This window comes from Arsenophonus nasoniae DSM 15247 (assembly GCF_000429565.1).
GTDB lineage: Bacteria > Pseudomonadota > Gammaproteobacteria > Enterobacterales > Enterobacteriaceae > Arsenophonus > Arsenophonus nasoniae.
Map to the genome: position 1 here is coordinate 1 of NZ_AUCC01000020.1, position 45,046 is coordinate 45,046.

38 protein-coding genes, 1 rRNA gene and 2 pseudogenes are annotated in these 45,046 nt (G+C 37.3%); 34 read left to right on the forward strand and 7 right to left on the reverse strand.

What is annotated here, in order from left to right; translation table 11 throughout:
- Window positions 1-129 (forward strand): annotated as a pseudogene (locus G468_RS25285) (IS91 family transposase); the annotation flags it as partial.
- Window positions 130-471: 342 nt separating this feature from the next.
- Here G468_RS25285 and ubiF read toward each other — a convergent pair.
- Window positions 472-1,653, reverse strand: coding sequence for a 3-demethoxyubiquinol 3-hydroxylase (gene ubiF / locus G468_RS0106485; protein ID WP_026822433.1), 1,182 nt, complete (start codon window positions 1,651-1,653; stop codon window positions 472-474).
- A gap of 191 nt (window positions 1,654-1,844) precedes the next feature.
- Here ubiF and miaB point away from each other — a divergent pair, with 191 nt between their 5' ends.
- The 19 genes and pseudogenes from miaB (at window position 1,845) to lipA (ending at window position 22,148) form a co-directional block, all read left to right on the forward strand.
- Window positions 1,845-3,275: a tRNA (N6-isopentenyl adenosine(37)-C2)-methylthiotransferase MiaB gene (miaB, locus tag G468_RS0106490; protein ID WP_026822434.1), complete on the forward strand. Its 1,431-nt coding sequence runs from the start codon at window positions 1,845-1,847 to the stop codon at window positions 3,273-3,275.
- A 19-nt stretch (window positions 3,276-3,294) separates the two neighbouring features.
- Window positions 3,295-4,347 carry a PhoH family protein gene (locus G468_RS0106495; RefSeq protein ID WP_026822435.1) on the forward strand — a complete coding sequence of 351 codons (1,053 nt, stop codon included), beginning with the start codon at window positions 3,295-3,297 and terminating at the stop codon, window positions 4,345-4,347.
- Between the two features lie 16 nt (window positions 4,348-4,363).
- Window positions 4,364-4,831: an rRNA maturation RNase YbeY gene (gene ybeY, locus G468_RS0106500; protein ID WP_026822436.1), complete on the forward strand. Its 468-nt coding sequence runs from the start codon at window positions 4,364-4,366 to the stop codon at window positions 4,829-4,831.
- Between the two features lie 71 nt (window positions 4,832-4,902).
- Window positions 4,903-5,781, forward strand: coding sequence for a CNNM family magnesium/cobalt transport protein CorC (gene corC, locus G468_RS0106505; RefSeq protein WP_026822437.1), 879 nt, complete (start codon window positions 4,903-4,905; stop codon window positions 5,779-5,781).
- A 5-nt stretch (window positions 5,782-5,786) separates the two neighbouring features.
- Window positions 5,787-7,319 (forward strand): apolipoprotein N-acyltransferase, encoded by a 1,533-nt coding sequence (gene lnt / locus G468_RS0106510; RefSeq protein ID WP_026822438.1) that lies wholly within the window; start codon window positions 5,787-5,789, stop codon window positions 7,317-7,319.
- Between the two features lie 194 nt (window positions 7,320-7,513).
- A pseudogene (locus tag G468_RS19960) lies at window positions 7,514-8,238 on the forward strand (amino acid ABC transporter ATP-binding protein).
- A gap of 272 nt (window positions 8,239-8,510) precedes the next feature.
- Entirely contained in the window at window positions 8,511-11,093 is a 2,583-nt protein-coding gene (gene leuS / locus G468_RS0106520) for a leucine--tRNA ligase (RefSeq protein WP_026822439.1), read from the forward strand.
- A 17-nt stretch (window positions 11,094-11,110) separates the two neighbouring features.
- Complete coding sequence (gene lptE / locus G468_RS0106525) at window positions 11,111-11,662, forward strand: LPS assembly lipoprotein LptE (protein WP_026822440.1); 552 nt, start codon at window positions 11,111-11,113, stop codon at window positions 11,660-11,662.
- Window positions 11,659-12,699: a DNA polymerase III subunit delta gene (holA, locus tag G468_RS0106530; RefSeq protein WP_026822441.1), complete on the forward strand. Its 1,041-nt coding sequence runs from the start codon at window positions 11,659-11,661 to the stop codon at window positions 12,697-12,699. Before lptE ends, holA begins: the two co-directional genes overlap by 4 nt.
- The gene (nadD, locus tag G468_RS0106535) at window positions 12,683-13,363 is read left to right on the forward strand and encodes a nicotinate-nucleotide adenylyltransferase (protein ID WP_051296980.1); all 681 of its coding nucleotides are present in this window, start codon (window positions 12,683-12,685) and stop codon (window positions 13,361-13,363) included. Before holA ends, nadD begins: the two co-directional genes overlap by 17 nt.
- Window positions 13,364-13,641: 278 nt before the next feature.
- The gene (gene rsfS / locus G468_RS0106540; RefSeq protein ID WP_026822443.1) at window positions 13,642-13,959 is read left to right on the forward strand and encodes a ribosome silencing factor; all 318 of its coding nucleotides are present in this window, start codon (window positions 13,642-13,644) and stop codon (window positions 13,957-13,959) included.
- 2 nt (window positions 13,960-13,961) lie between these two features.
- Window positions 13,962-14,432 carry a 23S rRNA (pseudouridine(1915)-N(3))-methyltransferase RlmH gene (rlmH, locus tag G468_RS0106545; RefSeq protein ID WP_026822444.1) on the forward strand — a complete coding sequence of 157 codons (471 nt, stop codon included), beginning with the start codon at window positions 13,962-13,964 and terminating at the stop codon, window positions 14,430-14,432.
- 22 nt (window positions 14,433-14,454) lie between these two features.
- On the forward strand, window positions 14,455-16,383 hold the full coding sequence (gene mrdA / locus G468_RS19965) for a peptidoglycan DD-transpeptidase MrdA (RefSeq protein WP_246067339.1): 1,929 nt from the start codon (window positions 14,455-14,457) through the stop codon (window positions 16,381-16,383).
- A gap of 3 nt (window positions 16,384-16,386) precedes the next feature.
- On the forward strand, window positions 16,387-17,499 hold the full coding sequence (gene mrdB, locus G468_RS0106555) for a peptidoglycan glycosyltransferase MrdB (protein WP_026822445.1): 1,113 nt from the start codon (window positions 16,387-16,389) through the stop codon (window positions 17,497-17,499).
- A gap of 14 nt (window positions 17,500-17,513) precedes the next feature.
- A complete protein-coding gene (gene rlpA, locus G468_RS0106560; RefSeq protein WP_026822446.1) occupies window positions 17,514-18,503 on the forward strand; it encodes an endolytic peptidoglycan transglycosylase RlpA in 990 nt (329 codons plus the stop codon).
- Between the two features lie 148 nt (window positions 18,504-18,651).
- On the forward strand, window positions 18,652-19,863 hold the full coding sequence (dacA, locus tag G468_RS0106565) for a D-alanyl-D-alanine carboxypeptidase DacA (RefSeq protein ID WP_034249445.1): 1,212 nt from the start codon (window positions 18,652-18,654) through the stop codon (window positions 19,861-19,863).
- Between the two features lie 144 nt (window positions 19,864-20,007).
- Entirely contained in the window at window positions 20,008-20,271 is a 264-nt protein-coding gene (ybeD, locus tag G468_RS0106570; protein WP_026822448.1) for a DUF493 family protein YbeD, read from the forward strand.
- A 156-nt stretch (window positions 20,272-20,427) separates the two neighbouring features.
- Window positions 20,428-21,057: a lipoyl(octanoyl) transferase LipB gene (lipB, locus tag G468_RS0106575; protein ID WP_026822449.1), complete on the forward strand. Its 630-nt coding sequence runs from the start codon at window positions 20,428-20,430 to the stop codon at window positions 21,055-21,057.
- A gap of 125 nt (window positions 21,058-21,182) precedes the next feature.
- A complete protein-coding gene (gene lipA, locus G468_RS0106580; protein ID WP_026822450.1) occupies window positions 21,183-22,148 on the forward strand; it encodes a lipoyl synthase in 966 nt (321 codons plus the stop codon).
- A 77-nt stretch (window positions 22,149-22,225) separates the two neighbouring features.
- On the opposite strand, the gene cspE is transcribed toward lipA, so the two are convergent.
- Both cspE and G468_RS0106590 read right to left on the reverse strand, forming a co-directional pair.
- Window positions 22,226-22,435, reverse strand: coding sequence for a transcription antiterminator/RNA stability regulator CspE (gene cspE, locus G468_RS0106585; protein ID WP_026822451.1), 210 nt, complete (start codon window positions 22,433-22,435; stop codon window positions 22,226-22,228).
- A gap of 194 nt (window positions 22,436-22,629) precedes the next feature.
- Entirely contained in the window at window positions 22,630-23,112 is a 483-nt protein-coding gene (locus G468_RS0106590; protein ID WP_026822452.1) for a methylated-DNA--[protein]-cysteine S-methyltransferase, read from the reverse strand.
- Between the two features lie 283 nt (window positions 23,113-23,395).
- On the opposite strand from G468_RS0106590, the gene G468_RS0106595 reads away from it, so the two are divergent.
- The 10 genes from G468_RS0106595 to emrB all read left to right on the forward strand — a co-directional run bounded on the left by G468_RS0106595 (window position 23,396) and on the right by emrB (window position 34,971).
- Window positions 23,396-23,623, forward strand: a complete 228-nt coding sequence (locus G468_RS0106595) for a glutaredoxin family protein (RefSeq protein WP_026822453.1) — start codon at window positions 23,396-23,398, stop codon at window positions 23,621-23,623.
- A 6-nt stretch (window positions 23,624-23,629) separates the two neighbouring features.
- Complete coding sequence (gene nrdI / locus G468_RS0106600; protein WP_210409097.1) at window positions 23,630-24,046, forward strand: class Ib ribonucleoside-diphosphate reductase assembly flavoprotein NrdI; 417 nt, start codon at window positions 23,630-23,632, stop codon at window positions 24,044-24,046.
- Between the two features lie 20 nt (window positions 24,047-24,066).
- Window positions 24,067-26,196, forward strand: coding sequence for a class 1b ribonucleoside-diphosphate reductase subunit alpha (nrdE, locus tag G468_RS0106605; protein WP_026822455.1), 2,130 nt, complete (start codon window positions 24,067-24,069; stop codon window positions 26,194-26,196).
- Between the two features lie 16 nt (window positions 26,197-26,212).
- A complete protein-coding gene (nrdF, locus tag G468_RS0106610) occupies window positions 26,213-27,178 on the forward strand; it encodes a class 1b ribonucleoside-diphosphate reductase subunit beta (RefSeq protein ID WP_026822456.1) in 966 nt (321 codons plus the stop codon).
- Between the two features lie 535 nt (window positions 27,179-27,713).
- Entirely contained in the window at window positions 27,714-28,913 is a 1,200-nt protein-coding gene (gene proV / locus G468_RS0106615; protein ID WP_026822457.1) for a glycine betaine/L-proline ABC transporter ATP-binding protein ProV, read from the forward strand.
- Complete coding sequence (gene proW, locus G468_RS0106620; protein WP_026822458.1) at window positions 28,906-29,955, forward strand: glycine betaine/L-proline ABC transporter permease ProW; 1,050 nt, start codon at window positions 28,906-28,908, stop codon at window positions 29,953-29,955. Before proV ends, proW begins: the two co-directional genes overlap by 8 nt.
- Window positions 29,956-30,029: 74 nt before the next feature.
- Window positions 30,030-31,016 carry a glycine betaine/L-proline ABC transporter substrate-binding protein ProX gene (proX, locus tag G468_RS0106625; RefSeq protein WP_026822459.1) on the forward strand — a complete coding sequence of 329 codons (987 nt, stop codon included), beginning with the start codon at window positions 30,030-30,032 and terminating at the stop codon, window positions 31,014-31,016.
- A gap of 533 nt (window positions 31,017-31,549) precedes the next feature.
- A complete protein-coding gene (mprA, locus tag G468_RS0106630) occupies window positions 31,550-32,101 on the forward strand; it encodes a transcriptional repressor MprA (RefSeq protein ID WP_034249448.1) in 552 nt (183 codons plus the stop codon).
- A gap of 149 nt (window positions 32,102-32,250) precedes the next feature.
- Window positions 32,251-33,417 carry a multidrug efflux MFS transporter periplasmic adaptor subunit EmrA gene (gene emrA, locus G468_RS0106635; protein WP_026822461.1) on the forward strand — a complete coding sequence of 389 codons (1,167 nt, stop codon included), beginning with the start codon at window positions 32,251-32,253 and terminating at the stop codon, window positions 33,415-33,417.
- 12 nt (window positions 33,418-33,429) lie between these two features.
- Window positions 33,430-34,971, forward strand: coding sequence for a multidrug efflux MFS transporter permease subunit EmrB (gene emrB / locus G468_RS0106640; protein WP_026822462.1), 1,542 nt, complete (start codon window positions 33,430-33,432; stop codon window positions 34,969-34,971).
- 91 nt (window positions 34,972-35,062) lie between these two features.
- Here the strand turns inward: emrB and G468_RS0106645 are convergent, their stop codons facing one another.
- Window positions 35,063-36,058: a tRNA/rRNA methyltransferase gene (locus G468_RS0106645; RefSeq protein WP_026822463.1), complete on the reverse strand. Its 996-nt coding sequence runs from the start codon at window positions 36,056-36,058 to the stop codon at window positions 35,063-35,065.
- A 486-nt stretch (window positions 36,059-36,544) separates the two neighbouring features.
- Here G468_RS0106645 and G468_RS0106650 point away from each other — a divergent pair, with 486 nt between their 5' ends.
- Complete coding sequence (locus tag G468_RS0106650) at window positions 36,545-36,919, forward strand: type III secretion system chaperone family protein (protein WP_026822464.1); 375 nt, start codon at window positions 36,545-36,547, stop codon at window positions 36,917-36,919.
- 146 nt (window positions 36,920-37,065) lie between these two features.
- A complete protein-coding gene (locus tag G468_RS0106655) occupies window positions 37,066-37,467 on the forward strand; it encodes a hypothetical protein (RefSeq protein ID WP_026822465.1) in 402 nt (133 codons plus the stop codon).
- Between the two features lie 295 nt (window positions 37,468-37,762).
- On the opposite strand, the gene G468_RS0106660 is transcribed toward G468_RS0106655, so the two are convergent.
- Both G468_RS0106660 and G468_RS19970 read right to left on the reverse strand, forming a co-directional pair.
- A complete protein-coding gene (locus tag G468_RS0106660; RefSeq protein ID WP_162143414.1) occupies window positions 37,763-38,977 on the reverse strand; it encodes a hypothetical protein in 1,215 nt (404 codons plus the stop codon).
- 34 nt (window positions 38,978-39,011) lie between these two features.
- A complete protein-coding gene (locus tag G468_RS19970; protein WP_051296981.1) occupies window positions 39,012-40,085 on the reverse strand; it encodes a pentapeptide repeat-containing protein in 1,074 nt (357 codons plus the stop codon).
- Window positions 40,086-40,536: 451 nt separating this feature from the next.
- Between G468_RS19970 and G468_RS0106670 the strand changes: the two genes are divergently transcribed.
- Both G468_RS0106670 and pssA read left to right on the forward strand, forming a co-directional pair.
- Window positions 40,537-43,170 carry a bifunctional acetate--CoA ligase family protein/GNAT family N-acetyltransferase gene (locus tag G468_RS0106670; RefSeq protein ID WP_026822467.1) on the forward strand — a complete coding sequence of 878 codons (2,634 nt, stop codon included), beginning with the start codon at window positions 40,537-40,539 and terminating at the stop codon, window positions 43,168-43,170.
- Window positions 43,171-43,359: 189 nt separating this feature from the next.
- Entirely contained in the window at window positions 43,360-44,715 is a 1,356-nt protein-coding gene (gene pssA, locus G468_RS0106675) for a CDP-diacylglycerol--serine O-phosphatidyltransferase (RefSeq protein ID WP_026822468.1), read from the forward strand.
- 119 nt (window positions 44,716-44,834) lie between these two features.
- Here pssA and rrf read toward each other — a convergent pair.
- A 5S ribosomal RNA gene (rrf, locus tag G468_RS0106680) occupies window positions 44,835-44,950 on the reverse strand.
- Window positions 44,951-45,046: the final 96 nt, after the last annotated feature.

Here is a 45,046-nt window from a genome sequence, read left to right on the forward strand (position 1 = left end):
TACCAATGTATTTTATGTGGAAACCGATTGCGGTTTATGAGTGCGGAAAAAGGAATACACGCCGTCACTTTACTGTCAGAAAGGCGGGATAAAATGGTCAAAAAACGATGGTTACAAACCGCAGCCTAGGAGCAGTGTGCCTATTATTAGGCTTTTAGATGATAATTTAACCGAATTACTGTTCTCATGGTTAATCAACGAGAAAACTGTCAGAATTTAATAGAAATATTGAGTTCAAAACACCTCCATTAATGCCTTACTGTATTGATTGAGATTCCTAACCATGGACGATAAACTTTATGAATAAAAACAAACAACTATCTAACAGTATAACACGTGAATTATAAATGAATAACAAAAATGATGGTTTTTGGATCCATCTCACAATTTAATTAATTTTGACACTCTTCTCTATCTAAAGAACAAGGTGTCACGACACAGCAGTCAGAAAATAGCATAACCATCTTTATTTCATAAACCTAAAGCATATTTAAGTACCTTTTTCTTAACGCTACTTAGCTGTTGTACCACCATTAAGGCTAAATTTCGGCCAGATTTTACAGTCGCTAACTGGGAACTAAATAGTGTATAGATAACATCCATACCTGCCTGCATCAATTTATTATCTCGCATTCTATCTTTTTGATAAATAAGTAAAGTTTTTCTAGCATAGCAAGGTAATAAATGCCTCTTGGCATCAATCAATACCTTTAATAGACTATCAACATCACGGTAACCGAGATTGACTCCCTGTCCCGCAAGTGGGTTGATGGTATGAGCAGCATCGCCAATCAACGCTAGCCCCTCGTCAACATAACGATTAGCGTGATGGCGGTTCAGTGGAAAACTACCTTTAGCAACAACTTGCAGTGAGCCAAGGCGAGCTGGAAAAGCTGAAATAATTTCTTGCCTCAGTTGCTCCAGAGTCATAGCTTGTAATTGTCTAATTCGAGCAGGTTTATCATACCAAACCAAACAGGCCCAATGATCAAATAAAGGCAAAAAAGCGCGCGGGCCAGAAGAAAAAAATTGTTGCCAAGTAATATCCTGTTGTGGTTGTTCCATCTTAACCGTAATAAGCAGACATGATTGACCGTACTGCCAACCGTTACTGCCAATTCCAACCAAAGAACGCACCTGTGAATGGGCACCATCAGCAGCAATAATTAAATTTGCCAAAACTTGCTGATTGTTATTTAAGGTAATTTTCCACTGTTGATGGTGACGCTGCATTGCGGCCAATTTAGCCGGACATAGCAAGGTAAGATTGGAATATTGAGAAAATTGTTGCCATAATGCCAATTGTAAAATACGGTTTTCAACCATATAACCCAGTTCAGGTAAACCCAGACTGCTTGCTTCGAACATTACATGTGTATTTTCCCCTTCCCATGTTTCTAATCTTCGATACGGGGCAACGCGCATATTTAAAACATTATTCCATACACCAAGTTGCTTGAGTAAATCCACGGAAGTACAACTCAACGCTGAAACGCGTAAATCAGGCTGCTCTAACGGATCGAAAGGTGCCGGTTTAGTATGTTCAAGTAACAGGATCCGCCAACCTTCTTTGGCTAATCCAATTGCCATGGCTGCGCCTATCATACCTGCACCAACGACTACAATGTCATAATTTTCATCTACTCTATTCATATCAACTTAGCTATCTATAGTCATTAATCTAATAGTAGGGCTAGTTTTTCTTAAGTCATTTACTAATAATCTATTCTACATACTGGTCAGCGATGCCCCAAACGAATACAATACATACCAAAATTTTCTAATTTAATACATAATGTTTTCAGTATGACAGATTTTGCTGCTAAAAACTTCGGATAGACAAAATGTTGACGAATAAAAAACTATACATTAAAACCTGGGGTTGCCAGATGAATGAATATGATTCATCGAAAATGGCTGACCTGCTCAACAGCACCCATGGATATCAATTAACCGAGATTGCTGAAGAAGCCGATATTCTACTACTAAATACCTGCTCAATTCGTGAAAAAGCGCAAGAAAAAGTATTTCATCAATTAGGACGCTGGAAAAATCTAAAAGAGCTTAATCCTGATATTATTATTGGTGTTGGTGGTTGTGTCGCTTCACAGGAAGGGGATTTCATTCGTCAACGTGCTCCTAGTGTTGACATTATTTTCGGCCCACAAACTTTGCATCGTCTACCAGAGATGATCAATCAAGTTAAGGGGACGCGTAGTCCAATTGTCGACATCAGTTTTCCAGAAATTGAAAAATTTGATCGATTACCGGAACCACGAGCAGAAGGCCCTTCCGCTTATGTTTCCATTATGGAAGGGTGTAATAAATACTGCTCATTTTGTGTCGTACCTTATACACGAGGTGAGGAGGTAAGCCGACCATGTGATGACGTGTTATTTGAAATCGCACAATTAGCCGCGCAAGGAGTACGTGAAATTCACTTATTGGGTCAAAATGTCAATGCCTATCGTGGAGCAACGTTTGACGGTGGCATTTGTTCATTTGCAGAATTATTGCGTCTGGTTGCCGCCATTGATGGTGTTGATCGCATCCGTTTTACCACCAGTCATCCAATTGAGTTTTCCGACGATATTATTGCTGTCTATGAAGATACCCCTGAACTTGTTAGCTTCTTGCATCTTCCGGTTCAAAGTGGTTCAGATCGTATTTTGACGATGATGAAAAGATCACATACAGCCCTTGAGTATAAAAGTATTATCCGTAAATTACGTAAAGCACGACCTAATATCCTCATCAGTTCAGATTTCATTGTTGGTTTTCCTGGTGAAACCGAAGATGATTTTCAAAAAACCATGCAACTGATTGCTGATGTTAATTTTGATATGAGTTTTAGTTTTATCTACTCACCACGCCCTGGTACGCCTGCCGCTGATTTGCCTGACGATGTGAGTGAAGATGAAAAAAAACAACGCCTCTATCTACTTCAGCAACGTATTAATCAACAAGCTATGAATTATAGCCGAACAATGTTGGGTAGCATTCAACGTATTCTGGTTGAAGGCCCTTCACGTAAAAATATTATGGAACTTTCTGGCCGTGCCGAAAATAATCGGGTGGTAAACTTCGAAGGGACACAAAATATGATCGGAAAGTTTGTCGATGTCGAAATTGTCGATGTTTATGCCAATTCTTTGCGCGGTAAAGTAGTGAAAACTGAAGATAGCATGGCGTTAAGGAGCCAACAATCACCCGAATCAATTATTGCTCGGACACGTAAAGAAGACGATCTTGGTGTAGCAAATTACCAACCTTAATATTAAATAGAGAGACTCAGTGACCCCAAAAGATAATCCACAAATTGCCACTAGCGAAATATTTTTAGAGCCGGCTGATAATCAACGGTTAATCAGCCTTTGTGGGCCGTTTGATGATAATATAAAGCAGCTGGAGCGTAGACTCGGTATTGAAATCAATCGTCGCAATAACCGTTTCAAATTGATTGGCAAACCACTTAATATCAACGCAGCTAGCAGTGTTTTACGCCGCCTATATGTTGATACAGCGCCTATACGTGGCATTATCCCTGACATTGTCCCTGAACAAATCCACTTATCTATTATGGAAAGTCAATTTGTTGAACCATCAGTTGAAAATGTTGGTAGCTACAACAAATTCATCAACATTAAAACCAAACGAGGCGTTATCAAACCACGTACGGCAAATCAGGCGCAATATATTGCTAATATGCTTAGCCATGACATCACTTTCGGCATTGGTCCTGCCGGAACAGGTAAAACCTATCTCGCCGTTGCAGCTGCCGTTGATGCTTTAGAACGTCAAGAAATACGTCGTATTCTACTCACTCGCCCCGCTGTTGAGGCCGGCGAAAAACTTGGTTTTCTTCCAGGTGATCTCAGTCAGAAAGTTGATCCTTATTTACGGCCTCTTTATGATGCCTTATTTGAAATGCTGGGTTTTGAAAAAGTAGAAAAATTGATTGAACGCAATGTGATTGAAGTAGCACCATTAGCCTATATGCGAGGTCGTACTCTGAATGATGCTTTTATCATTTTGGATGAAAGCCAGAATACCACGATTGAACAGATGAAAATGTTTCTGACCCGCATTGGGTTTAACTCTAAAACCGTAATCACTGGAGATGTAACCCAAATTGATCTGCCACGCGGTCATAAATCAGGTTTACGCCATGCAATTGAAGTACTTTCTGAAGTTAAAGAACTTAGCTTTAATTTCTTTCACAGTGATGATGTAGTACGTCATCCTATAGTAGCAAAAGTGGTTATTGCCTACGAAAATTGGGAAACAAAAGAACTAGAACGCAAACAGTTACTTCGTCAACAAAATGAGCCTTCAGGTGTTCTATAGAAAAGGAGATATTTGCTTGCAATCAATTATTCTTGATCTCCAACTGGCCTGTAGCGATCATAATGGCTTACCCGATGAAACGACATTCCAACATTGGCTCGAGGCTTTTCTACCACAATTTCAAGCTGAAAGTGAAATCACAATTCGTATTGTCGATATCGCAGAAAGCCAATATTTAAATCTGACTTATCGAGGAAAAGATAATCCAACAAATGTGCTATCCTTTCCATTTGAGGCATTAGATAATATTCCATTACCCTTACTCGGTGATCTGGTTATTTGTCGTCAAGTCGTCGAAAAAGAAGCTATTGAACAACACAAAACCTTAGATGCTCACTGGGCGCATATGGTAATACATGGTTGTCTTCATCTACTAGGTTATGATCATCAGAATGACTTTGAAGCAGAAGAAATGGAGACAATAGAAACTGAAATTATGCAAAAATTAGGTTATCCTGATCCCTATCAGCATGAAAAAGCGTAATCATAATGCTACTTTTATGCTAAACAATGTATGATACGATTAACTACCGAGAGAAATATTAATAAAACGCCATGAGCGACGACCATCCTACAAACAATGACAATCATCACTCGAAAAAAAGTTTTTTCGGGCGTCTAAACCAATTATTTCACGGTGAACCCAAAAATCGTGATGACTTAGTTGAACTAATTCGTGATTCAGAGCAAAAAGATGTTATTGATCCTGATACCAGAGAAATGCTTGAAGGTGTGATGAATATTTCTGACGAACGTGTTCGGGATATCATGATTCCACGCTCACAGATAGTAACCTTAAAACGGAATCAATCCTTAGATGAATGCCTTGATGTGATTATCGACTCAGCGCATTCTCGTTTTCCAGTAATTAGTGAAGATAAAGATCATATTGAAGGTCTATTGATGGCTAAAGATTTACTGCCATTTATGCGTACTGATACTGAACCTTTCAATATCGATAAAGTATTACGCCCCGCTGTTGTTGTACCTGAAAGTAAACGTGTTGATTTATTATTAAAAGAGTTCCGTTCGCAACGTTATCATATGGCAATTGTCATCGATGAATTTGGTGGCGTTTCCGGCTTAGTTACGATCGAAGATATTCTTGAATTAATTGTTGGTGAGATTGAAGACGAATATGATGATGAAGATGACATTGATATTCGCCAACTAAGTAAACATGCTTACTCTGTTCGGGCGTTAACCCAAATTGATGATTTCAACAAAGCATTTGGCACGCGTTTTAACGATGAAGAAGTTGATACCATTGGTGGTTTAGTAATGCAAGCATTCGGACATTTGCCTGCCCGAGGTGAAATTATCACAATTGATAGTTATATCTTTAAAATTACCATGGCTGATAGCCGCAAAATCATTCAAGTTCAGGTAAAAATTCCTGATGAAGCACCTACTCCAAATCTTGTAGAAGAATAGCATTCATGAAAAAAATGCCACTCTATCAACGTCAGTGGTTACGAGCCTTGATCGCGTTAATTTTCGGGCTCTGCGGAACACTGGCATTTTCACCTTTTGATTTTTGGTTAGCCGCTCTTTTTTCTCTTTTTGGCTTACAACTGTTAATTGTTAATCGCTCAAGCAACCAAGCTGGTTTGATAGCATTTTGTTGGGGCATTGGTTTCTTTGGCAGTGGTATTAACTGGGTTTATGTGACTATTGCCGACTTTGGCGGTATACCATTGCTGGTTAATGTCTTTTTAGTCATCTTACTGGCAGCTTATTTATCACTTTATCCCGCGCTATTTGCTTATCTACTCAATCGATTCTTTCCAAACCTTAATATTGCGCGCTTTATTTTTGCCACGCCAGCGATATGGCAAGTAACTGAATATTTACGTGGCTGGATATTAACGGGTTTTCCTTGGTTGCAATTTGGTTATAGTCAAATCGATGGGCCACTCAAAGGCATTGCACCGATATTTGGCGTTGAGATGATAACTTTGCTACTGGTGATTATTAGTAGCTGTTTGGTTTTTGCTTGCGTAAAACGCCGAGTGATTCCGCTAATTACGGCAATGATCTTATTATTTTTACCGTTAGTAGTTAAAAATTATCACTGGTTTACACCGGATGCAGAAAAAAAATCACAAATTGTTTTAGTTCAAGGTAACATTCCGCAAAGCTTAAAATGGCAACCAGGATTTCTTGAACAAACCATTAGCACCTACCTAGATCTCTCCAGACCTTATTTTGGCAACGCCAATATCATTATTTGGCCTGAATCGGCTATACCCTCGATTGAATTAGATAATAATATTTGGCTAACCTCACTAGATAAACTACTGCGCTTACAAAATACTCGTTTAATTACTGGCATTGTTGATGCCAAACCAAGCAAACAAGGCGTGAGCGATTTTTTTAATAGCATAATTGTGCTGGGAGAAAATAAACCTTATCAATATCCAACCAGCAACCGTTATCAGAAACACCACTTGGTGCCTTTTGGTGAATTTGTGCCATTAGAAAATATTCTTCGGCCAATTGCCCCTTTATTCAATTTACCCATGTCAGGTTTTAGTCGTGGTAATTATGAGCAACAGCAATTAACTGCTGGCGATGTTCATTTAACTGCCGCTATCTGCTATGAAATTATTTTAGGTAGCCAAGTTAGAGATAACTTTAAATCAAATACCGATTTTCTATTAACCGTTTCAAATGATGCCTGGTTTGGCCATTCTATCGGCCCATGGCAACACTTTCAAATGGCACGGATGCGCGCCCTTGAGCTTGGTCGACCACTATTACGTGCCACTAATAATGGCGTTACGGCCGTGATCACCCCCAATGGAGATATTCAGGCAGAACTTCCTCAATTCACTCGCTCAGTATTAAATACTGAGGTAACACCAACTTCGGGTCTTACCCCTTATGCACGTTGGAGTAACTGGCCTATGTGGGCCTTGGTTACTTTATTTATTATATTGGCATACTTTATTAAGCGAAAAGAAGACTAATCAATTAAGCATATATTAATTATCATCATGTACTAAACTACCGATGATGGTTTTTATCTTGCTTATTGATATTTATCATTAACTTTAATTAATGTTCACTTTTATTATAATAATTTATTATTTGTTAAAAAGATTTGATGTGTTATTGATTTATTAAGATTTATGCTGGTTAGCTATCTGAAAAAGGACTATTAATGATTTCTTTAAAAAATGTTTCTAAATGGTATGGACAGTTTCAGGTGCTTTCTGATTGTTCGATGGATGTCAAAAAGGGAGAAGTTGTCGTTATCTGTGGCCCTTCTGGTTCAGGTAAATCAACATTAATAAAAACCATTAATGGTTTAGAGACAATTCAAAGCGGTGAAATATATATTGATAATATTCATGTTAATGACAAAAGACCAATTTAGCTAAATTGCGGTCAAAAGTAGGTATGGTATTTCAACATTTTGAACTCTTCCCTCATCTATCAATTATTGAGAATTTAACACTAGCACAAATAAAAGTCTTAAACAGAGATAAAAAAACCGCTGAAAGCACTGCCTTAAAATTATTAGAGCGAGTTGGATTAGCTAACCACACCAATAAATTTCCGGCTCAATTATCAGGCGGGCAACAGCAGCGGGTTGCTATTACAAGAGCACTCTGTATGGATCCCATTGCGATGCTATTTGACGAGCCAACCTCCGCATTAGATCCCGAAATGATCAACGAAGTACTTGATGTCATGATAGAGCTTGCTAGAGAAGGAATGACCATGATAGTCGTTACTCACGAAATGGGGTTCGCTAAAAAAGTTGCTCATCGAATGATTTTTATGAACGAAGGAAAAATAATTGAGGATAGCAATAAAGAGGATTTCTTTGCTGCGCCGAAATCAGAACGCGCTAAAGAATTTCTTGCTAAGATCATACATTAATCCAACTATCCGTTATTGGGTGACAAAAACCGTCGCCCAATCAGCTAAATAATAATATTAAGATAGGCTCAAATTCGGGCTAGACGGATAATCTACAATTCTACTCTTTGAAACTACACAACTTTTGCATATATAAATTTAATGTAGCCTGTCCATTAAATATTCATCAATAGTTGTTGTTAGGGCCAATTATCCGCTATTCTATGCAGATCTAAAATTCACAGTTTTATTCGCGGCCAATGCCGCATTTTCGCCATAGGAACATCGGTGTCATGCAAGAACAATATCGATCAGAAGAGATAGAACAATACGTACAACGTCATTGGGAAGAAAAACAAACATTTAAAGTAATAGAAGATAATAACAAAGAAAAATACTATTGCCTGTCAATGTTACCTTATCCATCTGGTCAACTACATATGGGGCATGTTCGCAACTATACCATTGGTGATGTTATCTCACGTTATCAACGCATGCTAGGCAAAAATGTGCTGCAACCTATTGGCTGGGATGCTTTTGGTTTACCAGCAGAAGGGGCGGCGGTAAAAAATAATACTGCGCCAGCACCTTGGACTTATGCCAATATTGAGTACATGAAAAATCAATTAAAAATGCTCGGATTTGGTTATGACTGGAGCCGAGAAGTCACAACTTGTACCCCAGAGTATTATCGTTGGGAGCAATGGTTTTTTACTAAGCTTTATGAGAAAGGTTTAGTTTATAAGAAAACCTCCGCTGTTAACTGGTGCCCAAATGATTTAACCGTTTTAGCTAACGAGCAAGTTATTGATGGTTGCTGCTGGCGTTGCGATACCCCTGTCGAGCGCAAAGAAATTCCCCAATGGTTCATAAAAATTACCGCATATGCTGAAGAGCTTCTCAATGATTTAGATAAACTCGATGGTTGGCCAGAACAAGTTAAAACCATGCAGCGTAACTGGATAGGCCGCTCAGAAGGGGTTGAAATTACCTTTGCTCTGGCAGACAAGGATGAAAAACTAACTGTTTATACTACTCGGCCTGATACTTTTATGGGAGTGACTTATCTCGCTATTGCAGCTACTCATCCGCTAGCAAAAAGCGCGGCAGAAAAAAATGCTAAGCTTGGCACTTTTATTGATGAATGTCGCAATACCAAAGTTGCCGAAGCAGAAATGGCAACCATGGAGAAAAAAGGTATCGCCACCGATTTGTTCGCAATTCACCCACTAACTAATGAAAAAATTCCGATCTGGATAGCCAATTTTGTATTAATGGAATATGGTACAGGGGCAGTAATGGCGGTTCCAGGACATGATCAGCGTGACTGGGAATTTGCAAGCAAATATCATTTACCGATTAAAGCAGTTATTGCTGATCATGAAGGCCAGATCCCCGAGCTTAAAACGGGTCCGCTGACTGAAAAAAATGCACTAATCAATTCAGGTGAATTTAGTGGTATGGACAACCAAACAGGTGGCAATGCAATTGCCGATAAACTGGTTGCACAAGGTGCTGCTAAACGCAAAGTTAATTATCGTCTGCGTGACTGGGGCGTTTCTCGCCAACGTTACTGGGGAGCCCCAATCCCAATGGTATCCATGGAAGACGGTTCTGTTATGCCAGTACCAGAAGAACAGCTCCCCGTCATCTTACCTGAAGATGTCGTGATGAACGGGATCACGAGTCCTATTAAAGCCGATCCACAATGGTCCAAGACCAATATCAATGGTCATCCGGCATTACGTGAAACGGATACCTTTGATACCTTTATGGAGTCATCCTGGTATTATGCTCGTTATACCTGTCCTAATTATGACCAAGGAATGCTAGATCCGGCCGCGGCCAATTATTGGTTGCCCGTTGATCAATATATCGGTGGTATTGAACATGCCATTATGCATCTATTGTACTTTCGTTTTTTCCATAAATTAATGCGCGATGCTGGCTTAGTAAATTCAGATGAGCCGGCTAAACGCCTGTTATGTCAAGGAATGGTATTAGCCGATGCTTTTTATTACTTAGGTGAAAATGGACAACGAGTTTGGGTGTCACCCGTTGATGCAACGGTTGAACGCGATGAAAAAGGTAAGATTGTCAAAACAACCGACCAGCATGGCCATCAACTCTTCTATACCGGAATGAGTAAAATGTCCAAATCGAAAAATAACGGCATCGATCCACAATTAATGGTAGAAAAATATGGGGCTGATACGGTCCGCCTATTTATGATGTTTGCCGCTCCGCCAGAGTTGACTTTGGAATGGCAAGAATCCAGTGTAGAAGGAGCTAATCGTTTTGTTCGTCGTCTCTGGCGCACCGTTTTTGAACATACGCAAAAGGGTCAAACAGCGCCATTAAATAGCGCCAGCCTCACGCCAGAGCAGAAAAACCTACGGCGTGAGCTTCATAAAACCATCGCGAAAGTGACTGATGATATCGGCCGCCGTTATGCATTTAATACTGCGATTGCCGCTATTATGGAATTCATGAATAAACTGACGCGTGCCTCTCATGACAGTGAGCAGGATCGTGCGTTACTACAAGAATCTTTAGAGGCTATCGTGCGGATGCTGTCGCCTATTATTCCTCATGCCTGCTTTATTATGTGGAAAGCACTTGGCCACCAGGAAGATATCGATAATGCGCCTTGGCCGGTTGCTGACGAACAAGCAAAAATAGACGATACTAAATTAATCATTATTCAAGTTAATGGTAAAGTTCGTGGACGTATTACTGTCGATATCAATGCATCACAAGATTCTGTTTTAGCTTTGGCAATGCAAGAATATGGTGTAGCAAAATATCTTGAAGGTATGAACATCCGTAAGGTAATTTATGTGCCAGGCAAGCTGTTAAACCTTGTTGTTGGCTAATTTAATAAGGAGAAGATGTGCGTTATTTAATTACCTTATTTCTAAGCTTAGCCGTGTTGATCACGGCTGGTTGTGGATTTCGCTTACAAGGTACGACGCAAGTACCTGAAGAACTAAAAACATTAAGATTAAGTAGCGGCGATCCATACGGCCCGTTGGCACGCGCAATTAGACAGCAATTACGCCTAAATAATGTCAACTTAATTGATAAAAATTTGCAGAATGTGCCGATTTTAAAAATTGTTGGTTCATCTGAAAACACCAAAACTGTTTCAATCTACCAAGATGGTAAAAGTGCAGAAAAACAGTTAAATTTTTGGGTTAGCGCGCAAATTATCCTACCCAATGGCGCTGTTTACCCAATCAAAACCCGTGTCGAGCGCACTTTCTTTGATAATCCGTTAGAAACACTGGCAAAAGATGCCGAAAACGAACTTGTTAAACAAGAAATGCGTGAACAAGCTGCTCGTCAGTTAATTCGTAAATTACTGATCGTTCATAGCTCTATTCAAAATGAGCCTGCACAATCAGTTGCTGTTGAAAAAGCGCGAGCGGAAAACTCAGAATGATCCGTCTTTATCCGGAACAACTCACTTCGCAGCTTGCGGATAAGCTGCAAGCTTGTTACCTGATTTTTGGCAATGATCCTTTTTTAGCACAAGAAAGCGTGGACAAAATTTGTCAAGTTGCCAAGCAGCAAGGTTTTACTGAACGCTATAGCTATTCGTTAGATACAAGCACCGACTGGGATACTATTTATCGTCTGAGTCAATCGCTTAGCCTGTTTGCCAGCCGACAAATCCTTATCTTAATATTACCCGAAAGTGGTCCCACCGCCGTCATAGCAGAAAAACTGCTTAAGTTGGCTGAAATATTACATTCTGATTTATTACTCCTATTACGTGGCGGCAAATTAACTAAAGCACAAGAGAATAGTGCCTGGTGCAAAAAAATAGCCCAAGATGGAGTCTATATTAATTGTCTGACACCAGAACAATCCAGACTGACTCAATGGGTAACGCAACGAGCAAAAGCGATGTCTGTTACCTTAGATAAACAAGCTAATCAGCTTCTTTGCTACAGCTATGAAGGCAACTTACTGGCCCTTAATCAAGCGCTTGAACGTTTATCACTATTATATCCTGACGGTAATCTCACCTTACCTCGTGTCAAAGAAGCAGTAAATAATGCCGTCCATTTTACACCTTATCATTGGGTTGATGCGCTACTTGCCGGCAAAATTAAACGTAGTTGGCATATCTTGCAACAATTACAACGCGAAGATTACGAAGCAGTGATTCTATTACGTATAATTCAACGTGAGCTCATATTGCTTTTGACATTAAAACAACAGAGTAACGCTAAAGATTTAAGAAAATTATTTGATCAACATAGAATTTGGCAAGCCCGCCGCCCTCTCATTAACGCAGCGCTACAACGCTTACCACTTCGCGAACTACAGCATGCAATACAGTTAATTACCCAAGCTGAATTACATTTAAAACAAGATTATGGTCACTCAATTTGGCCAAAATTAGAAACTTTATCTATGCTATTGTGCGGTAAATCACTGCCCGAGAGTTTTATTAATGACTCAACAAACTAAACAAACAGCTAATTTTCCATCTATTCAAGCACTATTTGGTGGTACTTTTGATCCGATACACTATGGTCATTTACTTCCTGTTGAAGCACTAGCTAAACAAGTTGGTTTACAACAGGTTGTTTTACTTCCTAATCATGTGCCACCTCATCGCCCACAACCTGAAGCAACCGTGCGACAAAGACTGGCAATGATAAAATTAGCGATCAAAAATAATCCACTATTTAGTATTGATACCCGTGAGCTTAAACGTACAACTCCCTCCTATACCGTTGAAACACTACTCTCTTTCCGGCAAGAAATCGGTTGGCAAAAACCTTTAGCTTTTATTATCGGACAAGATTCACTACTGTCGATCAATACCTGGTTTGATTGGCAAAAAATTTTAGATCTTTGTCATTTATTAGTTTGCGCCCGTCCAGGCTATACCACTTATTTTCCAACTTCACCAATGCAACAATGGCTAATACACCATCAAGTGCCTGATCCGGAAATACTCAGTCATAAACCCTGTGGTGCCATATATCTGGCTGATACTCCCTTATTAAATATTTCCGCAACTCAAATTCGTGAACGAAAACGAGATAGAAAAAGTTGCAAAGATATATTGCCACCCGCAGTTTTGCGCTATATTGATAAACATCATCTTTATCAAAATTGCGTATAATTAATCAATAAATATAAAAAATTGACAAAAATTACCTTAAACTATTGTGAGTATATAAGGTGATTGGTACTATCTTGGCGCTTTTTACACTACTGTTGAAAATTAGGCATAATTTCCGATAATCTATTCTAAAACTAATTATAAATATTCAACTGGTTTTACCAAAAATTAGATTAAAATATAGATTATCTTATGCTTGTTTCTTTCAACAAAATTTTATAACTGAATAAAATAAAACATTGATATTTTTTATTTAACTTGAAATTAAAGGTGAACCTTTGCAAGGAACTGAACTCCAACAATTTATTATCGACCAACTAGTCGATACAAAAGCGCAAGATATTGTCACTATTGATGTAAGTGGAAAATCTAGCATTACTGATTGCATGATAATCTGTACTGGAACATCTAATCGCCATCTGGCATCAGTTTCGGACAAATTAATTGAAGCATGTCGTAAGACTGGAATAATTCCTCTTGGTGTTGAAGGACAAGGTGTTTCCGATTGGATCGTTGTAGACTTAGGCGATGCAATTGTTCATATCATGCAAGAAGATAGTCGCCGTATGTATGAACTTGAAAAACTCTGGAGTTGAATTTGAAATTACAACTGATTGCGGTTGGTAGCAAAATGGTTGATTGGATCCAAACAGGTTTTCAAGATTATCTTCATCGTTTTCCAAAAGATATGCCTTTTGAACTCATTGAGATCCCTGCGGGAAAACGCGGGAAAAATGCCGATATTAAACGTATCATCGAGAGAGAAGGAGAACAAATGCTGGCTGCTGTAAGCAAAGGTAACCGCATAATTACCCTCGATATACTGGGCACACGCTGGACAACTCAACAACTTGCCGCACAACTAAATCAATGGAAACAAGATGGACGTAATATTAGCTTTCTAATTGGTGGCCCAGAAGGTCTTGCTTCTGCCTGCAAAGCTGCAGCAGAACAAAGTTGGTCACTGTCAACCTTAACTATGCCTCATCCTTTAGTTCGAATATTTGTTGTTGAAAGCCTTTACCGGGCATGGAGCATTACAACAAATCATCCTTACCATCGGGAATAACATATTTATGTAGGTTATGAGTGTGAATGCGAAGAAAGAAACAAAAAAAAAGAAACGCACCCCTTTTCGCGATTACACCGCTGAGTCTACTCTATTCATTCGTCGAGCGTTAATAGCTTTTATTATCATTGTAATATTAGTCAGTATCTTAATTGCTAATCTTTATCATCTACAAGTAGTTCGCCATGAAGATTACCAAACTCGTTCAAATGATAATCGGATAAAACTGGTTCCAGTTCCACCAAGTAGAGGTATTATTTATGATAGAAATGGTATTCCTCTCGCGTTAAATAGAACATTTTATCAATTAGAGGTCATTCCCGAAAAAGTAACTAATTTAACAGAGATGTTAGCACAATTGCGTGATGTAGTTGATCTCACGGATGACGACATTGCAAACTTCAAAAAAGAGCGTAAACGCTCACGTCGCTTTACTTCTATACCATTGAAAACCTCACTAGATGAAGTACAAGTTGCACGTTTTGCTGTTAATCAATACCGGTTCCCTGGGATTGAAGTTAAAGGTTACCAACGCCGTTATTATCCTTATGGCTCTGCTCTGACGCATGTTATCGGTTATGTAGCCAAAATTAATGATAAGGATATAGAACGTCTAGAAAATGACGGTCTACTAAAAAATTACACCGCCACCCATGATATTGGTAAATTAGGTATAGAACGGTATTACGAAAATATTTTACATGGCAAAACCGGCTACGAAGAAGTTGAAGTAAATAGTCGGGGAAAAGTTATACGTCAACTTCATGAACAACCACCTCAAGCTGGCAAAGATATTTATCTCACTATCGATCTTAATTTACAAATTGAGATCGAAAAGTTGCTAACCACCAGCCGAGCTGCCGTAGTTGTTACTGATCCCCGTAACGGAGAAGTATTAGCTCTGGTATCCACTCCTAGCTATGACCCTAATCTATTTGTTAATGGTATTTCTAATAAGGATTACCAAGCTTTATTAAATAATCCCAATCGCCCACTTATTAATAGAACGACTCAGGGGTTATATCCACCAGCCTCTACTGTTAAACCGTTTATTGCCGTTGCCGCATTAAGTGAAAATGTTGTTACCCCTAATTCCACTATTTTTGCTCCAGGTTGGTGGCAGTTACCAAATTCCGAAAAACGTTATCGCGATTGGAAACGATGGGGACACGGTAGATTAAGTGTTGTTAGAGCCATTATTGAATCAGCTGACACCTTTTTCTACCAGGTTGCTTATGATATGGGTATCGATCGTATCTCCGATTGGATGCAGAAATTTGGCTATGGTCACTATACCGGCATTGATCTTGCGGAAGAACGTTCTGGCATTATGCCAACGCGTGAATGGAAACAAAAACGTTACAAAAAACCTTGGTATCAAGGAGACACGATTCCAGTAGGCATTGGCCAAGGTTATTGGACCACAACCCCAATCCAAATGGCAAAAGTATTAATGACACTAATTAATGACGGTGTAGTTAAAATTCCCCATCTGCTTTATGGCACTAAATTAGGTAACGCTATGCTACCCTATGAACAGAAAGATTATATCCAAATCGGCAATATTCATTCAGGTTTTTGGGAATTAGCTAAAGAAGGTATGTATGGTGTTGCTAATGCACCAAACGGTACAGCCCGTAGAAGTTTTGCCAACACACCCTATAAAGCTGCTGTCAAATCAGGTACCGCACAGGTATTCAGTTATGAAACCTACAATGCGAGTAAATTAGCTGAGCACTTGCGTGACCATAAATTAATGATCGGATTCGCCCCTTACCAAAATCCAACCGTTTCCGTTGCTATTATTCTGGAAAATGGTGGTGCCGGGCCGGCTGTTGGCGATCTTGTTCGTAATATTTTTGATTATGTATTGCTTGGTAAAAAAACGACATCACAAACACCCGATACGAATGTATCTCCAGAAAATGTATCTCCAGAAGAAGATCAGTAATATATGACCGATAATTCACATAAATTACCTATTTGGACCCGCTTACATATTGATATTCCAATGTTACTGATTATTCTTGCCTTAACAATATACAGTGTCATGATCATGTGGAGCGCAAGTGGGCAAGACATTGATATGATGCAGCGTAAACTAATACAAATCGCGATTGGATTTGTGGTCATGATTGTTATGGCGCAAATTTCACCCCGTATCTATGAAAATTGGGCGCCTTATCTCTATATTTTCTGCCTAATTTTATTAGTTTTTGTTGATGCATTTGGTCAAATTAGTAAAGGTGCACAAAGATGGTTAGATCTTGGCTTCGTTCGTTTTCAACCCTCTGAAATTGCTAAAATTGCGGTTCCATTAATGGTTGCGCGTTTTGTCAATCGGGATCTTTGTCCTCCTACATTAAAAAATACGCTACTGGCATTAATACTTATATTTCTGCCCACACTACTCGTTGCCGCTCAACCTGATTTGGGCACATCAATTCTCGTTGCGGCCTCCGGTCTGTTTATTCTTTTCTTAGCGGGTATGAATTGGAAATTGATTGCCATTGCAGCCACGGGTATCGCTTGTTTTATCCCTATTCTTTGGTTCTTTCTGATGCATGATTATCAACGAGATCGCGTTATGATGTTACTCGATCCAGAAACTGATCCACTAGGAGCAGGTTATCATATTATCCAATCTAAAATTGCCATTGGTTCAGGCGGATTATTTGGTAAAGGTTGGTTACATGGCACACAATCGCAATTAGAGTTTCTACCAGAACGCCATACTGATTTTATTTTTGCCGTATTAGCTGAAGAGCTCGGACTCATTGGTGTCGTTATTTTACTCGCATTATACCTATTGCTAATTATGCGTGGACTAATCATTGCAGCTAATGCACAAAATACCTTTGGTAGAGTGATGGTTGGTGGCCTAATGTTAATTTTGTTTGTCTACATATTCGTCAATATTGGCATGGTTAGCGGTATCTTACCAGTAGTGGGTGTTCCTTTACCATTGGTAAGTTATGGCGGCTCTGCATTAATTGTTTTAATGGCTGGATTCGGTATTATTATGTCAATCCATACCCACCGAAAATTTCTGTCAAAAAGTTTATAACTACGAGGTCAGTAATGCACTATCATGGGCTTATACTTAGCATTACAATAGCAATTTTAGCTGGCTGTGCTTCTCAAACTCAACAAAATACCGGTATGCCTATGATGCCGGTAAAAGATATATTAGGAGCAGAGCCCCGTTACGAACCTTATTATTCTGGCGCTAATGATGACTACCAACTTAATGGTCAAACTTATCAAATAGTAAAAGATCCTGCTCATTTTAGTGAAACAGGTTTTGCCAGCATTTTTGGCTCTGAAGTTATCGGTAAAATAACTGCGACAGGGGAAAAAGCAAGCCCTTATGCATTCACGGCTTCACATCCTACTTTACCTATTCCAAGTTATGCCCGCATTACTAATTTAATTAATGGCAGAATGATAATTGTACGTATTAATGATCGAGGCCCCTATATATCAGGTAAAAATATTGCTCTCTCACAAGCTGCTGGCGATAGGTTAAATTTAATGCTAACTGCGCGTATTAAAATTGATCCGATTTTAGTTTCCCCTGCCGGCAATTTAACTGGACCTGGTACAATTGGTGTCAATATTGCTAAGCAGAGTTATGCCTTGCCTAAACCACCGAAATTAGAGACCCATTCCGCAAACTTCTCTTCAAACAACAATCAATCAACGACAGAGGATCATGATAGCCCACCCGCTTTATCTCAATCAATCCAACCAATCACAAGCGGTAATACGGTAGCAGCGAATAATAGGGTTGTTGATAATAACTATCCTAATCCGTCGTCAATGAAATCGATCAGTAGTGCGACAAAACGTTACTTTGTACAAATAGGTGCATTAAGTGATCAAGCAAGAGCAGAAGCATGGCAACAATCGGTTTCGAAACAACTGAACACAGCTGGCCGTATTCAACCATTTAACAATATCTATCGCGTACAACTCGGCCCATTTCGAGATCCTGAAACAGCAGAACTGATAAAAAATAAAATATTAACAGAATTAAAACAATCGAGCATTATCATAAATACCGAATAATTTATTGATTAATCAATAAAATCTAATTAGAGTAAAATAAAAATCAACTAACCTGGCATCTCTATTTCAGAATAAAATACTACTTTTTTATGCTGAGAATACAATGCCCACTCTATTAACATATTGTCCTCGGATCCCGTATATTATTATGAAATATGCAATTTTCTCCCGTTCTATCGGTAGCCTAATACTTATTACTAGTCTTATATTTTCCAGCACTCTGTTTGCAAATAGCAATAATGCTATGCAAATCAATGTGATCCCCTCGGCACCAAATATTGACGCTGAAGCTTATATTCTTATTGATTATTATTCAGGCAAAGTTTTGGCTGAAAGAAATGCTGATCAACGTCGCGACCCAGCCAGTCTGACTAAAATGATGACGAGCTATATCATTGGTCAAACAATTAAAGCCGGTAAAATTAGCATGAATGATATTGTGACTATCGACGAAAATGCTTGGGCTACCGGTAACCCGGTTTTTAAAGGCTCTTCGCTGATGTTTTTAAAGCCCGGTGATCGCGTATCAGTATCTCAACTGATACGTGGTATCAATTTGCAGTCTGGTAATGATGCATGTGTTGCAATGGCCGAGTATGTCGCGGGTGACGAAGCAAGTTTTGTCAAATTAATGAACGACAATGTTCAACGCCTGGGATTAAAAAACACCCACTTTCTTACTGTACATGGCTTAGATGCCGATGGGCAGTATAGTTCCGCACGAGATATGGCGTTAATCGGTCAAGCTCTAATCCGCGATGTCCCTGAGGAATATGCTATTTATAAAGAAAAAGAGTTCACCTTTAATAAGATCCGTCAATTAAATAGGAATGGTTTGTTATGGGATAAGAGCCTGAATGTAGATGGTATTAAAACAGGACATACTAGCGCTGCCGGTTATAACCTTGTTGCCTCTGCTACCGAAGGTAATATGCGGCTGATATCTGTTATATTAGGTGGTCATAGCAGTAAAGGACGTGATGCAGAAAGTAAAAAATTACTCACTTGGGGCTTTCGCTTTTTTGAAACCGTTAAACCATTACAAGGTGGGATGGAGTTTGCTTCTCAACCCGTTTGGTTTGCTAATACTGATCAAGTAAAACTGGGTATTGAAAAGGATCTCTATCTGATCATTCCCCGTGGGCGTATGAAAGATTTAAAAGCCAGTTATACATTAAACAATACTGAATTACAGGCACCTTTAGCAAAAAACCAAATTGTTGGCACGATTAACCTACAATTAGATGGTAAGATCATTGAACAACGTCCGCTGGTAGTATTGAAAGAAGTCGATGAGGGTGGATTTTTTAGTAACCTATTAGATTATATTAAATTGTTTTTTCAGCGCTGGTTTGGCTAAATATTGAAAAATGACATTGCTACCTCCATTATGGTAAAGATGTTCAATTTATAACTTAATTTTTAATTAAGAAATATGAATAAGTATACAATTTAAATCATTTAATATTGAAATAAGGTTAGTGGCCGTATTTTAGGAGAATCTATGAAAACCAGACTACATGAGCTACTCGAGTTTCCCTGCTCATTTACCTACAAAGTGATGGGGGTCGCTAAACCTGAGTTAACTGATCAAATCATTGAAGTAGTTCAACGACATGTTCCTGGTGATTATGTGCCATCAGTTAAGCCTAGTAGTAAAGGTAACTTTCACTCAGTATCAATTACCATCACAGCAACTAATATTGAACAGATAGAAAAACTGTATGAAGAATTAGCCAAACTAGAATTAGTTCGTATGGTGTTGTAAACACAATTTATTGTTGTACTTGAAATTATAAAACCCGAAAATCCAATATTTTCGGGTTTTATAATTTCAAGTGCAGCGCTTACTATGCTAGCAAGATTAATTTGCGCAGGTTATACTGCATAATTAGTGCATATATCTATCAGTGGCAGAAAAAGATTGTTAAAAAAAACCATTATATTACGTCAACTTGGGCTTCATACTTACCAACCCATTTCCGATGCAATGCATCAGTTTACTAAAAAACGCACGATTGATACGCCAGATGAACTTTGGTTAGTGGAGCATTACCCTGTTTTTACCCAAGGCCAAGCGGGTAAAAAAGAGCATATACTCGCAGCCGGAAATATTCCTGTTATCCAATCTGATCGTGGCGGACAAATCACCTATCATGGCCCTGGTCAGCAAATAATGTACATTTTATTAGATTTAAAGCGTAATCAAATAAGTGTAAGAGAACTGGTTACTACACTGGAAAATACGGTAATTAATACTTTATCCGAATTTGGTATTAACGCTTATGCACAGCGCGAAGCCCCAGGTGTTTATGTTGAACAAAAAAAAATATGCTCTCTTGGATTACGTATTCATAAAGGTTGTTCGTTCCATGGCCTAGCATTAAATATTAATATGAATCTTGCCCCCTTTCAGCGTATTAATCCGTGTGGCTATGCCGGTATGCAAATGACTCAACTCAATGATTTCGTTCCTGGCTGCCAGGTTAAAGATGTCGAACCTTTACTAGTAGAACATTTCTGCAACCTATTAGGATTTAAACTTGCAGAATAAGTTGTTATAATTTTTTATAATTATTAAAAAAAAATTGAAAATGACATAAATAATGATCACATGTGATAGCATAAAATATATCTATTATTGATCCGCAGCAGGAACCTAATGGAACTGGCATAATTATGAGTAGACCAATTCAAATGGAGCGTGGCGTTAAATATCGTGACGCTGATAAAATGGCACTGATCCCTGTCAAAACAGTAAGAACGGATCATACAGAAATTTTACCTAAACCTAAATGGATGAAAATAAAACTTCCCGCTGATTCTAGCCGAATAAAAGAAATAAAAAACGCAATGCGTAAGAATGGCTTACATTCAGTCTGTGAAGAAGCCTCTTGTCCTAACCTCGCTGAATGTTTTAATCATGGTACCGCCACTTTTATGATTTTAGGCGCTATCTGCACTCGTCGCTGTCCATTTTGCGATGTTGCCCATGGACGACCTAATGCTCCTGATCCCAACGAACCAGCAAAATTAGCAGAAACGATAAAAGATATGGGATTAAAGTACGTTGTCATTACGTCAGTTGATCGTGATGATCTGCGTGATGGCGGAGCTCAACATTTTGCGGATTGCATTACTGCTATTCGAAAGAAAAATCCAAACATCAAAATAGAAACGCTAGTGCCGGATTTCCGGGGTCGTATGGATCGCGCCTTAACAATTTTGGCCACTGCGCCACCCGACGTTTTTAATCATAACCTTGAGAATGTTCCTCGTATCTATCGCCAAGTACGTCCTGGCGCTAATTACGATTGGTCATTGCAACTACTTGCAAAATTCAAGCAAATGCATCCTGAAATACCAACAAAATCAGGATTAATGGTTGGATTAGGTGAAACTAATGAAGAAATTATTGATGTTATGCGTGATTTACGCCGCCACGGCGTTACCATGTTAACCTTGGGCCAATATCTTCAACCCAGCCGCCATCATTTATCAGTAAAACGTTATGTAAGCCCGAAAGAATTTGAAGAAATGAAAAATGAGGCAATCGCAATGGGTTTCACACATGCAGCCTGTGGCCCATTAGTTCGCTCATCTTATCATGCAGATTTACAAGCGAAAGGCATAGAAATTAAATGAAAAATCATTTAATTTCATACCCACATAAGAACCCGTCTCATTAATTGAGACGGATTATTATAAATTCTTATAGTAAATCAAATGGCAACAACGTTGATAGCAGATGGCCCTTTCTCCCCCTCAGTTATATCAAACTCAACTTTCTGACCTTCGGCTAAAGTCTTAAAACCTTCGGATTTAATAGCGGTGAAGTGAACAAATACATCTTTACTGCCATCTTCTGGAGTGATAAAACCAAAACCTTTTGCTTCGTTGAACCACTTAACATTACCTTTAACTTTTGACATCAAAATTACCTTTACTTAATAAAAACACACAGTTTGTGCCGTATATAGTACAGCAAAAATTATGCTTGATTGTCTACTACCAAGATCACGAAATTAATCAAAAACCTAAATTATCATTGTAATATAGGATATCAACCTAAAAAAACAATAAAAAAAACTAATAATCGTGTTTATAAATATTTATTATAACATTTTTAGCCAATTTTTCGATTATTTACATTCTTTTCATAATCTAACAACCAGCTTTTTATATCTAACCCGCCGCTGTAACCTACCAATTTACCATCATGGCCAATAACACGATGGCAAGGTATAATCAGCGCAATAGGATTACGCGCATTCGCCATACCAACTGCCCTACAAAAACTAGCAGAACCTAGCGCAATTGCCAGTTTTTTATAACTCCAACATTCGCCATATGGAATTTCACTAAGTTGCTGCCAAACTCTTTTTTGAAAATGGCTACCGCTAGGATTCAATATGACAGAAAAATCGTTTCTTTCCCCATTAAAATACTCGTGTAATTCTTTTATAAATTGTTCGATATGAGCATTTTTACTTTCTCTTTCAATCACTTGTTTAACAAAATTAACACCAATTATCCCATGATTATCAGCGGCAACGTGAATGAAAGGTCTTGGAAAACCTTTGGGAGTAGAAAAATAATGGTGGTACATAACAACTTCCTTAAAATAGAGAACTATTTTAACAATTCATTTATCCCCCAAGCAAAATTACCTCTGTTTGCAAAAATATTTCTGCCTATTTGGAATATTGTTAAAAAAATATAATAAAAATACAAATATTTTATTTCTTGTTGAAATAATAAGTTATATAAAATTCCTGCCACAAATCAGATAACACTATATATAGTATGGTTGAATAAAAATAAATCAAGATATAGTATTTATAATAATTGATCGATTGTAAACTTAGTCATTACGAATTAAGGAGCTAACAATGATTATTACCGTCTACAGTAAACCCGATTGTGTACAGTGCAATGCAACTTGTCTAGCACTAAAACGTAAAAACATACCTTATGATGTCGTGGATTTAACCCAGGATCATGAAGCACTACGTTTTATTACCAAATTGGGCTATCAGCAAGTACCCGTTGTTATTGCAGGTAAGCAACATTGGTCAGGCTTTCGTCCAGATATGATTAGTCAATTAGCCAGTAACTAAAATATTATGATCAAAACACACTCACTTATTTACTATTCCAGTAAATCGGAAAATTGTCATCGTTTTGTGCAAAGGTTGGGCATCCCGGCTACACGCATTCCCATTGATGCGAAAGAAATGCTAACAAATGCGACGCAACCTTATGTGTTACTGCTACCTACCTATGGTGGAGGTGGCACAACAGGAGCTGTACCTAAACCTGTTATTTACTTTTTAAATCAACGACAAAATCGAAAATTTTTACGGGGCGTCATTGCCTCAGGAAATAGTAATTTTGGTGAAACTTATGCTATAGCAGGCAATATTATTTCCGCTAAATGCCAAGTACCATTGCTCTATCGTTTTGAATTACTCGGTACTGAACGGGATCTTCAACAAGTACGCCAAGGATTACAACAATTTTGGCAACAACAAATGCAGTAAAGTAATACGGAGCTTCCTCTATGACAGTACAGCCTCAAGAACAACTCGATTATCATGCGCTTAATGCCATGCTAAATCTATATGATAACGATAATAAAATTCAACTCGATAAAGATAAGCAAGCGGCTTATCATTACTTCCGCCACCATGTCAATCAAAACACAGTTTTTTTTCATAATTTACAAGAGAAACTGGATTTTTTAGTAGCAGAAAATTATTACGAATCAGCAATACTGGCACAATATGAATTTACTTTTATAAAAAAACTTTTCCAGCAAGCCTATAACCACAAGTTTCGCTTTCAAACATTTCTTGGCGCTTTTAAATATTATACTAGCTATACCTTAAAAACTTTTGATGGTAGACGTTACTTAGAACGTTATGAAGATAGAGTATGCATGGTTGCTCTGACACTTGCACAAGGAAATCAAGAGTTAGCTAGCCAACTGGTAAATGAAATCATTAGTGGCCGCTTCCAACCAGCAACGCCCACTTTTTTAAATTGCGGTAAAAAACAGCGCGGTGAACTGGTATCTTGTTTCTTACTACGAATTGAAGATAACATGGAATCGATAGGCCGTTCGGTTAATTCGGCCTTACAATTGTCAAAACGTGGCGGCGGCGTGGCTTTTTTACTGACCAATTTACGTGAGGCTGGCGCACCGATAAAGCTAATTGAGAATCAATCTTCTGGTGTCATACCTGTAATGAAAATGCTAGAAGATGCATTTTCTTATGCCAATCAACTTGGTGCAAGACAAGGCGCTGGAGCCGTTTATCTCCACGCCCATCACCCTGATATTTTAAGCTTTTTAGATACTAAACGTGAAAACGCTGATGAAAAAATCCGCATTAAAACCTTGTCACTGGGAGTGGTGATCCCTGATATTACCTTTCATCTGGCTAAAAATAATCAAGATATGTATCTTTTCTCACCTTACGATATTGAGCGCTGTTATGGTGTCCCTATGTCTGAAATTGCCATCACTGAAAAATATTCAGAGATGGTAAATAATAAAAACATTCGCAAACAGAAGATCAACGCCCGTGAGTTTTTTCTCACTTTAGCAGAAATTCAATTTGAATCAGGTTATCCCTATATTTTATTTGAAGATAATGCCAATCGTCTAAATCCTATTTATGGCCGAATTAATATGAGCAATCTGTGCTCAGAAATCTTACAAGTTAATGATGCCAGTATTTACGACGAAAATTTAGATTATCGTCATGTCGGTAAAGATATTAGCTGTAATTTAGGCTCAATGAATATCGCTAAAACGATGGATTCCCCTAACTTTGCACATTCAATTGAAATTGCCATTCGAGCATTAACGGCTGTTTCCGATATGAGCCAGATCCAATCAGTGCCCTCGATTCAAGAAGGTAATAAAAAATCACATGCTATTGGTTTAGGCCAAATGAATTTACATGGCTACTTAGCACGTGAACATATTTATTATGGTTCAGAAGAAGGGATTGATTTCACCAATATCTATTTTTATACCGTAACTTACTACGCATTACAGGCGTCGAATAAGCTAGCTATTGAGCGTCAACACGCTTTTAGCGGTTTTGCACACTCTAAATACGCCTCTGGCGAATATTTTGAAAAATATATCAATCAGCAGTGGCAACCTAAAACTGAAAAAATAAAACAGTTATTTCAACGCTCAGCCATTCATATTCCCACTTGTGAGGATTGGCAACAACTCAAGCAATCTATTATGGAGCATGGGATCTACAATCAGAATTTACAAGCCATTCCGCCAACTGGCTCTATTTCTTATATTAATCATTCAACTTCAAGTATTCATCCTATTGTTGCACGTATTGAAATTCGTAAAGAAGGTAAAATTGGCCGCGTCTATTATCCTGCGCCCTACCTGACGAACGAAAATTTAGAATATTATCAAGATGCTTATCAAATAGGCGCTGAAAAAATCATTGATACTTATGCGGCGGCTACTCAACATGTCGATCAGGGACTATCATTAACCCTTTTCTTTACTGATGACGCAACCACTCGAGATATTAATCGTGCTCAGATTTATGCCTGGAAAAAAGGTATAAAAACCCTTTATTACATTCGTATCCGCCAATCAACTTTAGAAGGAACAGAAGTCAAAGGCTGCGTTTCATGTGCACTATAATTTATAGGTTTAACAAATGGCGATAACAAATTCGATAGTACGAGCAATCAACTGGAACCGTATTGAGGATGATAAGGATCTAGAAGTATGGAATAAATTAACCACCAATTTTTGGTTACCAGAAAAAATTCCGCTTTCAAATGATATTCCAACTTGGAATACATTAACAAAAGAGGAAAAAAAATTAACAATACGTGTTTTTACTGGCTTAACCCTCCTGGATACTATACAAAACAATGTAGGCGCGCCTGCATTAATGACAGATGCCTTAACACCTCATGAAGAAGCCGTCATGTCAAATATCAGCTTTATGGAAGCAGTCCATGCTCGTTCATATAGCTCTATCTTTTCAACCCTCTGTTTAACTACCGATGTTGATGATGCTTATCAATGGAGTGAAGAAAATAGCGCTTTACAAAAAAAAGCCCATTTAATATTGGAGCACTATTGTAATACTCACCCACTTAAGAAAAAAATTGCCAGTGTTTTTCTCGAATCCTTTCTCTTCTATTCCGGATTTTACCTGCCAATGTACTGGTCAAGCCGAGGCAAATTAACCAATACTGCCGATCTTATTCGGTTAATAATCCGCGACGAAGCGATCCATGGCTACTATATCGGCTATAAATTTCAAAAATCTTTAATCAAATATAGTGATAAAGAAAAAGACGAAATAAAAGATTTTGCTTACTTATTATTATTAAACTTATACGAGAATGAAATTAAATATAGTGAATCTTTATATGATGAAGTTGGTTGGACAGAAGATGTAAAAAAATTTCTTCACTATAATGCCAATAAAGCATTAATGAATTTGGGTTATGAGTCGCTTTTCCCTGAAACGATGACTGATGTGAGTCCGGCAATTTTGTCGGCACTATCACCCAATGCCAATGAAAATCATGATTTCTTTTCCGGTTCAGGTTCTTCTTACATTATTGGCAAAACCATTACGACCGAAGATGAGGACTGGAATTTCTAATTTATTAATATTTTACTAAATAATAATATAGCAGCTAAATAAATGCAGTTTAGTATATTAAATATGCATACTTTATTTAGCTGCTTTTTTATTATCAATAACCGCTGTCAAATCAATTTCTCTCTTATCTTGATAACAAGAAAATAAGCCTATTTTCGCAATAATGACACATATAATTTGACTATAAAAAATAAAATTAATTAAATTTATAAATTAATTTAATTGGTAAATAAAAATTTGGACTAAAGATCACGAAATAATATTAAAAATAACACCCTCAAGGAAAAATGAGTATATATACAACAATATCAGTAACTTATAAAGAAAATACTTATAATTTCAAAAATAATTTGCGACAAAATAAAGGATCAATCCACATTTTCAAAAAAACAACATCCTCCTTTTTGATTAATTTTATTAAATATAGGGTTGTCAGCATATTTCATTATGTTAGGTTATATAAAGCATAAATTTAAATAAGGATACGAAGAATTAATACACCATTAATTAACTAGTCAAAGGATATTATTATTGCATGTCATTCAAAATTGAAGTGAAAAATTTATACAAAATATTCGGAGATCATCCTAAGCAGGCTTTTAAACTTATCGATAAAGGCTTAAGTAAAGAACAAATCTTTAATAAAACCGGTTTAACGGTTGGTGTTAAAAATGCCAATCTGGCCATTGAAGAAGGCGAAATCTTTGTCATTATGGGTCTATCGGGATCAGGAAAATCTACCCTAGTGCGCCTCCTCAATCGCCTAATCGAACCGACCAAAGGACAAGTCTTAATTGACGGCGAAGATATTGCTAGCATTTCACAGGAAAAATTACGAAAAGTACGCCGTAAAAAAATTAGTATGGTATTTCAATCATTTGCGTTAATGCCCCATCTCAATGTATTAGATAATGTCGCATTTGGTATGGAATTAGCCGGGGTTGCCAAACCAGAACGAATAGAAAAAGCATTAGCCGCTTTACGACAAGTTAATCTTGAACAATGGGCTCAATCTTTTCCAAACGAATTATCAGGTGGGATGCGTCAACGTATCGGTCTTGCGCGGGCATTGGCTAATGATCCTGACATTCTACTGATGGATGAGGCTTTCTCTGCACTAGATCCGTTAATTAGAACAGAAATGCAAGATGAATTACTGTCATTGCAAGGTGATAAACAACACACAATTATCTTTATCTCTCATGATTTGGATGAAGCGATGCGGATCGGTGATCGAATCGCTATTATGCAAGATGGCATTATTATCCAAGTCGGTACTCCTGATGAGATCTTAAATAATCCCGTTAACAATTATGTTAAAACTTTTTTTCGTGGCGTCGATATTAGCCAAGTCTTCTCTGCCAAGGATATTGCCCGCCGTCGACCTGACGCCCTGTTACATGTTGCGCCTGGTTTTGGTCCACGTTCAGCACTAAAAATACTAAATGATGAAGATCGTGATTATGGCTATCTAATTGAAAGAGGACAGAAATTTGTCGGTATCGTTTCAATTAGCTCATTGGAGCAAGCATTACACGATAAAAAAAATATTGAGCAGGCAATTCTAACCTCACCTGGTGCTATTGATGCCAACACGCCACTGAATGAACTTATTTCAACCATTGCTCAATCTCCCTGTGCAGTTCCTGTCATTGGTGATAATCAACGTTATATTGGTGTTATTTCCAAAGGAATTTTACTGCAAGCATTAGATAAGGAGACAATAAATGGCTAATCAAGCTCACATAAATCAAGAAATAATTGATGACCCTTGGAACACAGTAACGACAGAAAGCGCTACAGATTGGTTAGATACCCCCGCAGATGTTGCAGCGCAACATTTTGATATCATGCATCCCTTCCAGCAGCCACTTATACCGCTGGACTCATGGGTTTCACACGCTATCGATTGGATAGTTTTACACTTCCACCCGTTATTTCAAGGGATCCGTCTGCCGATTGATTTTATGTTAAGTCGTTTTGAACAAATCCTAACCACATTACCTGCTACTTTAATCATTATTTCTTTCGCACTGTTAGCCTGGCAGTTAGCCAATAAAAAAGTGGCCGTCGCTACTTTCATCTCATTGGTTTTCATTGGAGCTATTGGCGCTTGGTCAGAAGCAATGATCACTTTATCTCTGGTATTAACTTCTTTATTTTTCTGTCTGTTAATTGGCTTACCTTTGGGAATATGGTTAGCAAATAGCAAACCAGCAAGCCAAATAATTCGGCCGCTATTAGATGCAATGCAAACTACACCCGCATTTGTTTATTTAGTCCCAATTGTCATGTTATTTGGTATTGGCAACGTCCCTGGTATTGTCGTCACAATTATTTTTGCTCTACCACCAATCATTCGATTAACTATTTTAGGAATAAGGCAAGTCCCCGATGATCTTATTGAAGCAGCAGAATCGTTTGGTGCCAGTCGAAATCAACTTTTATTTAAAGTTCAGTTACCTCTTGCGGCACCAACTATTATGGCGGGAGTTAATCAGACATTGATGTTATCACTTTCAATGGTTGTTATTGCTTCTATGATTGCTGTTGGCGGTTTAGGACAAATGGTACTAAGGGGAATTGGCCGATTAGATATGGGATTAGCGGCCGTAGGCGGTACTGGTATTGTTATATTAGCGATTATTCTGGATCGACTAACACAATCATTAGGTGAAAAAGCCAGTATTAAAAAAAATATTGCTTGGTATCACACGGGACCTATCGGCTTGATTATCTGTTTATTGCAAAAAGCTAAAAGTCGCTTCGGGCAATAAACATGACATTATTTTCATCATATAAAACACTTTAGCTCGCTCATCTGTCTATAATCTTTAAAGAGGAAATAACAATGCGCAAAATTGTTTTCCTGGCTGCCGCTTTAACAATATTAATTAGCATTAAGCTTTCTGCCACGGAACTACCTGGCAAAGGTATAAAAATACAACCTATTCAAAGCACCATAGCGGAAGAGACTTTCCAAACTTTGATCGTGAATAAAGCATTGGAAAAATTAGGTTACCAAATATTACCGACACAAGAGGTCGATTATACCGTTGCTTACGCATCAATTGCTGCTGGTGATGCAACTTTTATGGCAGTCAATTGGCAACCATTACACAATGCTCAATATGAAGCAGTTGGTGGCGATAATCGCCTATACCGCAAAGGCATTTATATCAGTAATGCAGTTCAAGGTTACCTGATAGATAAAAAGACGGCTGATAAATACCACATCACCAACTTAGCACAATTTAAAGAGGCAAATATTGCTAAATTATTTGATACTAATGGTAACGGTAAAGCTGACCTCACTGGCTGTAATCCAGGTTGGGGTTGTGAAGCCGCAATAAATAATCATTTAAATGCTTATCACTTAAATACCACCGTTGAGCATAATCAGGGTAATTATGCTGCGATGATAGCGGATATCATCACTCGTTATAAAGAAGGTAAACCGATCTTCTACTATACCTGGGCACCTTATTGGGTTAATGCCGTGCTTAAACCAGGTAAAGACGTTATTTGGTTGCAAGTTCCTTTTTCTTCGCTACCAAATAATGATAAAAGTGATACCACTTTAGCAAATGGAAAAAATTATGGTTTTCCACCTAGTTCGATGCATATCGTCGCCAATAAAATTTGGGCGGAAAAGAATCCTGCGGCGGCAAAACTATTTGCCATTATGAAAATTCCAATTACTGATATCAATGCCCAGAATTTTCGTATGCATAATGGTGAAGCTTCACAAGCTGACATTGAACGTCATGCGCGTGGCTGGATAAAAGCTCATCAACAACTTTTTAATACCTGGATAAAGATGGCATTAGAAAGCTAGCTTGTAAAAATTTTATCGTTACACATTTTATGTGATTTAATATAAATAGGTTGAATGCTCTCTTTTTAACCTATTTTTATATTGCATTGCAGCTTAATGGCAATAAAGACATGCGCTATATTTAGATGAATAAGAAAATTAATTTTTACTTATCATCTTACAATCAAATAGATAGCTAATTTAGATTAACCATTGTTTATTTTAATTTATATATATTTAATTTAATATTATTGTTATAACAAAACAATAAATTAATATTAAATGCATATAATTTATTACAAATGATGTTTATTTTTTATTAATTAGATAATGAAATTATTTTGCAAATAAGAGGTTATGAACTATTTAAATCTATTTTAAAATTCATTTTTCTTATATTAACATTCAAAATATTTATGAATTAAATACCAATAACAAAATAAATTTCGCGATAATAAATAACTATAATTGATAATTTTAGCTTTTGATATACCATTTAGATTGATTATGACAGTTGCTATCTTACCAACTGAAACTAATAAGGTATATAAATAATGGAAAGCACACAAACACAAAAAGAAACTTCATTTTCGCCCATAGAGCAATTACTTAATGAACGCAAACAGCAACAACAAAAAACAACTATTCCGTTACCCTATCAGCAAATTTTGCTAACGCGCTTATGTATGCATGTTCAAGGGAAATTGTTAGAAAATAGAAATAATATGCTTAAAAAACAAGGAATTAATGAAACATTATTTATGGCATTAATAATTCTCGACACCCAAAAAACCCATAGCATACAACCATCTGAACTTAGCGATGCTTTAGGTTCTTCGCGAACAAATGCAACGCGCATTGCCGATGAACTAGAAAATCGTAAATGGATTGAACGTAAGGAAAGTCACAATGATCGTCGATGCTTACATCTGCATTTAACCGAAGAGGGATCAAACTTTTTAAAAAAAATACTTCCTCGTCAAAACGAAAATCTAGAAAAAATTTGGTCTGTTTTTAGCGCTGAAGAAAAAAATACCATCGAAAAATTGATGAGAAAGTTATTAATTAAACTTGATGATCTTGACAATCAAACAGTATGTAGATGATTACTACAAAACCATCCTCAATCATAAAAAATTATTAACAATAACCATCCCGTTTCCAGTGGTATAATAATAAGCTACTGGAAACTTTTGCTTATTAAGCGTAGATTAAACATTAGTAAAATGAATAATAATATGGAGTTTGATGCAACATGGGCGTTAATGAACCACAAATAACAGCTACTAAAACACAAAAACGCCGAACTATAATTGTACTAGTCAGCATTTTTTTTATTATTACTGCATTAATATATGGGATTTATTGGTTTTTAGTGCTTCGACACCATCAAAGTACCGATAATGCCTACATTTCAGGCAATCAAATCCAGATAATGTCTCAAGTGCCTGGCAGCGTTATTACCGTTAACGTTGAAAATACTGATTTTGTAAAAAGTGGCACAGTACTGGTTAAGCTTGATGCCAAAGATGCCATTTTGGCATTGGAAAAAGCAAAAACCAACTTAGCTAACAGCGTCCGGCAAACTCATCAACATATGATTAATAGTCGACAATATCAAGCTAATATCTCTCTTCGTCGCTCTGAACTAAATAAATTACAGCAAGATCTTCAACGTCGTGAAATACTTGGCCAATCAAAAGTTATTGGTAAAGAAGAATTACAACACGCTCGTGAAGCAGTGACCAGCGCTAAAGCCGCGCTCGATATTGCTGTTGAGCAATTTAATGCTAACCAAGCTATCGTGTTAGATACTCCGCTAGATAAACAACCTGCGGTTTTACAAGCGGCCATTGAGCTTCGCAACGCTTGGTTAACTTTCGAACGAACTCAAATTGTTACTCCAGTGGATGGCTATGTTTCACGTCGAAGTGTTCAAGTCGGTGCTCGTATTACCCCAGCAACACCGCTTATGGCGGTAGTGCCCACTGACAATATGTGGATTGACGCAAATTTTAAAGAAACCCAACTTGCCGATATTCGTATCGGTCAACCAGCAAAAATCACTACCGATTTTTATGGTAAAAATATTGTTTACCAAGGACGCGTTGAAGGCTTAGATATGGGAACGGGTAGCGCTTTTTCATTATTACCTGCCCAAAACGCAAGTGGTAACTGGATCAAAATTGTTCAACGCTTACCCGTTCGTATAACCATTGATGCAGAACAGTTAAAAAAATACCCGTTAAGGATTGGACTTTCAAGTGAAGTTACCGTCGATACCAGTAACAAAAATGGCCCAACACTTTCACAAAAAATCCGCGCTAATCCCGCTTACCATACTAATGTGTTTAAAATTGATATGGTTCCCGTCGATCAACTCGTTACCGATATTATTAATAACAATTCAGGAACCAAATAAAAGGAGCTAATCGTGGCTAAAGAGCCATTACAAGGCGCAAAACTGGCATGGATGACATTTGCACTATCATTAGCGACCTTTATGCAGGTTTTGGATTCTACCATCGCTAATGTAGCTATCCCGACAATCGCTGGTAATTTAGGTGCTTCTAATTCACAAGGTACCTGGGTAATCACCTCCTTTGGGGTAGCTAATGCCATTTCAATCCCCATCACAGGTTGGTTGGCTAAACGCGTTGGAGAAGTTAAACTTTTTCTTTGGTCAACCGGGCTATTCACCTTAACATCATGGTTATGTGGTGTTGCTGGCAGTTTGGAAACATTAATCATCTTTCGCATCTTACAAGGGATGGTGGCAGGCCCCCTTATTCCTTTGTCACAAAGCTTGCTACTTAATAACTATCCTCCGCTTAAACGTAATATGGCGCTTGCACTTTGGTCTATAACCATCGTCATTGCCCCGATTTGTGGTCCAATTTTGGGGGGGTATATTAGTGATAATTATCACTGGGGTTGGATTTTCTTTATTAATGTCCCTTTTGGTATCGCTATTATTTTCATTATTATGCAAATATTGCGTGATCGTGAAACAACAACAGAGATAAAACCGATTGATACTATTGGATTAACACTATTGATCATTGGCATCGGTGCATTACAAATTATGCTTGATCGAGGTAAAGAGCTAGATTGGTTTAATTCAACAGAAATTGTTGTGCTAGCAATAACCGCAGTAATTGCATTGAGCTTCCTCGTTATTTGGGAACTCACAGATAATAATCCGGTTATTGATCTTTCACTGTTTAAAGAGCGTAACTTTAGTATTGGCTGTTTATCGCTCAGTCTGGCTTATATGCTCTACTTTGGTACGATTGTATTACTACCGCAGTTATTACAAGAAGTGTTTGGTTATACGGCAACTTGGGCAGGTTTAGCCTCAGCGCCGGTCGGAATTTTACCCCTACTGATAACACCATTAATTGGGCGATATAGCCATAAAATTGATATGCGTGTTATCGTTACCTTCAGCTTTATTGTCTATGCCGTATGCTATTATTGGCGCGCATGGACATTTGAGCCGGCGATGGATTTTGCCGCGGCAGCTTGGCCGCAATTCGTACAAGGATTAGCTATTGCTTGCTTTTTTATGCCACTTACTACCATTACTTTATCTGGTTTGCCAGCTGAAAAGATTGCCTCAGCATCCAGTTTATCCAATTTTGCCCGCACACTTGCCGGAGCGATAGGAACGTCTGTAACAACCACTTTATGGACACAAAGGGAAGCAATGCATCATGCCCACTTTACGGAAATGATTACCCCCTATAATCCAGAATCGCAACAATTCTACGCAAAATTGTCCGCACTAGGATTAAATGAGCAACAATCATCAGCTTATCTAGCCAAAATTATTACTAATCAAGGATTAATTATCTCAGCTAATGAAATTTTTTGGTTATCAGCAGGCGTTTTTATTGCTCTTTTAGTTTTACTCTGGTGGGCAAAACCTCCTTTCACTGCAGGCGATAGCCAAAACAGCGGAGGCGCACATTAATAGAAAGTGTGATAAAAAATAAGCGAAGCAATAATTATTATGATAGCTATTGAGATAGTTTAGTTTTATTCGCTATCTCAATAAAATATGACTAAATTTTATTCTGTTGCCACCATTTAGCCAATATAATACCGGCTGCGACCGAAACGTTTAGACTTTTAACCTGACCAGTGCCTCCAATGGACAAACTCATATCGCCCTTCTGACAAAGGCTTGCCGTCAATCCATCACTCTCCTGTTCCAATAGCAGTACTATTTTTTCCGGTAAAACAGCTTTTGCAATATCAATATTATCTTTGTGATTAGACGTGGTAACAATGATATAGCCTGCATGACGGAATTTATTCAATGTGGTAGCAAAATTATCTGATTGAATGCCTTTAATATACTCCGCGCCACCGGCTGCTGTTCTAACTGCAGAGCCTGATTCCATTGCTGCAGTATCATGCAGAATAATACCTTGTACGCCAAAATGAGCGCAACTACGCATAATCGCCCCTAAATTATGTGGATTACCAATATCTTCAACGGCTAATACACAATCAATTTTATTCGATTGGGCTAAATACGCTTCAGCATCTAATCCAGTTCGCTTTTTAATCAAAAAACAAACTCCACCGTGATGCTCTGTACCAGAAGCTTTTATCAGCTCTTCTTCGTTAACCACATGATAGGCTTTGCGATTTGCTGCCATCCACTTAAGTGCATCGCGAAAATGGGGAGTGATAGACTGAACAAACCAGGCGCGAACAATTGCCTCCGGACGATGTTTGAACATCGCTTGACAGGCATGCTCACCATAGATACGTGTCTCTTCTAAACGCTGGCGACGAATTTGTTCTGGATCAAGTAGACTTTTACCACTAATACCACTATGGCTATTAACAGGATCTCTCCGTTGAGAAATCGCTTTCCAAGGATCATCCGTTAAACGTTCATTATTACGATCACTACGGCGTGATGACGATTTCTTATTTTTAGCGGAAAGATGTTTATTCTTTCGTCGATCATTGGTGGTGTTGCTGTCGTTATTACGAACATACATCACTTTTACTTTACCGTTTTTACCGCTATATGAATCATTCATGAGTGCCTCCAGCCACGTTATGCCAGGCAGATTACATGATGTTAGGATCTAACGCTACTGACTTTTTATACTTTATTATTAACGTTACACATAGAAAGCTGGCACATTAGTAGAGAAAGATTAAATTTTGCTGCTATAGAAAAATTTTCAGCCAACTAAAGGATAAAAAAACATTTACCTAATGTTGTAGTACCTATTGATAAGTAGCTTTTGTGCAGCTTGGTATATGCCGTATCTTTTATTCTTACCAAAGCGTTTTTAATTAAACGTCGGCCTTAGTCAATAATATTATTTTTATAATAGTGTTGTTTTTTTAAATCAGGCTTATTTAATTATTTGCTCTCTTTTTGGTTTAGCTTATTTTTAGCTACCAATAGGTATTTTAACAAAATATAAAATATTTCAGGTCTATACCTGATCATGATTGAATTTTATTCATTTAATAATTAGACCATCTAATTTGTATTATTCGAAAGGAATAAACATATGAGAGATGAATTTGCGGCTCAATTAACGTTACTGTATGAAAATATTGGACTGCAATTGCCAATAAATTTCAATCAAATTGATTTTTCCATCAGAGTAGATGGAAAATTTTCCGTCAGATTAATTGAGTACCCAGTGGGTAGATTGGTTTTGTGTACCGTATTACAAAATATCAGTCAAGAAAAAATTCTTGAGTTAATGAAATTTAATTTAATAAATCATCAACTGCATCAACCAGTATTAGCAATAAGTGATGATAAACAGCTAGTTATTTGGCAAGGATTTACTGATATGGTTTTTTCTGAAAAAAATTTAATCGGCAGGTTCGATGAGTTTGTTCAATTTTCGGAATTAATGCTAGAAATTATAGCATAAGAAATTTGCCACAACGAACTTATTTGCTACCAACAATAGCAAGCTATTGCCATTGTTTAAGCATGGTGAATAATTTTTTAACAAAAAATTTAAATACTTATAACTAATTTTAGGATCAACGTTTAAATACTTAACTAGGGGGAAAAATGAAGATGTTTAATGATTTTGTTGTTGGTGTTAATCAAGCACTATTTCCAAACCAAGTCGCTCCTGAGCAATTAAGCCAAACTCGGCAGCTGCTTTCGGAGCAGACTCAGAATTGCCATCAACCATTTGGTCAAGCAATATATAATATAAACGGTAGTATGGGAACTTACGGGGTAGATATACCCAGCTGGAAGGCTAGACAGTATGCTCAGGATAGCACTGATGTTGAAAATGGTTTTAGATCTAATACCTCTGCCTTCGCCAGATCATCGGTAGGTTGGGCCAAAATTGGTAATCCTGTTGGTACAATAATGAATTTAGGCGGTGCACTGTTAGCCGGAGCCATAGATGGCACTAATTACAGTACAGGACATATTTTACGTATGGAAAAGTTAGCTTAAGTTAAATAAAGTGATGTTCATATGTCACAGTGAGTTCTCTGAGTATTGATTGGAATGATTAGCAACAGTTTGGCATGTATGTTATTAATATCATGCTAAGGTTTAGCTTTACAATATACCATTGATAGTAAACCATCCAAATCATATGTTGATGTCTAAATGGCAATATAAAAAAGCGCTGTTAGCCTACGTCAGAGAACTCGCTATTATTATTTACCAGCAAACAATTAATTAATTTACAACCATTTAAACAGTAAAGCTAAAAAATCATCTCGGTAGAATTTTAGATTAACATTTAATACCAATCAGGTGGCAATACTGTTGCTAATTCATTAGAAAATTGTTTCCTTGCATGATCTATCATTGCACTGGACAATACCGCAGTACAAGAAAAACTTTTTCCTAAGCCAAGCAATCTATTTTTCCACTCTGTCACTTGTTGTTCAGAATCAAAAATGGTCGGACAAAGTTCATAGGCTTTATTTAACATCGCACAGGAAAAATATCTTAAAGCATTAGGTGATTCAGTCTCAGTACCCAAAATAGCACTAGAAGTATATTTGACAAATACCGCTGATAAGCTAAATATTTTTTCTGCTTTTTCCTTATCAGTTACCTCTTTCAATTTATAGATATTGAGAATATCCTGATAAAATTTTTCTGTTAATTGATAATCATTTGGCGCGATAAACTGATATGCTTTATTAGTTAATAGCTTTTCTAGTTGAATTTGTTCTTCAGGATTAACTAATTTTTCTGTTGAAATAGATTTTTTTGTTGCTGCAATCAATATGTCATATAACTTTTCATCTAAATCTAATAAATCAAGCAAACGGTTAAAAGTATTTATTCTAAGCAGAGATTGATATCCGCTATAAAATATTGGAAATTTATTTTTAAAAATATCCTCTAATTGATAATCAGTTTGATTTAAATTATTTTGTTGCTGATAGAGAAAAAATTGGTTTAATACCTGATCCTTTCCTGTCAAATTTGGCATCAGCATACCGGCTAAAACATTTTGCGACAGCATCATGGCATAACTCTGCTCGTTAGAAGAAAATAGAATATAGTTTGCCGCATTTTTGTCTGACCAATCGACTTTATTATTACTATAACTGCCAAAATCATCCATCTGAACATAAGGTTGGATTTGGCTACTTTTCAAGTAATGATCATAAATAGTGGTTGCTTTTTGTTTTAATTCCGCTGAATCAATTTCATATATAGCTTGGGAAATAGTCTGTATAAAGGCTGAATTACAGCTAAAAAGTAAATCAGGATAAAGTTGAAAAGTATCAATCATTAAATTAATAACCGATTCTTTTTGTAATGGCATCGGCCAATCATTAAATTTTTCAATAAAGTTAGCACAAACACCTTTTAGCCAATTTGAAATTTCAGCATCCGCATAATAGGGTGGTTCAGCTAAAATATCGATCAATGATGCTGAGACAGAGGAAATGTCAACGCGCTGATTGCTTAATGATGCGATAATTTGTTTTATCATATCTATTTTTGCCGCATCGTACATTTTATCAATGCTAGCTAGCTATCTGGGTTAATACACTATTTGTCTCTCGGTTATTTATATGGTTTAAATATAGATCAAGGCTATTTTGTTCCCACTTTAACTCAATCGATAAATTAATTGCTTTATGCAAAATAATCGATTGGAGGTCTAAGTTAATAACCGATTGCAAAGATATTGTCGCACCACTTAAATCACTGTTAGTAAGGTTAACATTGGTTAGATTAGCATGTTTTAAATTTGCATCCGTGAGATTCGCATTAGTCAAGTCTGCACCAAACAAATGGGAATTAAGTAAAATTGCATTAGTAAGGTCAACATTTTGCATATTAGCGTTACGAAAATAAGCCCGCGTTAAATTTACACCTATCATTTTCGCGTTAGTCAATATTGCACTTTCACCGCTAGCGTGTTCTAAGTTAGCGTCAGTTAAATCAATATTGTACATTTCAGCATTTGACATATTCGCTGCAGTTAAATCAGCTCGCTGCATAACACTACATAATAAAATTGCTTGCGATAGATTTGCTCCCATCAACTTCGCTCTCATTAAATCAGCGTCTTGTAGATGAGCTCCGCTCAAATTAGCCATTGCCAAATTGCAATATTTTAAATTAGCGCTCCTGAAATTTGCGTTTTGCAAATCTGCATTAGCGATATTCGCATCTGTCAGAACCGCCTGGATCAAAGTGGCATTATTTAATTTGGCATCACTTAAATCTATTTTGCTCAAATCCGCGCTAGACAAATTACTATCTTGTAAATTAGCATTCATCATCTTAACCGCCACTAATTTACTGTGCATTAAATTAACGTTACAAAGTTCAATCGCTGCGGGTAATTCCATGCCCGTCAAGTCAATTTCATTTATTTCAACGCAATCACCTGCTTCTCTTGTTTGTAATTTCTCCATTAAAATAGCTAGTTTTTTATTTTGCAAATCTTGCCTATCAGCTAAACCACTATCTAAAGTTAATTTTTCGGTTAAAATTGCCATGTCCTTTTTGACTTTGGCCTGTTCTTCGCTAATAGGGTCGGGCTCTATGGGTGAAAATAAAATATTTTCGTTTTTAAAGATATTAAACATATTAACCTCTATGATGTTGAATTCTCCATTATTGCCAATATCATATCGCTCAAAATACTTTTTTATTAATTTCTGTTCAGAATAATAATCCTCGCCAGTAATATGTTAAAATGATTTTTTATTTCATATAAAACAAAATAATATTCTATATCATTTCAAATAGTAAACTTTTATCTTTTTTTTACTTTTAAATTCCGCTCTCAATAGCAAACTAATTTTTCTAACACCACTTAATCTTTATCGTGTAAATATGTGTGATGTTAAAATAACAACATTCAAGCATGAAAAAATATTCATAAAAAACTAATAATTATAAAATTATCACTTCATAATTTATTTTTTATAAATAGTATCTAACCAACAAACTTTGTTCTCTGGCGGCAAAAATCACAGAAAAATGCGAAAATATCAGCTACATTGATAGACAATACCCATGACAAGGTAAATATCTATGAGCCAGCGTGGACTCGACGCATTATTGCGACCTAAATCCATTGCAGTTATTGGTGCCTCAGAAAAACCAGAACGAGCGGGATCCGTGATTATAAAGAATCTACTTTCTAGTGGCTTTACAGGGCCGATTCTGCCGGTTACACCAAATAAAAATGCGGTAATGGGGATACTCTCCTATCCTACAATTGATAAATTACCTTTCTCACCAGATTTAGCGGTTATCTGCACAAATTCAGAGAGAAATTTAACTTGCCTAAAACAACTGGGAAAAATGGGTTGTAAAGCAGCCATTATCCTTTCTTCGCCTCCTTCTCAGTTTGTAAAACTTAAAGCATTAACACAGCGATACAATATAAGATTATTGGGGCCAAATAGTTTGGGGATCCTAGCACCCTGGCAACAACTAAATGCCAGCTTTTCACCAATTCCAATCTTAAAAGGAAAGCTCGCTTTTATTTCTCAATCTGCTGCAGTTTCTAATATTATTCTGGACTGGGCACAACAGCGTAAAATTGGCTTTTCTTACTTTATTGCGTTGGGAAATAGTTTGGATATTGACATCGATGATCTACTTGATTTTCTGGCTAGAGATAATAAAACCAGCGCCATATTACTCTATATTGAACATATTCAACAGGCGCGCAGATTTCTTTCAGCTGCTCGCAGTGCATCACGTAATAAACCTATTCTAGTTGTTAAAAGCGGACGTACTCAACAAGCACAATATCTACTAGGTGAAGTACAGAGCTTTGATGCTGCTTATGACGCAGCTATCCAACGAGCAGGATTACTTCGAGTGCAAGATACCCATGAAATGTTTTCCGCAGTTGAAACATTAAGTCACATGTCCCCTATAAAAGGGGACAGACTCTCTATTATTAGTAATGGCAACGGGCCTGCCGCAATGGCCCTCGATGAGCTTTTTCGCCGCAAAGGAAAACTGGCAAAACTTAATACTAATACGCAACAAAAAATTCAAGCCATTTTCCCCCATCTTCACGCCAAGCAAAATCCAATCAATATCGGTGATGAGGCAACCATAGAATGTTACATCAAAATCCTTAATATTATGTTAGATAGCCAGGATCATGATGCTATATTACTTATTCATTCGCCTAGTACTATTGCCCCCAGTTTATTTACTGCTGAGAGGATCACTCAAACCATTCAATCACATCCTCGGGGTAAATGGTTAACTATATTAACTAACTGGTGTGGCGAATATTCATCCCAGGATGCCCGTAAACGTTTTAGTGAAACGAGTATTCCAACTTATCGAACACCGGAAGGCGCCATTACTGCCTATATGCATATGGTAGAATATCGCCGTAATCAAAAACAATTGACTGAAACACCGGCATTACCTATTGGATTAACCACTAATACAACAAAAGCCCATGCATTAATTGAAAAAGCATTAAAAAAAGGGATAACCCAGCTTGATACTCACGAGGTGGAACCTATTTTACGCGCCTATGGCTTAAAAATATTACCCACATGGATAGCTCATAATAGTGGCCAGGCAATCGCTATCGCTGAAAAAATTGGCTATCCGGTTGCTTTAAAATTACGCTCGGCAGATATTCCTCACAAATCTGATATTCAAGGTGTAATGCTTTATTTACGCAATGCCAAAGAAGTGGCAGATGCTAGCCAAGGAATTTTTGATCGTGCCGCTCAACACTTCCCTAACGCCATAATTCAAGGCCTATTAGTACAAAGTATGGCAAATAAAGCGGGTGCTCTCGAGTTAAAAATAGCAATTGAACAAGATCCCATTTTTGGTCCTCTGATCTTATTAGGTGATGGTGATATTGAATGGCAGCCAGAAACCCATGCTGCGGTAGCGCTACCCCCTCTTAATATGACATTAGCCAGATATTTAGTTATTCAAGCAATCAAAAATCAAAAGATAAAATCAACAAATTCATCCCATCAACTAAATATTGATGGTCTTTGCCAATTACTGGTTCGCGTTTCAAATTTACTAATCGATTGTCCGCAAATTGTACGACTAAATATTCACCCACTTTTAGCATTTGAGGAGGAATTCACTTTACTGGATGTTGCAATGGAACTCTGCCCTATTGTTGGTGATCCTAAAGCTAGATTAGCCATTAGGCCTTATCCTAATGAATTAGAAGAAATTATTTCTCTTAAAAATGGTATAAAGTGTCTACTTAGACCTATCCTACCCGAAGACGAACATTTACTTAAAGATTTTATTACTCAGGTAACAAAAGAAGATCTTTATTATCGTTATTTTAGTGAAATCAGCGAATTTACCCATGATGACTTAGCAAATATGACACAAATCGATTATGACCGAGAAATGGCTTTTATTGCTATTAAAAAAAATTCCGAGATCATTGGGGTAGTTCGCGTGGTAGAGGATCCTGATAATCAGCAAGCAGAATTTGCCGTTTTAGTACGTTCGGATATGAAAGGTAATACACTTGGATATCAGTTAATGGATAAAATTATTAGATATAGCCGTAGCCGTGGTACTCAGCGACTTACCGCAATTACCATGCCTGAAAATAAAAAAATGCTGCAACTGGCACAAAAATTAGGTTTTAATCTCGATCTTCAATTTGAAGATAGCATTGTCAACCTAGATTTAGCACTATGAGGGAAATAATCTTATAACTAAATAGATCTAATAATGTAATAAATAATGACTGAACAACCGGTCAACATAGCTGGGATTAATAGATACAAAAAATTAAACTAATGGTATTATGAATTACTAATTTTCAATAAACCTAAATCAGAGTATATAATCTACTCCCTTAATAAAAAAGAGAAAATTTACACTGTGATGTTGTCCAAATTAAAAAAAGCAAAGCATCAGCAATATCTTGAGCAATTAGCAAAATTACCTCAGTCCGCAACTGGCGTTGTTACCCTTTACCAAACAGAAAGTTTTCGTAAAGCATTGTTAGACAAAATTGCCAGCGCTCAACGGTATATTTATATAACTGCACTTTATTTCGAACATGATGATGCAGGACGAAACATACTCAATGCGCTTTATCAAGCAAAAATGGTACGACCAGAATTAGATATCAAAATAATGGTTGACTGGCATCGCGCCCAACGTGGTCGCATTGGTGCAGATGCCAATGCAACTAATGCCGATTGGTATTATCAAATGACGATGGCTCATCCAGGAGTGGATATTGCTATTTTTGGTATCCCTGTCAATACACGTGAAGCACTAGGTGTTTTACATCTAAAAGGCTTCATCTTCGATGATACCGTTATTTATAGCGGTGCCAGTATTAATGATGTTTATCTTCAACAACACCAACGCTATCGCTACGATCGTTATCATATATTAGATAATGCTCAATTAGCGGCGACGATGAAAAGCTTTATCGACCAAAGCTTGCTATCTTCACCTGCCATTCAGCGTTTAGATCAAGCCCATCGCCCCCGCAATACTCAAATTAAAAGTTTAATTAAACAATTTCGTCATAACTTAAAAAGTTGTGACTACCAGTTGCATAATAATGCTACAAATGAAGAGTTAGCAGTAACTCCATTAATCGGTTTAGGCAAAAAAAATGAATTAAATAAAGTTATTATTCATTTAATGAATAGTACAGAAAAGAAAATGATTATCTGTACTCCCTATTTTAATTTACCCACTATTTTAACGCGTATCATTAGTAAATTATTGCGTGACGGCAAACACATTGAAATTATTATTGGCGATAAAACCGCTAATGACTTTTATATTCCGCCAGAAAAACCTTTCAAAATTATCAGTGCATTACCTTATTTATATGAAATTAACCTACGTCGATTTATCTGTCGATTACAACACTTTGTCGATAGTCAACAATTAACCATCAGATTATGGAAAGACGGTGACAATAGTTATCATTTAAAAGGAATTTGGATCGATAATAATTGGCAATTACTTACTGGCAATAATCTTAATCCTCGTGCATGGGGGCTGGATTTGGAAAATGCAATTTTAATTCATGATCCCCAAAAAGTTCTGCTACAGCAAAAAAACAAAGAATTAAAATGTATAACCACAAATACTCATATTGTTAAGCATTATCAAGAGCTTGAAAACATCCAACGCTATCCAGTAAAAATTAAAAAACTTATTCGCCGTTTACGCAGAATCCGCGTGGATAGGTTAATACGTCGCATTCTCTAATAGGCTAGCTCAATTTTCTCTTTTTAAATAATTAGATTTTTGTTTCAAAAAATCAAAAATTTAACAGTAGATAAAACGTCAAAAAGCCACCCTTAGGTGGCTTTCTTAACATAATTAAAGTCTGGCAGCTCCCTACTCTCACATGGGGAGACCCCACACTACCATCGGCGCTACGGCATTTCACTTCTGAGTTCGGCATGGGGTCAGGTGGGACCACCGCGCTATTGCCGCCAGACAAATTCTTTTTTACCTATCCCGTTTCAGTACGCTGCCATCTCGGCTAGCCTTTCGGCTCACTCGCCTACCTCAGTAGGTGCTCACCATCAACAGC

Bases quoted from the DNA above. Each gene is read 5' to 3' on its own strand.
- G468_RS0106590 (WP_026822452.1), bottom strand. From the start codon at position 23,112: ATGTACCACCATTATTTTTCTACTCCCAAAGGTTTTCCAAGACCTTTC.
- mrdB (WP_026822445.1), top strand. From the start codon at position 16,387: ATGACCGATAATTCACATAAATTACCTATTTGGACCCGCTTACATATT.
- ybeD (WP_026822448.1), top strand. From the start codon at position 20,008: ATGAAAACCAGACTACATGAGCTACTCGAGTTTCCCTGCTCATTTACC.
- G468_RS0106670 (WP_026822467.1), top strand. From the start codon at position 40,537: ATGAGCCAGCGTGGACTCGACGCATTATTGCGACCTAAATCCATTGCA.
- G468_RS0106645 (WP_026822463.1), bottom strand. From the start codon at position 36,058: ATGAATGATTCATATAGCGGTAAAAACGGTAAAGTAAAAGTGATGTAT.
- proX (WP_026822459.1), top strand. From the start codon at position 30,030: ATGCGCAAAATTGTTTTCCTGGCTGCCGCTTTAACAATATTAATTAGC.
- G468_RS0106595 (WP_026822453.1), top strand. From the start codon at position 23,396: ATGATTATTACCGTCTACAGTAAACCCGATTGTGTACAGTGCAATGCA.
- nrdE (WP_026822455.1), top strand. From the start codon at position 24,067: ATGACAGTACAGCCTCAAGAACAACTCGATTATCATGCGCTTAATGCC.
- cspE (WP_026822451.1), bottom strand. From the start codon at position 22,435: ATGTCAAAAGTTAAAGGTAATGTTAAGTGGTTCAACGAAGCAAAAGGT.
- nadD (WP_051296980.1), top strand. From the start codon at position 12,683: ATGACTCAACAAACTAAACAAACAGCTAATTTTCCATCTATTCAAGCA.
- G468_RS0106660 (WP_162143414.1), bottom strand. From the start codon at position 38,977: ATGATAAAACAAATTATCGCATCATTAAGCAATCAGCGCGTTGACATT.
- lnt (WP_026822438.1), top strand. From the start codon at position 5,787: ATGAAAAAAATGCCACTCTATCAACGTCAGTGGTTACGAGCCTTGATC.
- G468_RS0106655 (WP_026822465.1), top strand. From the start codon at position 37,066: ATGAAGATGTTTAATGATTTTGTTGTTGGTGTTAATCAAGCACTATTT.
- nrdF (WP_026822456.1), top strand. From the start codon at position 26,213: ATGGCGATAACAAATTCGATAGTACGAGCAATCAACTGGAACCGTATT.
- proV (WP_026822457.1), top strand. From the start codon at position 27,714: ATGTCATTCAAAATTGAAGTGAAAAATTTATACAAAATATTCGGAGAT.
- miaB (WP_026822434.1), top strand. From the start codon at position 1,845: ATGTTGACGAATAAAAAACTATACATTAAAACCTGGGGTTGCCAGATG.
- rlpA (WP_026822446.1), top strand. From the start codon at position 17,514: ATGCACTATCATGGGCTTATACTTAGCATTACAATAGCAATTTTAGCT.
- proW (WP_026822458.1), top strand. From the start codon at position 28,906: ATGGCTAATCAAGCTCACATAAATCAAGAAATAATTGATGACCCTTGG.
- leuS (WP_026822439.1), top strand. From the start codon at position 8,511: ATGCAAGAACAATATCGATCAGAAGAGATAGAACAATACGTACAACGT.
- pssA (WP_026822468.1), top strand. From the start codon at position 43,360: ATGTTGTCCAAATTAAAAAAAGCAAAGCATCAGCAATATCTTGAGCAA.
- G468_RS19970 (WP_051296981.1), bottom strand. From the start codon at position 40,085: ATGTTTAATATCTTTAAAAACGAAAATATTTTATTTTCACCCATAGAG.
- nrdI (WP_210409097.1), top strand. From the start codon at position 23,630: ATGATCAAAACACACTCACTTATTTACTATTCCAGTAAATCGGAAAAT.
- ubiF (WP_026822433.1), bottom strand. From the start codon at position 1,653: ATGAATAGAGTAGATGAAAATTATGACATTGTAGTCGTTGGTGCAGGT.
- corC (WP_026822437.1), top strand. From the start codon at position 4,903: ATGAGCGACGACCATCCTACAAACAATGACAATCATCACTCGAAAAAA.
- mprA (WP_034249448.1), top strand. From the start codon at position 31,550: ATGGAAAGCACACAAACACAAAAAGAAACTTCATTTTCGCCCATAGAG.
- dacA (WP_034249445.1), top strand. From the start codon at position 18,652: ATGAAATATGCAATTTTCTCCCGTTCTATCGGTAGCCTAATACTTATT.
- holA (WP_026822441.1), top strand. From the start codon at position 11,659: ATGATCCGTCTTTATCCGGAACAACTCACTTCGCAGCTTGCGGATAAG.
- G468_RS0106650 (WP_026822464.1), top strand. From the start codon at position 36,545: ATGAGAGATGAATTTGCGGCTCAATTAACGTTACTGTATGAAAATATT.
- emrA (WP_026822461.1), top strand. From the start codon at position 32,251: ATGGGCGTTAATGAACCACAAATAACAGCTACTAAAACACAAAAACGC.
- lipA (WP_026822450.1), top strand. From the start codon at position 21,183: ATGAGTAGACCAATTCAAATGGAGCGTGGCGTTAAATATCGTGACGCT.